Origin of the sequence: Streptomyces sp. UW30, assembly GCF_008042075.1 — a bacterium.
Taxonomy (GTDB): Bacteria; Actinomycetota; Actinomycetes; order Streptomycetales; family Streptomycetaceae; genus Streptomyces.
Genome location: NZ_RDBN01000021.1, coordinates 409,522 through 466,663, shown reverse-complemented (window position 1 = coordinate 466,663; position 57,142 = coordinate 409,522). Strand labels below are relative to the sequence as shown.

50 protein-coding genes, 5 pseudogenes and 1 riboswitch (1 of these 56 cut by a window edge) are annotated in these 57,142 nt (G+C 69.7%); of the genes and pseudogenes, 19 read left to right on the top strand and 36 right to left on the bottom strand.

Annotated elements, in window-relative coordinates:
• Positions 1-746: the 3' portion of a 2-oxoacid:ferredoxin oxidoreductase subunit beta gene (locus EAO75_RS12515; RefSeq protein WP_147995106.1), read on the top strand. Its footprint begins 334 nt before the window's first position; only the last 746 of its 1,080 coding nucleotides appear in the window; the start codon falls outside the window, past its left edge; it ends in the stop codon at positions 744-746.
• 63 nt (positions 747-809) lie between these two features.
• On the opposite strand, the gene EAO75_RS12510 is transcribed toward EAO75_RS12515, so the two are convergent.
• From EAO75_RS12510 to EAO75_RS12500, 3 genes are all read right to left on the bottom strand, one after another.
• Entirely contained in the window at positions 810-1,067 is a 258-nt protein-coding gene (locus EAO75_RS12510; RefSeq protein WP_147995105.1) for a hypothetical protein, read from the bottom strand.
• A gap of 131 nt (positions 1,068-1,198) precedes the next feature.
• Positions 1,199-1,708 (bottom strand): DUF6082 family protein, encoded by a 510-nt coding sequence (locus tag EAO75_RS12505; RefSeq protein WP_410092256.1) that lies wholly within the window; start codon positions 1,706-1,708, stop codon positions 1,199-1,201.
• 281 nt (positions 1,709-1,989) lie between these two features.
• Entirely contained in the window at positions 1,990-2,397 is a 408-nt protein-coding gene (locus EAO75_RS12500) for a winged helix-turn-helix transcriptional regulator (protein WP_147995103.1), read from the bottom strand.
• An 89-nt stretch (positions 2,398-2,486) separates the two neighbouring features.
• On the opposite strand from EAO75_RS12500, the gene EAO75_RS12495 reads away from it, so the two are divergent.
• The 3 genes from EAO75_RS12495 (at position 2,487) to EAO75_RS45765 (ending at position 4,866) form a co-directional block, all read left to right on the top strand.
• On the top strand, positions 2,487-3,341 hold the full coding sequence (locus EAO75_RS12495) for an SDR family oxidoreductase (RefSeq protein ID WP_147995102.1): 855 nt from the start codon (positions 2,487-2,489) through the stop codon (positions 3,339-3,341).
• A gap of 147 nt (positions 3,342-3,488) precedes the next feature.
• A complete protein-coding gene (rarD, locus tag EAO75_RS12490) occupies positions 3,489-4,466 on the top strand; it encodes an EamA family transporter RarD (protein WP_147995101.1) in 978 nt (325 codons plus the stop codon).
• An 85-nt stretch (positions 4,467-4,551) separates the two neighbouring features.
• Positions 4,552-4,866, top strand: a complete 315-nt coding sequence (locus EAO75_RS45765) for a hypothetical protein (RefSeq protein WP_187284410.1) — start codon at positions 4,552-4,554, stop codon at positions 4,864-4,866.
• Here EAO75_RS45765 and EAO75_RS47235 read toward each other — a convergent pair.
• Positions 4,808-5,050 (bottom strand): annotated as a pseudogene (locus tag EAO75_RS47235) (EamA family transporter RarD); the annotation flags it as partial. The gene EAO75_RS45765 and the pseudogene EAO75_RS47235 overlap by 59 nt on opposite strands.
• 986 nt (positions 5,051-6,036) lie before the next feature.
• Between EAO75_RS47235 and EAO75_RS12475 the strand changes: the two are divergent.
• The 3 genes and pseudogenes from EAO75_RS12475 (at position 6,037) to EAO75_RS12465 (ending at position 8,655) form a co-directional block, all read left to right on the top strand.
• Positions 6,037-6,558 (top strand): annotated as a pseudogene (locus EAO75_RS12475) (DUF6668 family protein).
• 32 nt (positions 6,559-6,590) lie between these two features.
• Positions 6,591-7,889 (top strand): amidase, encoded by a 1,299-nt coding sequence (locus tag EAO75_RS12470; RefSeq protein ID WP_147995100.1) that lies wholly within the window; start codon positions 6,591-6,593, stop codon positions 7,887-7,889.
• A 181-nt stretch (positions 7,890-8,070) separates the two neighbouring features.
• A complete protein-coding gene (locus EAO75_RS12465) occupies positions 8,071-8,655 on the top strand; it encodes a flavodoxin family protein (RefSeq protein ID WP_147995099.1) in 585 nt (194 codons plus the stop codon).
• 14 nt (positions 8,656-8,669) lie between these two features.
• Here EAO75_RS12465 and EAO75_RS12460 read toward each other — a convergent pair whose 3' ends face one another.
• The 6 genes from EAO75_RS12460 to EAO75_RS48220 form a co-directional block, all read right to left on the bottom strand.
• Positions 8,670-9,581, bottom strand: coding sequence for an ABC transporter permease (locus tag EAO75_RS12460; protein ID WP_147995098.1), 912 nt, complete (start codon positions 9,579-9,581; stop codon positions 8,670-8,672).
• Positions 9,568-10,491, bottom strand: coding sequence for an ABC transporter ATP-binding protein (locus EAO75_RS12455; protein WP_147995269.1), 924 nt, complete (start codon positions 10,489-10,491; stop codon positions 9,568-9,570). Before EAO75_RS12455 ends, EAO75_RS12460 begins: the two co-directional genes overlap by 14 nt.
• Before the next feature lie 367 nt (positions 10,492-10,858).
• Entirely contained in the window at positions 10,859-12,127 is a 1,269-nt protein-coding gene (locus EAO75_RS12450; RefSeq protein ID WP_147995097.1) for a LolA family protein, read from the bottom strand.
• A 274-nt stretch (positions 12,128-12,401) separates the two neighbouring features.
• Entirely contained in the window at positions 12,402-13,412 is a 1,011-nt protein-coding gene (locus EAO75_RS12445; RefSeq protein WP_261989251.1) for a CHRD domain-containing protein, read from the bottom strand.
• A gap of 252 nt (positions 13,413-13,664) precedes the next feature.
• Entirely contained in the window at positions 13,665-14,675 is a 1,011-nt protein-coding gene (locus EAO75_RS12440; RefSeq protein ID WP_147995095.1) for a polyprenyl synthetase family protein, read from the bottom strand.
• 96 nt (positions 14,676-14,771) lie between these two features.
• Complete coding sequence (locus EAO75_RS48220) at positions 14,772-15,062, bottom strand: hypothetical protein (protein ID WP_315987034.1); 291 nt, start codon at positions 15,060-15,062, stop codon at positions 14,772-14,774.
• On the opposite strand from EAO75_RS48220, the pseudogene EAO75_RS12435 reads away from it, so the two are divergent.
• The 3 genes and pseudogenes from EAO75_RS12435 to EAO75_RS12425 all read left to right on the top strand — a co-directional run.
• Positions 15,018-16,090, top strand: a pseudogene (locus EAO75_RS12435) (peptide MFS transporter); the annotation flags it as partial. The gene EAO75_RS48220 and the pseudogene EAO75_RS12435 sit on opposite strands and share 45 nt — an antisense overlap.
• Before the next feature lie 107 nt (positions 16,091-16,197).
• Positions 16,198-17,068 (top strand): annotated as a pseudogene (locus tag EAO75_RS12430) (CocE/NonD family hydrolase); the annotation flags it as partial.
• Positions 17,069-17,486: 418 nt separating this feature from the next.
• Positions 17,487-17,668: riboswitch (cyclic di-AMP (ydaO/yuaA leader) on the top strand.
• 5 nt (positions 17,669-17,673) lie between these two features.
• A complete protein-coding gene (locus EAO75_RS12425; RefSeq protein ID WP_147995094.1) occupies positions 17,674-18,402 on the top strand; it encodes a transglycosylase SLT domain-containing protein in 729 nt (242 codons plus the stop codon).
• 32 nt (positions 18,403-18,434) lie between these two features.
• Here the strand turns inward: EAO75_RS12425 and EAO75_RS12420 are convergent, their stop codons facing one another.
• Entirely contained in the window at positions 18,435-19,265 is an 831-nt protein-coding gene (locus EAO75_RS12420) for an HAD family hydrolase (RefSeq protein WP_147995093.1), read from the bottom strand.
• Positions 19,266-19,572: 307 nt separating this feature from the next.
• Between EAO75_RS12420 and fahA the strand changes: the two genes are divergently transcribed.
• Positions 19,573-20,793 carry a fumarylacetoacetase gene (gene fahA / locus EAO75_RS12415; RefSeq protein WP_147995092.1) on the top strand — a complete coding sequence of 407 codons (1,221 nt, stop codon included), beginning with the start codon at positions 19,573-19,575 and terminating at the stop codon, positions 20,791-20,793.
• A gap of 237 nt (positions 20,794-21,030) precedes the next feature.
• A complete protein-coding gene (locus tag EAO75_RS12410; RefSeq protein ID WP_147995091.1) occupies positions 21,031-21,969 on the top strand; it encodes a M56 family metallopeptidase in 939 nt (312 codons plus the stop codon).
• Positions 21,970-22,053: 84 nt separating this feature from the next.
• Here the strand turns inward: EAO75_RS12410 and recQ are convergent, their stop codons facing one another.
• The gene (gene recQ / locus EAO75_RS12405) at positions 22,054-24,102 is read right to left on the bottom strand and encodes a DNA helicase RecQ (RefSeq protein ID WP_147995268.1); all 2,049 of its coding nucleotides are present in this window, start codon (positions 24,100-24,102) and stop codon (positions 22,054-22,056) included.
• 202 nt (positions 24,103-24,304) lie between these two features.
• Here recQ and EAO75_RS12400 point away from each other — a divergent pair, with 202 nt between their 5' ends.
• Positions 24,305-24,907 (top strand): Uma2 family endonuclease, encoded by a 603-nt coding sequence (locus EAO75_RS12400; protein ID WP_147995267.1) that lies wholly within the window; start codon positions 24,305-24,307, stop codon positions 24,905-24,907.
• A gap of 75 nt (positions 24,908-24,982) precedes the next feature.
• On the opposite strand, the gene nuoN is transcribed toward EAO75_RS12400, so the two are convergent.
• The 14 genes from nuoN to EAO75_RS12330 are packed head-to-tail and all read right to left on the bottom strand — an operon-like array spanning position 24,983 to position 40,952.
• Entirely contained in the window at positions 24,983-26,632 is a 1,650-nt protein-coding gene (gene nuoN, locus EAO75_RS12395) for an NADH-quinone oxidoreductase subunit NuoN (RefSeq protein WP_147995090.1), read from the bottom strand.
• Positions 26,629-28,200 (bottom strand): NADH-quinone oxidoreductase subunit M, encoded by a 1,572-nt coding sequence (locus EAO75_RS12390; protein ID WP_147995089.1) that lies wholly within the window; start codon positions 28,198-28,200, stop codon positions 26,629-26,631. The genes nuoN and EAO75_RS12390 overlap by 4 nt, the downstream gene beginning before the upstream one ends.
• A gap of 5 nt (positions 28,201-28,205) precedes the next feature.
• Positions 28,206-30,119 (bottom strand): NADH-quinone oxidoreductase subunit L, encoded by a 1,914-nt coding sequence (nuoL, locus tag EAO75_RS12385; RefSeq protein ID WP_147995088.1) that lies wholly within the window; start codon positions 30,117-30,119, stop codon positions 28,206-28,208.
• Between the two features lie 16 nt (positions 30,120-30,135).
• Entirely contained in the window at positions 30,136-30,435 is a 300-nt protein-coding gene (nuoK, locus tag EAO75_RS12380; protein ID WP_107904232.1) for an NADH-quinone oxidoreductase subunit NuoK, read from the bottom strand.
• Entirely contained in the window at positions 30,432-31,274 is an 843-nt protein-coding gene (locus EAO75_RS12375; protein ID WP_147995087.1) for an NADH-quinone oxidoreductase subunit J, read from the bottom strand. Before EAO75_RS12375 ends, nuoK begins: the two co-directional genes overlap by 4 nt.
• Complete coding sequence (nuoI, locus tag EAO75_RS12370) at positions 31,271-31,873, bottom strand: NADH-quinone oxidoreductase subunit NuoI (protein ID WP_147995086.1); 603 nt, start codon at positions 31,871-31,873, stop codon at positions 31,271-31,273. The genes EAO75_RS12375 and nuoI overlap by 4 nt, the downstream gene beginning before the upstream one ends.
• A complete protein-coding gene (gene nuoH, locus EAO75_RS12365) occupies positions 31,866-33,230 on the bottom strand; it encodes an NADH-quinone oxidoreductase subunit NuoH (protein ID WP_147995085.1) in 1,365 nt (454 codons plus the stop codon). The genes nuoI and nuoH overlap by 8 nt, the downstream gene beginning before the upstream one ends.
• Positions 33,227-35,731, bottom strand: a complete 2,505-nt coding sequence (locus EAO75_RS12360; protein WP_147995084.1) for an NADH-quinone oxidoreductase subunit G — start codon at positions 35,729-35,731, stop codon at positions 33,227-33,229. Before EAO75_RS12360 ends, nuoH begins: the two co-directional genes overlap by 4 nt.
• The gene (nuoF, locus tag EAO75_RS12355; protein WP_147995083.1) at positions 35,728-37,077 is read right to left on the bottom strand and encodes an NADH-quinone oxidoreductase subunit NuoF; all 1,350 of its coding nucleotides are present in this window, start codon (positions 37,075-37,077) and stop codon (positions 35,728-35,730) included. Before nuoF ends, EAO75_RS12360 begins: the two co-directional genes overlap by 4 nt.
• Complete coding sequence (nuoE, locus tag EAO75_RS12350; protein ID WP_147995082.1) at positions 37,077-37,949, bottom strand: NADH-quinone oxidoreductase subunit NuoE; 873 nt, start codon at positions 37,947-37,949, stop codon at positions 37,077-37,079. Before nuoE ends, nuoF begins: the two co-directional genes overlap by 1 nt.
• Positions 37,946-39,268, bottom strand: a complete 1,323-nt coding sequence (locus EAO75_RS12345) for an NADH-quinone oxidoreductase subunit D (protein WP_147995081.1) — start codon at positions 39,266-39,268, stop codon at positions 37,946-37,948. The genes nuoE and EAO75_RS12345 overlap by 4 nt, the downstream gene beginning before the upstream one ends.
• A complete protein-coding gene (locus tag EAO75_RS12340; RefSeq protein WP_147995080.1) occupies positions 39,265-40,026 on the bottom strand; it encodes an NADH-quinone oxidoreductase subunit C in 762 nt (253 codons plus the stop codon). Before EAO75_RS12340 ends, EAO75_RS12345 begins: the two co-directional genes overlap by 4 nt.
• A complete protein-coding gene (locus tag EAO75_RS12335; RefSeq protein ID WP_147995079.1) occupies positions 40,023-40,577 on the bottom strand; it encodes a NuoB/complex I 20 kDa subunit family protein in 555 nt (184 codons plus the stop codon). The genes EAO75_RS12340 and EAO75_RS12335 overlap by 4 nt, the downstream gene beginning before the upstream one ends.
• A gap of 15 nt (positions 40,578-40,592) precedes the next feature.
• The gene (locus EAO75_RS12330; protein WP_030950624.1) at positions 40,593-40,952 is read right to left on the bottom strand and encodes an NADH-quinone oxidoreductase subunit A; all 360 of its coding nucleotides are present in this window, start codon (positions 40,950-40,952) and stop codon (positions 40,593-40,595) included.
• Positions 40,953-41,666: 714 nt separating this feature from the next.
• Here EAO75_RS12330 and EAO75_RS12325 point away from each other — a divergent pair.
• The gene (locus EAO75_RS12325; RefSeq protein WP_147995078.1) at positions 41,667-42,500 is read left to right on the top strand and encodes a C40 family peptidase; all 834 of its coding nucleotides are present in this window, start codon (positions 41,667-41,669) and stop codon (positions 42,498-42,500) included.
• Between the two features lie 55 nt (positions 42,501-42,555).
• Here the strand turns inward: EAO75_RS12325 and EAO75_RS12320 are convergent, their stop codons facing one another.
• Positions 42,556-44,382: an FAD-dependent oxidoreductase gene (locus tag EAO75_RS12320; protein WP_147995077.1), complete on the bottom strand. Its 1,827-nt coding sequence runs from the start codon at positions 44,380-44,382 to the stop codon at positions 42,556-42,558.
• 108 nt (positions 44,383-44,490) lie between these two features.
• Between EAO75_RS12320 and def the strand changes: the two genes are divergently transcribed.
• Positions 44,491-45,117: a peptide deformylase gene (gene def, locus EAO75_RS12315; protein WP_147995076.1), complete on the top strand. Its 627-nt coding sequence runs from the start codon at positions 44,491-44,493 to the stop codon at positions 45,115-45,117.
• A gap of 1 nt (position 45,118) precedes the next feature.
• Here def and EAO75_RS12310 read toward each other — a convergent pair whose 3' ends face one another.
• Positions 45,119-46,426, bottom strand: coding sequence for a geranylgeranyl reductase family protein (locus EAO75_RS12310; RefSeq protein WP_147995075.1), 1,308 nt, complete (start codon positions 46,424-46,426; stop codon positions 45,119-45,121).
• A 97-nt stretch (positions 46,427-46,523) separates the two neighbouring features.
• Between EAO75_RS12310 and EAO75_RS12305 the strand changes: the two genes are divergently transcribed.
• Complete coding sequence (locus tag EAO75_RS12305) at positions 46,524-47,030, top strand: GNAT family N-acetyltransferase (RefSeq protein WP_147995074.1); 507 nt, start codon at positions 46,524-46,526, stop codon at positions 47,028-47,030.
• A 214-nt stretch (positions 47,031-47,244) separates the two neighbouring features.
• Entirely contained in the window at positions 47,245-47,556 is a 312-nt protein-coding gene (locus EAO75_RS12300; protein WP_147995073.1) for a PASTA domain-containing protein, read from the top strand.
• Here EAO75_RS12300 and EAO75_RS12295 read toward each other — a convergent pair.
• The 4 genes from EAO75_RS12295 to EAO75_RS12280 all read right to left on the bottom strand — a co-directional run bounded on the left by EAO75_RS12295 (position 47,543) and on the right by EAO75_RS12280 (position 52,376).
• Positions 47,543-48,238, bottom strand: a complete 696-nt coding sequence (locus EAO75_RS12295; RefSeq protein WP_147995072.1) for a demethylmenaquinone methyltransferase — start codon at positions 48,236-48,238, stop codon at positions 47,543-47,545. The genes EAO75_RS12300 and EAO75_RS12295 overlap by 14 nt on opposite strands.
• 73 nt (positions 48,239-48,311) lie before the next feature.
• The gene (locus EAO75_RS12290; RefSeq protein WP_147995071.1) at positions 48,312-49,625 is read right to left on the bottom strand and encodes an acyltransferase family protein; all 1,314 of its coding nucleotides are present in this window, start codon (positions 49,623-49,625) and stop codon (positions 48,312-48,314) included.
• Complete coding sequence (locus EAO75_RS12285) at positions 49,622-51,961, bottom strand: bifunctional polysaccharide deacetylase/glycosyltransferase family 2 protein (protein WP_147995070.1); 2,340 nt, start codon at positions 51,959-51,961, stop codon at positions 49,622-49,624. The genes EAO75_RS12290 and EAO75_RS12285 overlap by 4 nt, the downstream gene beginning before the upstream one ends.
• Positions 51,962-51,980: 19 nt before the next feature.
• Positions 51,981-52,376: a hypothetical protein gene (locus EAO75_RS12280; protein WP_147995069.1), complete on the bottom strand. Its 396-nt coding sequence runs from the start codon at positions 52,374-52,376 to the stop codon at positions 51,981-51,983.
• A gap of 235 nt (positions 52,377-52,611) precedes the next feature.
• Here EAO75_RS12280 and EAO75_RS12275 point away from each other — a divergent pair, with 235 nt between their 5' ends.
• Positions 52,612-53,637 (top strand): hydrolase, encoded by a 1,026-nt coding sequence (locus EAO75_RS12275; protein WP_147995068.1) that lies wholly within the window; start codon positions 52,612-52,614, stop codon positions 53,635-53,637.
• A gap of 29 nt (positions 53,638-53,666) precedes the next feature.
• Here EAO75_RS12275 and EAO75_RS12270 read toward each other — a convergent pair whose 3' ends face one another.
• From EAO75_RS12270 to EAO75_RS12255, 4 genes are all read right to left on the bottom strand, one after another.
• The gene (locus tag EAO75_RS12270; RefSeq protein WP_147995067.1) at positions 53,667-54,272 is read right to left on the bottom strand and encodes a hypothetical protein; all 606 of its coding nucleotides are present in this window, start codon (positions 54,270-54,272) and stop codon (positions 53,667-53,669) included.
• Between the two features lie 7 nt (positions 54,273-54,279).
• Positions 54,280-55,479 carry a cyclic dehypoxanthinyl futalosine synthase gene (gene mqnC, locus EAO75_RS12265; protein ID WP_147995066.1) on the bottom strand — a complete coding sequence of 400 codons (1,200 nt, stop codon included), beginning with the start codon at positions 55,477-55,479 and terminating at the stop codon, positions 54,280-54,282.
• A gap of 70 nt (positions 55,480-55,549) precedes the next feature.
• Positions 55,550-56,284, bottom strand: coding sequence for a prepilin peptidase (locus EAO75_RS12260; protein ID WP_147995065.1), 735 nt, complete (start codon positions 56,282-56,284; stop codon positions 55,550-55,552).
• Between the two features lie 2 nt (positions 56,285-56,286).
• Positions 56,287-56,805 carry a hypothetical protein gene (locus EAO75_RS12255; RefSeq protein ID WP_187284406.1) on the bottom strand — a complete coding sequence of 173 codons (519 nt, stop codon included), beginning with the start codon at positions 56,803-56,805 and terminating at the stop codon, positions 56,287-56,289.
• A gap of 150 nt (positions 56,806-56,955) precedes the next feature.
• Here EAO75_RS12255 and EAO75_RS45760 point away from each other — a divergent pair.
• Positions 56,956-57,142: pseudogene (locus EAO75_RS45760) on the top strand (serine/threonine protein kinase); the annotation flags it as partial.

Genomic DNA, 57,142 nt, shown 5'->3' with positions numbered 1-57,142 from the left:
TCACGGGTGACGGCGACGCGCTGTCGATCGGCGGCAACCACCTGATCCACGCCCTGCGGCGCAACGTCAACCTCAAGATCCTGCTGTTCAACAACCGGATCTACGGCCTGACGAAGGGCCAGTACTCCCCGACCTCCGAGGTCGGCAAGATCACCAAGTCGACGCCGATGGGGTCGCTGGACGCGCCCTTCAACCCGGTGTCCCTCGCGATCGGCGCGGAGGCGTCCTTCGTGGCCCGCACGGTCGACTCCGACCGCAAGCACCTCACCCAGGTGCTGCGCGAGGCGGCGGCCCATCGGGGTACGGCGTTGATCGAGATCTACCAGAACTGCAACATCTTCAACGACGGCGCCTTCGAGGTCCTGAAGGACAGGCAGCAGGCGGAGGAGGCGGTGATCCGCCTGGAGCACGGGCAGCCGATCCGCTTCGGCACCGACGGCGGACGCGGCGTGGTCCGCGACGCGCAGACCGGTGACCTGAAGGTCGTCACGGTGACGCCGGAGAACGAGTCGCAGATCGTGGTCCACGACGCCCACTCCGCGTCCCCGACCACGGCCTTCGCCCTGTCCCGCCTGGCCGACCCGGACACCCTGCACCACACCCCGATCGGCGTGTTCCGCGCGGTGGACCGCCCGGTGTACGACACACAGATGGCCGACCAGCTGGACTCGGCGATCGAGCAGAACGGCAAGGGGGACCTGGCAGCGCTGCTGGCGGGTGGGGACACCTGGACGGTGGTCGGCTGACCAGCGGCTGATCGACGGCATGACGAAAGGCCTGGGCGCACTACGGCGTCCAGGCCCTCTGCGTCAGGCGTCGGGGATGTCCCTCTTGGCGCGGATGAGGGTGTCACGCGTGATGACAACAATGCGCTCGTAGTCCGCCCGGGCCGCGTCCGAGGGAAGGTGAGGGTCGAGGTCGGCCGTGGCCTCGGTGCCGATGACTGCGAAATCGCCGTTGCTGAGTTCGAACAGGTCCGGACATGTCTCGCCGGTTCCACTCCCCCGCAAGGCAGGAGCGTCCCCAATCCGACGGATGATTCGGAACGGCGAGACTTCGTCGCGCACCTGAGCGCTCCCCTCTCGGGGCCGCGCAGCCCCACGTCTCAAGGGGCGCCACTCGATGAGTGACGCCCCTCGGGTTCACAGTGCTCTGGATCTTACATGGGACGCGCCCCTGAATGTGACCCCCCTCACACTCATTCCTGCGACTCCGGAACGGGGCCTACGACCCACCATTCATCCGGATCGTCCCGTAAGTCCTCCAACATCCCGTCCACGACCGACCCGACGCGGCTTTCGAGGGACTCGTCGGGGACGCTGCGCCGATGCTCGACCGTGGAGGCCCAGTACTCCGCGAACACTTCGTTGCGGCACAGGACACGCAGGTGCCCGACGAGCTCGTCCCAGTCGTAGACACCCACGCGGTGAGCCATCAGAAGCACCCCGTACTGACGGTTGGAGAAGAGCATCTGCCGGCGTCTGCGCTCGGAGAGCCCCGTCAGCGTGCTCATGGCCGCAGCCAGCGCCGGATCGTCGATCGCTCGATCCATCTGCTCCACGGAGAGGCGGTACTGCTGGATCAGATTCGCCCGGCGCACCTCCTCGGTCATCTGCGTCAGCTGGCGCAACAGTTCCAGCATGAGTTCCTCCTGACGCCGGCGACGGCCACGGCTGAACGGCGCACGCACGAAACCGAGTGCCAGCATTACCGCAGAACCGATCCTGCTGGGCCGGGCGGCCGGAGTCTGTGTGGCCATGTCAAGGCAACCCCCTGGGTCCAGTGAGCGTGCGCCATGCGGTGGCAGCGCGAGTCGGCACACGGGTGGGCGTAGCACTCCGCATCCACATTGCCCGCCCGTCAAAGGCGGCGTGGGAGGCGGAAAGGGGGCGCATGGAAGGACGTGTCTCGCATGTCGACCAACGCCCTGACATATGTGTGCCCCCAGGCGCCGTGGGCATTCCTGCCGACGAAGCCCGAGCGCCCGCGTCATCCCTGCTCAGAGCCGCCTTTTCGCGCGTCGTACACCTCGCGCGCCTTCTGCACCTCACCCATCCGCTGCTCGGTCCACAGCGCCAGCGCGCGCACCTGTTCCGCCGCCTCGCGGCCCAGATCGGTGAGGGAGTAGTCGACCCTCGGGGGGATCACCGGCTTGGCGTCGCGATGGACGAGGCCGTCGCGTTCCAGGATCTGGAGGGTCTGGGTCAGCATTTTCTCGCTCACCCGGCCGATCGCACGGCGCAGCTCGCTGAAGCGGAAGGGCCGCTCCTGGAGCTGGATCAGGACGAGGACGCCCCAGCGGCTGGTGACGTGCTCCAGGACCAGCCGGTGCGGACACATCTGCTCGCCGACGTAGTACTTGCTTGCCGTCGCGCTCTCCACGCCACTTACCGTCATGCCAGTACCTTACTTCAAAGTGGGTACTTTCGCTGAGTTAGTGCCGCTCCTAGGGTTAGTGACACCGCACCCCACAAGGAGTTCTGATCATGAGCATCGTCGTCACCGGAGCCACCGGACACCTGGGCCGCCACGTCGTGGAGCAGCTGCTGGAGAAGGTTCCGGCCGGCCAGGTGACCGCCATCGTCCGCACCCCCGAGAAGGCCGCCGACCTCGCCGAACGGGGCGTGAAGCTCGCCGTCGCGGACTACAACACCCCCGAGACCTTCGACGGACTGTTCGCGGCCGGCGACAAGGTGCTGCTCATATCCGGCAGCGAGGTCGGCAACGACCGGGTCGGCCAGCACAAGGTCGTCATCGACGCCGCCAAGTCCGCCGGCGTCGCCCTGCTCGCCTACACCAGCGCCCCCGGCAGCCTCACCGCCGCCCTCGCCGACGACCACCGCGGCACGGAGAAGGCGCTGCTGGAGTCGGGGCTGCCGTACGCGCTGCTGCGCAACGGCTGGTACCACGAGAACTACACCGAGAACCTCGCCCCGGTCCTGGAGCACAGCGCCGTCACCCACGCCGCCGGCACCGGCCGCGTCTCCTCCGCCTCGCGCGCCGACTACGCGGCCGCCGCCGTCGCCGTACTGACCGGCGAGGGGCACGAGAACAAGACGTACGAGCTGGGCGGCGACGTCGCCTGGAGCTTCGCCGAGTACGCCGCCGAGCTGAGCCGGCAGACCGGCCGGGAGATCGCCGAGAACCCCGTCTCCGGCGAGGTCCTCACCGGCATCCTGGCCGGCGCCGGACTGCCGGAGTCCCTGGCCGCGATCCTCGCCGGGGTGGACGCCTCCGTCGAGAAGGGCGAGCTGGTCGTCGACAGCGGGGACCTGTCCCGTCTGGCGGGGCGTCCGACCACGCCACTCGCCGAGGCGGTCTCGGCCGCACTGAAGGGCTGACCCGCGTTCCCCGGTGCGACCCGGGCGCCCCAGCCCCTGCCTGTCATGACCGTATGGCGATACGGGCATGACACGCGGGGGCTTTCGGCGTTACCTTCGTGCGGGCCGACGTAGGGACGCGGCACGTGAGGGCACGAAGGAGGGGCCGTGACCGGGAAGTCCAAGGGCGAGCGGCACATAGGTCTGCTGAACGGCTTCGCGGCGTACGGGATCTGGGGACTGTTCCCGCTGTTCTGGCCGCTGCTGGAACCCGCCGGGTCGGTCGAGATCCTCGCCCATCGGATGGCCTGGTCCCTCGTCTTCGTGACGGCCGCACTCCTCGTCGTACGGCGCTGGGCCTGGGCGGGTGAGCTGATACGGCAGCCGCGGCGCCTCGCGCTGGTCGCCGTGGCCTCGGCCGTGATCACCGTCAACTGGGGCGTCTACATCTGGTCCGTGAACTCGGGCCATGTCGTCGAGGCCTCGCTCGGGTACTTCATCAATCCGCTCGTCACCATCGCCATGGGCGTGCTGCTCCTGAAGGAACGGCTGCGGCCGGTGCAGTGGGCGGCGGTCGGCGTCGGCTTCAGCGCGGTGGTCGTGCTGACCGTCGGGTACGGCCGGCCGCCGTGGATCTCCCTCGTCCTCGCCTTCTCCTTCGCCACCTACGGGCTCGTGAAGAAGAAGGTCAATCTCGGCGGCGTGGAGTCGCTGGCCGCGGAGACCGCGATCCAGTTCCTGCCCGCGGTCGGGTATCTGGCCTGGCTGACGGCACAGGGGAAGTCGACCTTCACCACGGAGGGGCTCGGGCACGCGACGCTGCTCGCGGCCGCCGGCGCCGTCACCGCGCTGCCGCTGGTCCTGTTCGGCGCGGCGGCGATCCGGGTGCCGCTCTCGACACTGGGGCTGCTTCAGTACCTGGCGCCGGTCTTCCAGTTCCTGATCGGTGTCCTGTACTTCCACGAGGCCATGCCGACCGAGCGGTGGGCCGGGTTCGCGCTGGTCTGGCTGGCGTTGACGCTGCTCACGGCGGACGCGTGGCGCGCGGCGCGGCGGGCCAGGGTGGCCGCGATCAGCGTCCCGCAGGGGCTTTCGCAGCCGGGCGGCGACCGGGAGAAGCCGGCGTCCGCCGCCGTGGACGCCTGACACGCGAGCGCCGGTGGGCGACCCCGGTCCGCCGACCGGCGATTCCCATTGCGCCCCGGCTCCCGTACGGCCTATGAGTGGTCGCATGACTCAGGAATCCGGCGCCACCCCTACGCCCCTGCACTTCAAGCTCGTCATCGACTCCGCCAACCCCCAGTCCCAGGCCGACTTCTGGGCCGCCGCGCTGCACTACGAGGTCGAGGACAACAACGCCCTCATCGAGCGGCTGCTGGAGCTCGGCGCGCTGCCGCGGGACGCCGCCGTCGAGTTCCACGCCCGGCTCGCCTTCCGGGACCTGGTGGCCGTACGGCATCCGGACGACCCGTACGACAAGGACAGCGGCACCGGACTGGGACGGCGGCTGCGAGCAGCGTCGCGTGCCCGAGCCCCTCCGTGGTGAAGGTCGACTTCCCCTGTGCCGTCAGCCAGGCCAGATACCCGACCGCGGGCAGGAACTGGATCGCGGTCTCCGCGGCCAGCGACTCCACGCCGCCGAGATTGACCTTCTTCTTCACGAGCCCGTAGGTGGCGAAGGAGAAGGCGAGGACGAGGGAGATCCACGGCGGCCGGCCGTACCCGACGGTCGCCCCGCGGCTTCGACGCGGTCGCCGAAGCCGTCGTCCTCGGTGATGCGCCGCCCGGTGCCACCGCTGATACCTCCCCGTTCGCCGAGCCGATGGCGCGGATCAACGAAGCCGTGACGGCGGGGCGGACCGCGGAGGCGTCCATGCGTGGCGGTGGGCCGAACTCGCCCAGCGGTGGCGCGACCGTGCCGGGGGCGGCGTCCTGCACCGGCTCGGGCAGGGGACGCAGCCGGAAGGTGGGCGAGGAGTCCTGCGCCGGGCCCGGCAGCGGTCGTAGGACTTGGGTGAACCGGTCCCCGGGGGGCTCGGTGTCCGGCGCGGGGTCGCTCGCCGCAGGGGCGGGCGCCGCGGGGAGCGCGGGCCGTACGGCATGCCCGAGCGCCGGGGGCGGCGGCGGAGCCGTCCGGACGGGCTCGGCGGTGAAGCGGCTGGATCCGTCGGCCTCGACCAGCAGCGGGACGACGTAACCGATGCGCTCGTCGTGGACGGTGGCGTGCACGGCGTGGCCGGCGGCGAGGGCGATGCGCTGGAGGTGGGTCAGGACGACGTACTGGATCTCCTCGCCCGGGGCCGCGGCGACGGGGACGCCGCCGATCGACGCACCGCCCGCGCCCGGACCGGCGACGGGGACATGCACGTCGATCGGCGCGGTCACGGAGGCCGCGGTGTCGGCGCGTTTCTGTTCCCGCTTCTTCGCGCGGCTCAGTCGAGGCATCGCTTCCCTCACTCGCATGTGTCGGGGGAGTTCCAGGACGACGCGTTCGGGTTCCATGGTGCTCCCTCTCGCCGTCGGGTTCCGCTTCCCCGGCGTCCAGGTCCGGTTGTACAGGTCGGACACGTCGTACACGTAATCTCGAGTCTCTCCGGCCGCGCACGGTACCGGCGTCACCGTGGCGTCACAGACTCGTTCCAGGAGCTTGTGCCACGTCACAGCGTGTCCATGCCAGGCGCGAAGATCGATGGCGTGACGAGGGAGGAGTGCGGGCATGGGGACTGACATGCGCGTACAGCAGGAGCGGCCGCAGCCGGGGCCTGAGATCTGGATCCGCGGCCCGGTGGCCCTGCCGCAGGAGCCGGCGCCCTCCCCCACCGCCTTCACACGCGGGCGGTTCTCCTGGGTCGGCGTGCACGGCGGGGCCGGTGTCTCCACGCTCGCCTCGGTCTACGGCGGCCACGACTGCGGACGCGACTGGCCCGGACCCGCCGGTCCGCCGTAGGTGCTGCTGGTGGCCCGCACCCATGCGGCAGGGCTGGCGGCCGTCCTGAACGCCCTGGAGGTCTTCCGGCGCGGGGAGGCTCCGTACGGGCTCGATCTCGACGCCGTCGTGCTGGTCGCGGACGCGCCGGGACGCCTTCCGCGACCGCTCGCCGAGCACGTCAAGGTGATCGAGTCGGTGATCGACGTGTACCGGGTGCCGTGGGTGCCCGCTTGGCGGCTCGGCGATCTGAGCGGGCAGCCGCCCAGGGAGGCCGAGGCGCTGGCGCGGCTGACCGCGCGGGCTCGCTGACGCCCGTGCCACCCGCCTCCGCCCCCGCTGCCATGCCAGACGCCCTCTCGGCCGTGGAGATCGCGTCCGCCGTACGGTCACGGACCCTGCGGGCTGTCGACGTCGTCGCGCAGGCCCTCCACCGGATCGAGCAGGCCGACCCCGCCCTGTCCGCCTTCATCGAGGTGTGGCCCGAGGAGGCCCTTCGGCAGGCCGCCGAAGTGGACGCGCGAGTCGGTGGAGGCTCCTGCTCGAGCGGAGTCGAGAGCTTGGGGGAGGGTGAGCGGCTGCCGCTGGCCGGCGTACCGATCGCGGTCAAGGGGCGGCGGGGCCTGCGGACGGCGGGTCCCCTGCTCGCGGCGGGGTGTGTGGCGGTGGGGGCGACGTCCGTGCCGGGACCGGGAACCGTCTGGCAGACCTGGGGACTCGGGCGGTACGGCCGTACGGTCAACCCGTGGCGCCACGACCGTACGCCGGGCGGCTCCTCGGCCGGTTCCGCGGTGGCCGTGGCGGCGGGCCTGGTGCCGCTCGCGACCGGGAACGACGGGGCCGGGTCGGTACGGATCCCGGCGGCGTGGTGCGGGATCGTCGGCCTGAAGGTCGGCAACGGCCGGCTGCCGTCGAGCGACCCCACGGGGCTCATGGTGCCGGGGGTGCTGACGCGGTGCGTGGGGGATGCGGCGGCGTACTGGAGAGTGATGTCCGGCGCGGTGACAGGGGACGGCACGCAGACGGCCGACATGGCACGCGGCTCCGGCTCCGACTCCGGCTCCGGCTCCGGCTCCGGCTCCGACATGGCACGCGGCTCCAGCTCCGGCTCCGCCAAAGAACACAGCCTGGCCGTTCCCTACGACGCCCCGACCGCCGTATGGTCCCCCGACCTCGGCTTCGACTCCCCCGACCCGGATGTCGTCGCCGTCGCCCATGCCGTCGCCGTACGCCTCACCGAGGCCGGGGTGCTTCGGCCGGCGCGCCCGCGCACCGCGCTGCGCCTGCACGACCCGGCTCCGGCGTGGCTCGCCCTGCGGACCCCGGGCGCGGGGCCGACCCCCGAGGTCCACCGCATCCGGGCCGCGAACGACCGCCGCCTGGCCGACCTCTTCGCCGACGCCCAGCTGCTGATGACGCCGACCGCCCCCATCCCGCCGCACGGTCACGAAGGTCCCGGCGAGCGCTACTCCACCGCGCTCACCTGGGCGTTCAATCTGAGCGGGCATCCGGCGATCAGCATCCCGGCGGGGTTCGGGCCCGACGGCTGCCCGGTCGGGCTCCAGTTGGTGGCGGCGCACGGCGGGGAGTCGCTGCTGCTGAGCGTCGCGGGCGCGGCCGAGGGGCACATCGGGGCCTGGTGATCCCGGGGCCCTGGTGATCCCGGTGGCCCCGCCCGCCCCGCCCGCCCCGCCGGCTCCACGGGTTCCGCGGCAACCGGGGTACCCCCTGGACAGCTACATGCGTACGCATATAATGCACATGCGATTAGTTGTCGTACGCCGACCACCGGGCCGCTGCGCCGGCCCACTGTCTGGGGGAACCATGACCCGCCGTTTCCTGTTCGTCCTCGGCAGCAGCCGTTCCGACGGCAACACCGAGTTGCTGACCCGCAGGGCCGCCGAGCAGCTGCCCGAGGATGTCGAGCAGCAGTGGATCGATCTGTCCGCCCATCCGCTGCCCGACTTCGAGGACCTGCGGCACGACACCGACCATGTGCGCCCGACGCAGGGGAACGTGGCGCTGCTCCTCGACGCCACCCTCGCGGCGACGGACGTCGTGATCGCCTCGCCGCTGTACTGGTACTCGGTGTCCGCCCCCGTCAAGCGCTACCTCGACTACTGGTCGGGCTGGCTGCGCACACCCGGCATCGACTTCAAGGCGACCATGGCCGGGCGCACCCTGTGGGGCGTCACCGCGCTCGCGCACGAGGAGCAGGAGGTCGCCGACCCCCTGGTCGGGACGCTCAGCAACTCCGCCGCTTACCTGCGGATGCGCTTCGGCGGGGTGCTGCTCGGCAACGGCAGCAAGCCCGGTGACGTGCTCGCCGACGCCGAGGCGCTGACCCGGGCGAAGACGTTCTTCGCGCAGGAGGCGCCGCTCGCGCGCTTCCCGTACGAGAACGACTGAAGCCCTCTGGGGACTTACGCCGTGATGTCCTTCGCCATGAACCTCGCCCACGCCGCCGAGCCGAACACCGCCGCGTAGAGGGCCTGGATGCCGAGGTTCCTGACCAGGTCGTCCCAGTACACGGGTTCGCGCATGAGGTCGGCGAAGGACAGCCAGTAGTGGGAGAAGAAGTACGGCTGAATCGCGTGGAGTTGGGGGATCTGGTCGAGGATCTGGACCGTGATCAGCAGGCCGACCGTCGTCGCCATGGCCGCGATACCGCTGTTGGTCAGCGTCGAGACGAACAGGCCGAGCGCCGCCACGCCGATCAGTGACGCGGCGACGACCAGGGCGATCAGCAGGGCTCTGCCCAGCCCCTCCGCGAAACTGATCCGGGTGCCGGAGATGGTCGTCAGCTCGCCGAGCGGGAAGAGCAGCGCCCCGACCGTGAGCGCCGAGACCGCGACCACGAGGGTGGCCACCAGGCAGAACGTCATCGTGGTGGCGTACTTGGTGAGCAGCAGGCGGGTGCGTCCGGCGGGGGCCACGAGGAGGTAGCGGAGGGTGCCGGAATTCGCCTCGCCCGCGATCGCGTCTCCCGCGATGACGCCGATCGCCATCGGCAGGAAGAAGGGCAGCGTCGCGGCGAGTGCGGTGAAGACCAGGAACAGGCCGTTGTTGGTGATCTGCGAGATGAACGCCGGACCACCACCGCCCTGCGGGCCACCGCCGCCCGACGAGCCGTCGCCGGTCTCGATCTTCACGGCGATCCCGACCAGGATCGGCACGGCGGCCAGGACGGCGAGCAGCGCGAGGGTGCGCCAGCGTCGGAAGGTGGTGAGCAGTTCGCTGCGCAGGAGCCCGAAGGTCCACAACGGGTTCGGCCTGCGGACGGCGCCCGCCTGCGGGATCGCCTGAGCCTGCGGGACCGCTTCAGCCCGCGACATCGAACCCCTCCCCCGTGAGTGCCACGAACGCGTCCTCCAGGGAGGCCCGCTCGACGCCGAAGCCGCGGACGCGGACTCCGGCCTTCACCAACGCCGCGTTGACGTCGGCGAGTTCGCGCTCCGGGGGCTCGGCGGTCACCCGGTCGTCGGTGATGACGACGTCACCGGCACCCTGCTCCTTGAGCACCCGGGCCGCGTCCCCGGTGTCGGGCGTGGTCACCACGAGCCGGCCGCGCGCCCCGGCCGCCAGCTCCGCCACCGCGCCCTGGGTGATCAGCCGGCCCTGGGCCATCACGGCCGCGTGCGTACAGACCTGCTCGATCTCGTCGAGGAGGTGGGAGGAGAGGAACACGGTCGTGCCGTCGGAGGCCAGCTCGCGGATCAGCGACCGGATTTCGCGCATGCCCTGCGGGTCGAGACCGTTGGTCGGCTCGTCGAGGACGAGGAGCCTGCGCGGCTGGAGCAACGCGGCCGCGAGCCCCAGCCGCTGCTTCATGCCGAGCGAGTACGCCTTGGCCTTCTTGCCCCCGGCGGCCGTCAGGCCCACCCGGTCCAGCGCGGCCGTGACGCGGGCGCGACGGGTGCGCGGATCGGCGGTCGGGTCGGCGGCGTCGTACCTCAGGAGGTTGTCGCGGCCGGAGAGGAAGCCGTACAGCGCGGGCCCCTCGATGAGCGCGCCGACGTGCGGCAGTACGGCGCGCGCGGCCCGGGGCATGGGGTGCCCGAGCACGCGCGCGGTACCGGAGGTGGGCTCGATCAGGCCCATCAGCATGCGGATGGTGGTGGTCTTGCCCGAGCCGTTCGGACCGAGGAAGCCGAAGACGCTGCCCGCCGGGACGGTCAGGTCGAGACCGTCCACGGCGAGCTGCCCACCGCGGTAGCGCTTGGTGAGCCCGTGGGTGGCGATCACGGTGCCGGCCGCCTCGCCGGACGACGCGGTCCGAACGGAGTGCGCAGCCTCGCCGGACGACGCGGTCCGAACGGAGTGCGCAGCCTCGCCGGACGACGTGGTCCGAACGGAGTGCGGCGTCTCGCCGGACGACGTGGTCCGAACGGAGTGCGGCGCCGCTTCAGGTCGGCGGGCCTCGACGGCCCGCACACTCCGGTCGTCCGGGCCGGCCTCCTCCGCCCGCACGGCACCCTCCGCCCGCACGGCACCCTCCGCCCGGCCGGCCTCGTCGGTCCGGCCGGCCTCGTCGGTCTCCCCGGCGGGCGGTTCCTCCATCGGCGCCTCGGGCTCCTCGGTTCGTGGTGCGGGCAGGGCGGTCGGTGACGGGCTACTTGCCCGAGTCGGCCGCCTTCACGAGCGCGTCCTTGGTGACCGCGCCGACGTAGACCTTGCCGTCGTCCGTCACCAGGGCGTTGATCAGGCGGGTGCTGAAGACCGTGCCCGAGCCGAACTTACCGGTGGCCTTGTCGCCCAGGGAGTCCAGGAAGCCACCCATGTCGCCGCCGACCTCGGCGCCGGACGGGACGCCCTCGCCGCCGGTGTCGAAGACGGCCACGGAGTTCCAGCCCTCGCCGATGACCTCGGGACCGCCCTCGGCGCCCTGGCCCAGCGCGCCTGCGGACAGCGGACCGCCGAACTCCTTCTCCAGCTCCTTGCCCAGCTCGTCCTCGGACTTCGCGCCGCCGTGCTCCCGGGCCGCCTTGTCCGGGCCGCCCTCCTCGGTGACCGTCGCGCCCTTGGGCGGGGTGAAGTCGAAGGTGGAGGCGGCCGGCTTGGCGAAGCTGACCTGGGTGAAGCCCGCGTCGATCACGGCCGAGCCACCGCTCGACGGGGTCAGCGTGAACTTCAGCGGCATGCCGGTCTTGGCGTCCACCGCGACGGTGATCGCGCCGACCGTGCTGCCGGACTGCTTCGGCTTGATGAGCAGCCGGTAGGCGTCCCGGCCCGCGACCTGCGCGGTGCCGTCGACAGTGACGGACGTGGTGTCGTCGACCGCCTTGAGGGCCTCCTCGGTGAGCTCCTTGGGCGTGCCGGGGGCCTCTTCGGGCTTCCCCTTGTCCGCCTGCGCCTCCTCGCCGGTGCCGTGGTAGACCTCGTTCGACTTGCTGTCGTAGCCCCAGATGTCCTTGCCGTTGTGGATGAGGCTGTACTCGGAGGCGTTCTCCAGCAGGGAGAGCTTCTGCTTGTCATCGCCGTCGACGGCCAGGCGCAGCGTGTGCGTGCCGGACGCCAGCTCGGTCAGCTTGGCCGAGGGGTCGGCGGACGAGCCGTCACCCGAACCCGACGCCATCGCGCCGGAGGCGAAGCCGGCCCCCAGCCCGCCGAGGTCGGGCAGACCCAGGTCGGTGGTGATCTTGAAGGTGCCGGACAGCTGCTGCACGTCCGACTTCGCGATCTTCTCGATGAGTTGCTGCGCGGTGATCTCCGGCAGGTCGGGGTCGCCGGAGTCGGCGATCGCCGGGACGAGCCCGATGGTCGCCGCCGCGATTCCCACGACCGCGACCGGAACGACGTACCGCGCGGCCTTGCGCCGGCCCGCGCGCAGCTCGTCGGCCTCCTCGGCGTTCGAGCTGTCGTCCGATACGTACGGTGCCATGTGTGCCCTACCTCCGTCGTCGGCGGCGGCTGTTCTCGTTCCTCGCCCGCGAGTCTTACGACCCCGCACTCGCGCACCCCTGAGCCGCCATTCTCACCCGAATCGGTGAGGAGTGGTGTTTTCCGTGGTGTCCATCTGACCAAATCGGCCAGCGAGATTCGTCAGCCTTCGGAGCCAACTCCGCGTACACCTGCGGTATGACACAAGGAGGCGACGCCTCCCCCGACCCGTAGGGGTCGATGCGGGGAAGACGCCGCCGTGTGCCTCGAATCGGTCAGCCGTTGAGAAACACGTAGTCGGCCTGGTACGGCACGCCGACGATCGCGCCGGGCGTGCAGGAGCCGGTCGGGGCCACGCCGCCGACGGTGTTCAGCCGCAGGATCTCCGCGGTGTCGGCGAGCAGGCCGTGGTGCTTGCCGGACTGAGTGGCCTTCAGGTCGAGCTCCGGGATGTTCTTGTCGCCGTTCGGGGTCTTGGAGATGACGGCCCCGGTCACCGCGCTGCCGTCCCGCGCTATCCACTGCGGCGTACCGGAGTTGGGCGCCACGAAGGAGTGCGCGATACGGCCGCCGAGTACGGCGCTGACGTCCCGCTGGGCGAACGCGTACCCGCCGCCCTCGGCCGGCTTGCACTCGTAGATCTGCTTGCCCTTGATGACGGACGCCTGGAAGTTGTCGAGCGCGTCACGGAAGTCGAACTTGGCGACGGTGACCTTGTGGAGCTGCCCCCGCACGGCGCCGCCCGGGAACTGGGCGGTGTGGAGGTTGGCGTAGAAGGAACTCGGGTCGGTCTTCAGGGCGTTGAGCAGCGCGGGGTCCTTCACGGTGACGGTTCCCGTGACGCTGTGCCCCTTGCTCTTGCCGAGGAGGCCGCCGAAGTCGACCTTGATGCCGCCGTTGGTGCCCTTGGCGCCCTGGTGGATGTGGAGGGCGGTCGGCTTGCCGGTGGCGCGCCAGGTGACGGCGACGGACACCTTGTCGCCCTTGACCTTCACGAACTGCACGGCGGCACCGTCCTTGTCCCCGACGGCGGGCCCACCCGCCACGGGCACCTCGTTCGCCCCGCGCAGGCTGGCGGCGAGGACGGTGCCCCCGCTGCCGCCGGCGAGGGCCCCGCTCTGGCTCACGATCCCCTGTGCGTCGCCTCCGGCGTGCCCCGCGTGGTCGGCGCGGTCACCTCCGGCGGCGAAGGCGGGAATCACCGCGGCGGCGACACCACCCGCGGCAGCCACCGCGACAGCGGTGACGATCAGGCTCTTACGGCGCTTCGAAAACGTCGTCTTCATGCCCATGATGTTGTTTTCTCCCCGTAGTGCTGCTGACGCCCCCTGCGTCAGCTTCTGGGCATTCATACGGAGGGGATCTTAGTTTGGACTCAGTCCAACGATGTGACGTGCGTCACGGAACCTAGCCTGTCCGGCGTTTGAGGACGAGGCCCCTTCAGGGCCGTTGGGGGTCCAGGGGGCGGAGCCCCCTGGTGGGGTCCAAGGGGCGAAGCCCCTGAGGATGGGACGGGTAAGGGCGGCGGGGGCGAAAACCTAACCGGCCCGATGCACCACCGCGTCGCACAACTCCATCAACGCAGCCTTGGCATCATTATCCGGCAACGGCGCCAACGCGGCCCGCGCATCCTCCGCATACCGCACCGTGTCCCGCCGAGCCTGCTCCAACGCCGGATGCACCCGAAGCCGAGCCACCGCCTCCGCAAGCCGCGCGTCGTCATTCAGATCGGACTCCAGCAGCTCGCACAGCGCGACATCCTCCGCCAGCCCCAGCCGCTCGGCCCGCTCCCGCAACCGAAGCACGGGCAAGGTCGAGATCCCCTCCCGAAGATCCGTCCCCGGCGTCTTCCCGGACTCGCGCGAGTCGCTCGCGATGTCCAGCACGTCGTCCGCCAGCTGGAAGGCGATGCCCAGCCGCTCCCCGTACTGCGTGAGCACATCGACCACCGTCTCGTCGGCGCCCGACATCATCGCCCCGAACCGGCACGACACCGCCACCAGCGACCCGGTCTTGCCGCTGAGCACATCCAGATAGTGCTCCACGGGATCGCGACCGTCCTGCGGCCCCGCCGTCTCCAGGATCTGCCCGGTGACCAGCCGCTCGAACGCCTCGGCCTGCACCCGGACCGCCTCGGGCCCGAGGTCGGCGAGGATGTGCGAGGCCCGCGCGAAGAGGAAGTCGCCGGTCAGTACGGCAACCGAGTTCCCCCAGCGGGTGTTCGCACTGTCGACGCCCCGCCGTACGGCGGCCACGTCCATCACGTCGTCGTGGTACAGCGTCGCCAGATGGGTGAGCTCCACGACCACCGCCGACGGCACGACCCCCGGCGCATACGTGTCCCCGAACTGGGCAGCGAGCATCACGAGCAGCGGCCGGAACCGCTTTCCACCCGCCCGCACCAGATGCTGGGCAGCCTCGGTGATGAAGGGGACCTCACTCTTGGTGGCTTCGAGCAATCCCTCCTCGACAGCCGTCAATCCGGCCTGGACATCGGCTTCCAGAGCCTGGTCCCGCACGCTCAGCCCGAACGGCCCGACGACGGTCACGAGGGGTCTCCTGTCTGCTGGTGTCCACTGGCGGTTACACGGTTTGTCGATAGGTCGCTGCCATCACTCAAGTCAGCGTATCCGGTCAGGTTTCGATCACCGATGCCGCCCACCCGTCCACCACGGGCGGTATTGGATCACGACCGGTATGTTTTTGATCACGTGATAAGGCCGGATATCCATCGACTTATAGGGAAGTAGCGGGCCCTGTCCCGAATCGAAGTCGGCGTCGAGCCCGAGAGCGGTCCCCCACCCGGCGACGACCACGCCTTCTTCGGCAGACCCAAGGGCCTGCTCACCCTCTCCGGCCTGGAGGTCTGGGAACGCTTCTCGTTCCTCGGCATGCAGGCCATCCTCGTCCTGCACTGCGCCGACACGGTCGCCCACGGGGGTATGGGCATGTCGGCCGGAACCGCGGCCTCCGCGTCTCCGCCGCCTACGGCACCCTCGCCTACCTGGCCTCCGTCGCCGGCGGCCGGCTCGCCGACCGCATCCTCGGCTCGTACCGCGCGGTGCTGTGGGGCGGCATCCTGATCGCCTGCGGCCACTACGCCATGGCGGTGCCGACGACCGGCATGACCTGGGTCGGCCTCGGCCTGATCAGCGCCGGCACAGGGCTGCTGAAGCCCAACGTCGCCACCATGGCCGGCAAGCTCTACCGCACCGCCGACGAGCGCCGGGACGCCAGCTTCGCCCTGTCCTACATGGCGATCAACATCGGCGCCTTCGCGGGCCCGCTGATCACCGGCTGGCTCGGCGACCACAGGGGCTGGCACCGGGGCTGGCACCGGGGCTGGCACCGGGGCTTCTCGGCTGCCGCCATCGGCATGACGTTCGGCCTGCTCCAGTACGTCCTCGGCCGCCGCCACCTGGCCGGGCGGAAGCACGCCGCCGAGTTCGCGCCGGACCCCGACGCCATGCGCCGGGCGATCCGTCCGATCGTCACGGGCCTCGTCAGCACGGCCGCCAGCGCCGTCCTCCTCGCGACCACCGGCCGGCTCACCATGGACCGCTTCGTCGACCTGCTCACCCTCGTCCAGGTGATCGCGCCGGTCGTCTACTTCGCAGTGATGTTCGCCGGCCCGCGCGTGACCCCCGAGAAACGCGGGCGCCTGCGCCCGTACATCGTCCTCTTCCTCGCCTGGACGGTCTTCAACTTCATCCTCTTCCAGGCGTACTCGACGATGATCCTGCCGGCCTCGACGAACGCGGAGACGACCATCCGCGGCTTCTACTTCCCGGCCGGCTGCTACGCCTGAGCCCTCGGCGGCCTGCCCTTCCTGCTGATGGTGCCGCCGACCTCCGGCCACTCCTCCGACGCCTGCTTCGGCGTCAACGGCACGATCGCGGTGGCCGCGGGACTGGCCGTGATGGCCGCGTCGCGCCGACTGCGCCGCACGATGCACCCGGTGCACCGACCGGACGGGCGCCCTACTCATGCGCATCCGTACGTCCTTCCCCTACGAGACCCACCACGACCTCCGCACCCCTGCTCTACGCGCGCGTGGCGCCCTGGGTCACGGACGAGCACTCGGCGACGGAACTGCCCGACGGCGTCGAGGTCGTCAACTGGCTCGCGGCGCAACCCTGGTGCGACGGCAAGGTCGGCATGTTCGGCATGCTCGGCATCTCATGGGCGACTTCAACTCCCTCCAGATCGCGGCCCTCGCGCCCGAGCCGCTCAAGGCGAACGTCACGGTCTGCTCCACGGACGACCGCTATGACAACGACGTGCACCACACGGGAGGTTCCGTCCTCGCGGTCGACATGCACGCCTGGACGGCGACGATGCTCGCTTTCGTCTCCCGCCCGCCCGATCCGCAGTACGTCGGCGAGGCTGAAGGGCGCGGACACGGGCGTCATGGCCGAGCCCCTGCTGCGCTCGTACGTCAGCGACTCGCACCGCCCGGCCACGGTGTACGCCGCCCTGCCCGGCCGCTGGGTCGGCGAGCCGGCCTGGCCCTCTTCCCCACGTGCGCGGCGTGACGTACGCCCTCCAGGCCGCACCCGTCCTCGTACGCTCTCCCATGCACACCGGCCTGTAGGCCGGCCGCTTCTTCCCCTTCGGCAACGACGCCGACCTGCCACCCGACCAGCGTGAGGAGGACGCGCGCCCGGCGTGCTTCGACTTCGAAGTGGGCGAGGAAACCGGGGTGTTGGGACGCCCGAAGGTGCGGCTGCGGCTGCGACTGCGGCTGAAGTCGGAGGTGCCGCGCCGGCAGGTCGTCGCCCGGCTGTGCGATGTGGCGCCCGACGGCTCCTCGACGCTGGTCACACGCGGGGTGCTGAACCTGTCGGCGCGCCACGGCCGGGACCGGGTGGTGCCTGGGGAGCCGGGCGCCACCGAGGACGTGACCTTCGAGCTGAACGGCTTCGACAGGGAGCTCACGCCGAGCGGCGGCGCCTGCTCCGACTCCCCGAAGGTGATCTAGCCGCGAAAAGGGATATTTCGCCACCTCCAACGAGGCCATCCACCCGGAGGGCGAAGAGGTTCTTTTCCGCCAGACAAGGGAAAAACGGACTCCACGGACAGCCGGTTAAAGGCGAGTTGGAGGCATTGCCCGATTTGCCACTCTTGCGCTCACCAGTGAGTTGGGTCACTCGGGCCGGGTCGGGCACCCGACCCTGCGCGCCCCCTTCCCTCCCTGCGCCGAACGCAAGTTGAGGGTTGGCAACAGCAAAGGATCAAGCACCCCATTCGCACCAGACCATGGTCAAACGGCATGACAGCCACCCATGGCACTTGTTCCGGGCATGTGCTCTCGCATACGTTCCCGCTCGTCGGGCGGACGCCGAATCCTGCCGCCGCCCGAGTCATCCCCGACGAACACACACGCGCGGCAGGAGCGGGGGACCCAGGTAAGTCGCCGGACCGGACGCCTTGATGGCGCACCGGCACGGCTAGGGGTGAAGGCGCGCCGTCACAGGGCGGCGCGACCGGGCATCTCCCGCCCGAACCCGACAGCTCACCTCGCAGGCGCCGGAGAGGAACAGCGCCATGCCCCGAGGCAAACACCGCCGCCCCCGCACCAACCCGCTCACCCGCCGCGTCATCGTCGCCGGTACCGGCACCGCCGCCCTCGCCCTCCCCCTGATGAGCGCGACCACCGCCGGCGCCGCGGAGTCCTCCGCAGCCACGGTCGGGTCCGTCACGTACACCACCAAGAAGGGCGACTCGCTCTACGGCATCGCGGACCGGTACGACGCCCAGGGCGGCTGGAAGCAGCTCTACAAGGACAACCGCAAGGCCATCGGCGACAACCCCCGGCTCATCCACACGGGCGTCGAGCTGAAGGTCCGGGCGACCAAGAAGGTCAGCTCGCCGGCCAAGACGGCCGACCAGGCGTCCGCGCCCGCCAAGAAGTCCTCCGTCGCCCAGGCCACCCAGGCCTCCGTGAAGACGTTCCCGGACAACCTCGACGGCTGGATCCGCAACGCTCTGGACATCATGGGGCAGAACGGAATTCCCGGATCGTACGAGGGCATTCACCGCAACATCATGCGTGAGTCGTCCGGCAACCCGCTGGCCATCAACAACTGGGACTCCAACGCTATGGCGGGCACCCCCTCCAAGGGCCTCCTCCAGGTCATCGACCCCACCTTCGCGAGCTACCACGTGCCGGGGACCGTGTACGACCCCTTCAACCCGGTCGCGAACATCGTGGCCGCGTGCAACTACGCGGCCGCGCGTTACGGCTCGATCGACAACGTGAACGGGCCCTACTGAGCCGGACACAGACCAATTGGCCTATTTCACCTCTATTGGGCGAAATCGACCAGGCTGCCCGCGAACAGTCTCTCGAGGACGACGGCGATGCCGTCGTCCTCGTTCGAGAGGGTGATCTCGTCGGCGACCGCCTTGAGTTCGGGATGCGCGTTGGCCATCGCGACCCCGCGGGCGGCCCAGTCGAACATGGGGATGTCGTTGGGCATGTCCCCGAAGGCGATGGTCTCGCGCGGACCGAGCCCGAGATGCTCGGCGGCGAGCGCGAGACCGGTCGCCTTGGTGATGCCGCATGGCTGGAGTTCGACGGTGCCGGGCCCGGACATGGTGACCGTCGCGAGCGAACCGACCACCGAGCGCGCCGTCGCCGCCAACTCGTCGTCCGACAGGGTCGGATGGCGCAGCAGCACCTTGCTGATCGGCTCGCACCACAGGTCGTCGCGGCGCTTGACGCGTACGGCGGGCAGCGTGGGGTGCGGCATCAGATACCCGGGCTCGATGAGCGTGAGCCCGTCGACGCCGTCCTGGTCGACGGCCGCGTACACCTGTCCCGCCTCGGCCTCGATCTTGCCGAGCGCGGTCTCCGCCAGCTCCCGGTCCAGGGTGACGGACCACAGCAGACGGTCCGCTCCGGCGTCGTACAACTGCGCGCCCTGTCCGCACACCGCGAGCCCCCTGCTGCCCAGGTCGTCGAGCAGCGGCCGCACTCTGGGCGCCGGCCGTCCCGTGACGACGAGGTGCTGGGCACCGGCAGCCGCCACCCGCGCGAGCGCGTCGACGGTCCGGTCGGAGAGCGTGTCGTCACCTCGGAGCAGCGTCCCGTCCAGGTCAGTGGCGATGAGTGAATATGCGATGGGTGGGGCCATGATCAGAGAATACGGACAGGACGCCCCATCGACTCGACCTGAACCGGACGGCTGCTGTGTTCACATGTGTTGACACCTGTTCCGGTTCCCCTTCTGCCTCCGCATCCACAACTTCCTTCCGCCCATGGCGATTTCACTCCCACGTGGCCCCGAAGCACCCCCGAGCCCGCGCCGAGGGTGACGACCTGCTGTTTCGCCGGCCTCGGCGACGCGGGATCTCCGTACTGCCAAGGCAGGCGGCTCACCCGTAACGTGTGGCCCGACGACCACATGGCATACGGAGCGTATGAAAGTGAGGCAGCACCCCATGCCCCCCTTCGATCTCCCCGAGGGCGACCCCTTCGGCACGCACAACCTTCCGTACGGTGTCTTTTCCCTTCCCGGCTCGGACTCCGCACGACGGGTCGGCGTCCGGCTCGGCGACCACGTCCTCGACGCGGGCAAGGCGGCCCACACGCTCGGCTCGCCCTACGCCCCGCTGCTCGCGCAGGACTCCCTGAACCCGCTGCTCGCCGCCGGCCGCACCACCTGGTCCGACGTACGGCGCGCACTGACGGCATGGGTGACGGTCCCGGCGCACCAGGAGGCCATCCGCGACCTCTTCCACCCCCTGTCCTCGGTGACCCTGCACCTCCCCTTCGAGGTCGCCGACTACGTCGACTTCTACGCCTCCGAGAACCACGCCCGGAACGTCGGCCAGATCTTCCGCCCCGACGCCGCGGACTCCCTCACCCCCAACTGGAAGCATCTGCCGATCGGTTACCACGGCCGCTCCGGCACCGTGGTGGTGTCCGGCACCGACGTCGTACGCCCGTCGGGCCAGCGCAAGGCCCCCACCGACCCGGCGCCGGTCTTCGGCCCGTCGGTTCGCCTCGACATCGAGGCCGAGGTCGGCTTCGTGGTCGGGACGCCGTCGCGGATGGGCGAGCCCGTGGCACTGGGCGACTACCGGGAGCATGTCTTCGGCCTGTGCCTGCTCAACGACTGGTCGGCACGCGACATCCAGGCCTGGGAGTACGTCCCCCTCGGCCCCTTCCTCGGCAAGTCCTTCACCACGTCGGTGTCGGCGTGGATCACCCCGCTGGACGCCCTGGAGGAGGCGCGGGTGACACCGCCGGAGCGCACGCACCCCCTGCTGCCGTACCTGGACGACTCCGGCTCCGAGACGGAACCCGGCGGCTACGACCTGCGTATCTCGGTGGCCGTCAACGGCCACGTGATCTCCGAGCCACCCTTCTCCTCCATGTACTGGACCGCCGCCCAGCAGCTCGCCCATATGACCGTGAACGGCGCCTCGCTGCGCACCGGCGATCTGTACGGCTCCGGCACGGTCAGCGGCCCGACGGAACGCGAGCGCGGCTCACTGCTGGAGCTGACGTGGAACGGCCGGGACCCGCTCGAACTCCCCGACGGCAAGCGGACGTTCCTGGAGGACGGCGATGTGGTGACGCTGTCCGCCTGGGCGCCGGGSCCCGGCGGGATCCGGGTGGGGCTGGGGGAGGTCACGGGCCGCATCGCGGCGGGGTGACGCCGGGGTCCGGGCCAACTCGCCGGTCCCACAGGACGATTCGCGGCCCCGGCGTCGGCTCCGGACGGTCGGGCGACCGGCGCCGGCCGGGCATTCGGCGCGTCTTTCCTCCTGACTCCGCCGACGGTCACCGTCATACTGGCTGGCGGTGGGATGCGAGCCGCAAGCGGCGTTCGCGACCCGCCGCCCCGCACGGCCGCCCCCGCACTTTCCTGTTCAGGATCCGGAGACCTCGGCATGACCGTCTGCATGCTCCTGTTGAGCATTGTCGCCCTGACGGCCGCCGTGCCCGTCCCCCGAGCGCTGACCCGGGCCACCTGGCCCGAACGCGAACCCGTGGTCGCGCTCTGGGTGTGGCAGTGCCTGGTCGCCACGGTCCTGCTGTGCTGCCTGACGGCGCTGTCCCTGGGCACCGCCGCCGTCTTCGGCACGGTACGCACCCAGCTCTTCGCTCCGGCGCCGCCGTCGGTGACGGAGGCGTACGACCTCTCGGCCGCGCCGGCCTGGGCGGCTGCCCTCTCCCTGCTGCTGGCCTGCGGTGCGGCCTGGACGACCGCGATGCTGGCCCGCGAGGTCGTCGAGGCGCGCCGGCGACGCGGCCAGGCCAGGGCCCATCTGCGTGAGCGCGCTCCCGACCTGCCCGCGGGCCTGGGCTCGGCGCGCGGTCCGCTGCTGGTGCTGGAGGACGAGTATCCGGACGCCTGGTGGATGCCCGGCAGCCCGGCCCAGCTGATCGTCACCACGGGCGCCCTGCACCGCCTCACCGACCACCAGCTCGACGCCGTCCTCACCCACGAGCGCGGCCACGCCCGCGCCCGCCACGACTGGCTGCTGCACCTGTCCACCGCGCTTGCCACCGGATTCCCCCGCATCCCGTTGTTCGCCCACTTCTGCGACCAGACCCAGCGCCTGGTCGAACTGGCCGCCGACGACACGGCGTCCCGCCGCTGCGGTCACCTGACGACGGCCCTGGCCCTGATCGAGCTCAACCAGCACCGGGGCGTCCTGTCCTGCGCCTCCACTCACCGCCTCCTGGGCGAGCGCGTCGACCGTCTCCTGGAGCCGCCCCCACGCCTGGGGCGCCGCGACCGGGCGCTCACGACGACGCTGGCGGCGCTGGTACCGCTGCTCCCGCTGCTGATCACGTTCGCACCCGGGCTCAGCGCACTGACCTGAGCGTCACTCGGCCGGCGCTCGGCAGCTGCCCCTTCCCCGGCGCCAGGCCCCAGGCCCCATGCTCTAGGCCCCAGGTCCCATGTCCTAGGCCCAGTCCTCCGGCTCCGGCTCTGCCTCCATCTCGGGCCAGTCGTCCACCCCGTGATCGGCCCCGTCATCGGCCCCGTCATCGGCTCCGAGAGCCGCGTCGGGTGCCGCGTCGGCCGCCGCCCCGGCACCGGACTCCCCACGCGCCGCGGCCAGCACCTCCAGCACCCCTTCGCCATAGGTCGCCAGCTTCTTCTCACCGACCCCGCTGACGCCGCCGAGCTCCCGCACGGACGCGGGCCAGACGGTCACGATCTCCCGCAACGTCGCGTCGTGGAAGATGACATACGCCGGAACCCCATGCTCCCGAGCCTGCTCGGCACGCCAGGCCCGCAGCGCCTCGAAGGCCGGCGCCAGCTCCTCCGGCAGCTCGGCCACCGCGGCCTTCGCCTTGCGCTCCCCGCGCCCGGAACCCGAGCCCGACCGCGAGGTCGCCGGCTTCTTCGGTTCCTTGCGCAGCGGCACCTCCCGCTCGCGCCGCAGCACCGATCCGCTGGCCTCGGTCAGCACGAGCGTCCCGTACTCGCCCTCGACCGCGAGCAGCCCCTGGGCCAGCAACTGCCGGATGACGCCCCGCCATTCGCCCTCGATCAGGTCCTCGCCGATACCGAAGACGGACAGCTGGTCGTGATCGAACTGGATCACCTTGGCTGTGCGCCGCCCCATCAGGATGTCGACGATCTGCACCGCCCCGAACTTCTGCCCCCGCTCGCGCTGCAACCGCACCACCGTCGACAGCACCTTCTGCGCCGCGATCGTGCCGTCCCAGGTCTCCGGCGGCGTCAGGCAGGTGTCGCAGTTGCCGCAGCCCACCGGGTCGGGGTCCTGGCCGAAGTAGGCGAGCAGCTGACCGCGCCGGCACTGGGCCGTCTCGCACAGCGCCAGCATCGCGTCCAGGTGCGAGGCGGCCCGGCGCCGGAATGCCTCGTCGCCCTCGCCCGACTGGATCAGCTTGCGCTGCTGTATGACGTCGTTGAGGCCGTAGGCCATCCACGCCGTGGAGGAGAGGCCGTCACGGCCGGCGCGGCCCGTCTCCTGGTAGTAGCCCTCGACCGACTTGGGCAGGTCGAGGTGGGCGACGAAGCGCACATCCGGCTTGTCGATGCCCATCCCGAAGGCGATGGTCGCCACCACGACCAGGCCGTCCTCCCGCAGGAACCGGGACTGGTGCGCCGCGCGCGTGCCCGCGTCCAGCCCCGCGTGGTACGGCACCGCCTCGATGCCGTTGCGGGACAGGAACTCGGCCGTGGCCTCCACGGACTTGCGGGACAGGCAGTACACGATGCCCGCGTCGCCCGCGTGCTCCTCCCGGAGGAAGCTCAGCAGCTGCTTCTTGGGGTCCGCCTTCGGCACGATGCGGTACTGGATGTTCGGCCGGTCGAAGCTCGCCACGAAGTGCCGGGCCGTCGGCATGTTCAGCCGCTGGGTGATCTCCTGGTGCGTCGCATGCGTGGCCGTCGCCGTGAGCGCGATCCGCGGGACGTCCGGCCAGCGCTCGCCGAGCAGCGAGAGGGCCAGATAGTCGGGCCGGAAGTCGTGGCCCCACTGAGAGACACAGTGCGCCTCGTCGATCGCGAAGACGGCGATCTTTCCGCGCGAGAGCAGCTGCAACGTCGAGTCCAGCCGCAGTCGCTCCGGTGCGAGGTAGAGCAGGTCGAGCTCGCCCGCCAGGAACTCCGCCTCCACCACCCGTCGCTCGTCGAAGTCCTGCGTGGAGTTCATGAACCCGGCCCGCACGCCCAGCGCCCGCAGGGCGTCCACCTGGTCCTGCATCAGCGCGATGAGCGGCGAGACGACCACGCCCGTACCTGGTCTGACCAGGGACGGAATCTGGTAGCAGAGGGACTTTCCGCCGCCGGTCGGCATGAGCACGACGGCGTCGCCGCCGGCCACCACATGCTCGATGACCTCTTCCTGCTCACCTCGGAAGGCGTCGTAGCCGAAGACCCGGTGCAGCGCGGCCAGCGCCTCACTTCCACCCGCCTCTGCTGCCCCTGTCGCCTCGGTCACCCTTGGCATCTCCCTGATCCCACCCGTCACACCCATCGCCATGTCCCCCGTACGTCGTCCCTCGACCACTGCCTCCACGATAGGGGCCGCCACCGACAGCATCGGAGTTATCCACAGGCACCGCGGGCCGGGTTTCTCGCCGAGGACACGACAGTCGTTCACACGTGCGGAGGAGACCTGCCCGTTTCCGGCAGTTAGCCTGAATGCACCGGCGAGACTCCGTCCCATGGGAGCACTGATGCGCGTCGCACCGAAGGCGTCAGCGTCCGCTTGGCCGACCCCGCCGGAAGGCGGCTGGACCGCCGACGACCTGGACCGCCTCCCGAATCTTCCTCCGCACACGGAATTGATCGACGGGAGCCTGGTCTTCGTAAGTCCGCAGACCCTCTTTCACTCGCGCGCTGTGAGCTTCTTCGAGTGGCAGCTCCAGTCCTTGGCCCCAGCAGAGTTCGAGGTCATCAGCGAGTTCACCATCGACATCGACCGGCAGAACCGGCCCGAGCCGGACGTGGTCGTCGTGCGTGGGGATGTAGTGGAGGACTCGGAGCAGACGCGCTTCCCGGTCGAGGGGGTCCTTCTGGCAATCGAGGTCGTCTCAGCGGACTCCGTGTCCCGGGACCGTGAGACGAAGCCGCTGAAATACGCCCGCGCGAAAATTCCCCACTACTGGAGGGTGGAGAACGAGAAGGGCCTCGCAGCGGTGCACGCTTTCGAGTTGGAGCCGACCACCCGCGCCTACGCCAGTGTGGGCATCTTTCGTGAGCGGATGAAGTTGGCCGCCCCGTTTCCTGTGGACCTGGACCTCACCCAGATCAAGGCACGCCGGGACAAGGACCAGTAACCCGCCTCACCTGCGCGGCGGCCCGGCTCCCCCTGCGTGGGAAGCCGGGCCGCTGTCGTGGACGCGGGCGCTGTGTCAGCGCACGAACACCCCCGCCTGACCGGCCAGATCCAGGAAGTACTGCGGGGCCACACCCAGCACCAGCGTGACCGCCACACCTACCCCGATCGCCGTCATCGTCAGCGGTGACGGAACAGCGACCGTCGGGCCCTCGGGCCGTGGCTCGCTGAAGAACATCAGGACGATGACGCGGATGTAGAAGAACGCCGCGATCGCGGACGAGATCACACCGACCACGACCAGCGGGCCCGCCCCGCCCTCCGCCGCCGCCTTGAACACGGCGAACTTCCCGGCGAAGCCGGAGGTCAGCGGAATGCCCGCGAAGGCCAGCAGGAACACCGCGAACACGGCCGCGACCAGCGGCGAACGGCGGCCCAGACCGGCCCAGCTGGACAGGTGCGTCGCCTCACCGCCGGCGTCGCGCACCAGCGTCACCACCGCGAACGCCCCGATCGTCACGAACGAGTACGCGGCCAGGTAGAAGAGGACGGACGACACCCCGTCCGGCGTGGTCGCGATGACACCCGCGAGGATGAATCCGGCGTGCGCGATCGACGAGTACGCCAGCAGCCGCTTGATGTCGGTCTGCGTGATCGCGACGATCGCACCGCCCAGCATCGTGACGATCGCCACGCCCCACATGACCGGCCGCCAGTCCCAGCGCAGGCCCGGCAGCACGACGTACAGGATCCGCAGCAGCGCACCGAACGCCGCCACCTTGGTCGCCGCCGCCATGAACCCGGTCACCGGCGTCGGCGCGCCCTGGTAGACGTCCGGAGTCCACATGTGGAACGGGACCGCGCCCACCTTGAACAGCAGGCCCATGACGATCATCGCGGAGCCGACGAGCAGCAGCACGTCGTTGCCCATCGTGCCCGCGAGCGCCGGGGTGACATCCGGGACCGTGCCGTCGACGACCTGCGCGATCGTCGCGTACGACACGGAGCCCGCGTACCCGTACAGCATGGCGATGCCGAACAGCGTGAACGCGGAGGCGAAGGCACCCAGCAGGAAGTACTTGACCGCGGCCTCCTGCGACATCAGCCGCTTGCGCCGGGCCAGCGCGCACATCAGGTACAGCGGGAGCGAGAGGACTTCCAATGCGATGAACAGCGTCAGCAGGTCGTTGGCCGCCGGGAAGATCAGCATGCCCGCGACGGCGAACATCAGCAGCGGGAACACCTCGGTGGTGGTGAACCCGGCCTTCACCGCCGCCTTCTCGCTGTCGCTGCCCGGCACGGACGCGGCCTGTGCGGCGAAGGAGTCGACCCGGTTGCCGTGCGCCGCCGGATCGAGCCGCCGCTCGGCGAAGGTGAACAGGCCGACCAGGCCTGCCAGCAGGATGGTGCCCTGGAGGAACAGGGCGGGTCCGTCGACGGCGATCGCGCCCATGGCGGCGATGCCCGACTTGGTCGTGGCGTATCCGCCGGCCGCCAGCGCCACGACCGCGGCGAAGGCCGCGACGAGCGCCACGGCGGAGACGAACACCTGGGCGTAGTAACGCGCCTTGCGCGGAACGACCGCCTCGATCAGCACTCCGATGATCGCCGCGCCGATAATGATCAAGGTGGGCGACAACTGCCCGTACTCGATCTTCGGCGAGTCGATCTTCGAGATCGGGTCGGCCGCGGTTGTCCACAGGCTGTGGACAGCAGATGTGCTCACTTGGCCGCCTCCACCTCGGGCTGAGGATCCTTCTTGTGTACGTCGGACATGGTCTGCTGGACCGCCGGGTTGACGATGTCCGTCAGGGGCTTCGGGTAGACGCCCAGGAAGATCAGCAGTGCGACCAGCGGGGCGACGACGACGAGTTCGCGCACCCTGAGGTCGGGCATCGCCGAGACCTCCGGCTTCACCGGGCCCGTCATCGTCCGCTGGTAGAGGACGAGGACGTACAGCGCGGCGAGCACGATGCCGAAGGTGGCGATGATGCCGATCACCGGGTAGCGCGTGAACGTGCCGACCAGGACCAGGAATTCACTGACGAACGGTGCGAGTCCCGGCAGCGACAGTGTCGCCAGACCGCCGATCAGGAAGGTGCCGGCAAGCACCGGGGCGACCTTCTGTACACCGCCGTAGTCGGCGATGAGGCGCGAGCCGCGCCGCGAGATCAGGAAGCCTGCCACCAGCATCAACGCGGCTGTGGAGATGCCGTGGTTGACCATGTAGAGCGTCGCGCCGGACTGGCCCTGGCTGGTCATCGCGAAGATGCCCATGATGATGAAGCCGAAGTGCGAGATCGACGCGTAGGCGATCAGGCGCTTGATGTCCCGCTGGCCGACCGCGAGCAACGCCCCGTAGACGATGCTGATCAGCGCCAGGACCATGATGGCCGGCGTCGCCCACTTGCTGGCCTCCGGGAACAGCTGGAGGCAGAAGCGGAGCATCGCGAAGGTGCCCACCTTGTCGACGACCGCCGTGATGAGGACGGCGACCGGTGCGGTGGCCTCCCCCATCGCGTTGGGCAGCCAGGTGTGCAGCGGCCACAGCGGCGCCTTCACCGCGAAGGCGAAGAAGAAGCCGAGGAACAGCCAGCGTTCGGTGTTCGTCGCCATGTCGAGCGTGCCGTTGGCGCGGGCCTCGGCGATCGCCTGGAGGCTGAAGTTCCCGGCGACCACATAGAGGCCGATCACCGCGGCCAGCATGATCAGACCGCCGACCAGGTTGTAGAGCAGGAACTTCACGGCCGCGTACGACCGTTGCGTCGACGCCGCCTTCTCACCGTGCTCGTGGGCACGGTCCCCGAAGCCGCCGATGAGGAAGTACATCGGGATGAGCATGGCTTCGAAGAAGATGTAGAAGAGGAAGACGTCGGTGGCCTCGAAGGAGATGATCACCATCGCCTCGACGGCCAGGATCAGGGCGAAGAAGCCCTGCGTCGGCCGCCACCTCTTGCTGCCGGTCTCCAGCGGGTCGGCGTCGTGCCAGCCCGCGAGGACGATGAAGGGGATCAGCAGCGCCGTCAGCGCGATGAGGGCGACCGCGATGCCGTCCACACCGAGTTCGTAGCGGACCCCGAACTCCGCGATCCAGGAGTGGGATTCGGTGAGCTGGTAGCGGTCGCCGTCCGGGTCGAAGCGGACCAGGATGGTGATCGCGAGGGCGAGTGTGCCGAGCGAGACGAGCAGCGCCAGCCATTTGGCGGCGGTGCGCTGCGCGGCCGGTACGGCGGCCGTGGCGATCGCCCCGATCGCCGGGAGCACCGCCGTGGCTGTCAGCAGTGGAAAGGACATCGGTATCAGACCGCCCTCATCAGCAGGGTCGCGGCAATGAGGATCGCCACACCGCCGAACATCGAGACCGCGTACGACCGCGCGAAGCCGTTCTGCAGCTTGCGCATCCGTCCGGACAGGCCGCCGACCGAGGCCGCCGTGCCGTTGACGACACCGTCGACCAGGGTGTGGTCGACGTACACCAGGGAGCGCGTGAGGTGCTCGCCGCCGCGGACGAGGACGACGTGGTTGAAGTCGTCCTGGTACAGGTCGCGCCGGGCGGCCCGGGTGAGCAGCGACCCGCGCGGGGCGACGGCCGGGACCGGGCGGCGGCCGTACTGGCCGTAGGCGATGGCGACGCCGATGACCATGCACGCGACGGTCGCGCCGGTGATGGCTCCCGCGCTGATCGGCGCGTGGCCGTGGTCGTGCCCGGTGATGGGCTCCAGCCAGTGGATGAAGCGGTCACCGATGCTGAAGAACGCACCGGCGGCCACCGATCCGACGGCCAGGACGATCATGGGGATCGTCATGACCTTGGGCGACTCGTGCGGGTGCGGTTCGTTGCCCTTCTCGTCCGGCTGCCAGCGCTTCTCGCCGAAGAACGTCATCAGCATCACGCGCGTCATGTAGAACGCGGTGATCGCGGCGCCCAGCAGCGCGCAGCCGCCGAGGATCCAGCCCTCGGTGCCGCCCTTGGCGAACGCCGCCTCGATGATCTTGTCCTTGGAGAAGAAGCCGGACAGGCCGGGGAAGCCGATGATCGCGAGGTAGCCGAGGCCGAAGGTGACGAAGGTGACCGGCATGTACTTGCGCAGGCCGCCGTACTTGCGCATGTCGACCTCGTCGTTCATGCCGTGCATGACCGAACCGGCGCCGAGGAACAGTCCGGCCTTGAAGAAGCCGTGCGTCACCAGGTGCATGATCGCGAAGACGTAGCCGATGGGGCCGAGGCCCGCGGCGAGGACCATGTAGCCGATCTGCGACATGGTCGAGCCGGCCAGCGCCTTCTTGATGTCGTCCTTCGCGCAACCGACGATCGCACCGAACAGGAGCGTGACGGCGCCGACGATCGTGACGACCAACTGGGCGTCGGGCGCGGCGTTGAAGATGGCGCCGGAGCGGACGATCAGGTAGACGCCCGCGGTCACCATCGTCGCGGCGTGGATGAGGGCAGAGACCGGGGTCGGGCCCTCCATCGCGTCCCCGAGCCAGGACTGCAGCGGCACCTGGGCGGACTTGCCGCAGGCCGCGAGCAGCAGCATCAGGCCGATGGCGGTGAGCTTGCCCTCGCTCGCTTCCCCGACCAGGCCGGGCTCCCCCTCGCCGCCGAGCAGCGGCCCGAAGGCGAAGGTGCCGAACCAGAAGAACATCAGCATGATCGCGATCGACAGGCCCATGTCGCCGACGCGGTTGACCAGGAAGGCCTTCTTCGCGGCGGTGGCGGCGCTGGGCTTGTGCTGCCAGAAGCCGATGAGCAGGTACGACGCGAGACCGACGCCCTCCCAGCCGACGTACAGCAGCAGGTAGTTGTCGGCGAGGACCAGCAGCAGCATCGCTGCGAGGAACAGGTTCAGATAGCCGAAGAAGCGGCGGCGCCGCTCGTCGTGCTCCATGTACCCGATCGAGTACAGGTGGATCAGCGAGCCGACGCCGGTGATCAGCAGCACGAACGTCATCGACAGCTGGTCGAGGCGGAAGGCGACGTCCGCCTGGAAGCCCTCGACCTGGATCCAGCTGAACAGGTGCTGGGTCAGGGTCCGTTCTTCGGCGCCCTTGCCGAGCAGGTCGGCGAAGAGGACCACGCCGAAGGCGAAGGAGACGAAGGACAGGAGCGTGCCGATCCACTGGCCGACGGCGTCCAGGCGCCGGCCGCCGCACAGCAGTACGGCCGCTCCGAGCAGGGGCGCTGCGATCAGCAGCGCAATCAGATTCTCCACGTTTTCTTCCGACCCCTCAGAGCTTCATCAGGCTGGCGTCGTCGACCGAGGCCGAGTGGCGGGAACGGAACAGCGACACGATGATCGCCAGCCCGACGACGACCTCCGCGGCGGCGACGACCATCGTGAAGAAGGCGATGATCTGGCCGTCGAGATTGCCGTGCATCCGGGAGAAGGCGACGAGCGTGAGGTTGCAGGCGTTGAGCATCAGCTCGATGCACATGAACACGACGATCGCGTTGCGCCTGATCAGCACGCCGGTGGCACCGATCGTGAACAACAGGGCCGCGAGGTAGATGTAGTTGACCGGGTTCACTTCGACGCCTCCTCCGGCCGCTTGTAGGTCGACGGCTCGATGGCGGTCCGCTCCAGCCGCTCCTCCGCCCGCTGCTCCAGCGCCCGCAGGTCGTTGAGCGCCTCGGTGGACACGTCGCGGATCTGGCCGCGCTCACGCAGCGTCTTGCTGACCGTGAGGTCGGACGGGGTGCCGTCGGGCAGCAGGCCCGCGATGTCCACGGCGTTGTGCCGGGCGTACACGCCGGGGGCCGGCAGCGGCGGGACGTGCTTGCCCTCGCGGACGCGCTCTTCGGACAGCTCGCGCTGGGTCTTGGCGCGCTCGGTGCGCTCGCGGTGCGTGAGCACCATGGCGCCGATGGCTGCCGTGATCAGCAGGGCGCCGGTGATCTCGAAGGCGAAGACGTACTTGGTGAAGATGAGGGTGGCGAGTCCCTCCACGTTGCCGTTCGCGTTCGCCTGGGCGAGGCCGTTGAACTCCGTGATCGAGGCGTTGCCGATGCCTCCGATCAGCAGGGCGCCGAAGCCCAGGCCGCAGAGAAGGGCCAGCCAGCGCTGGCCCTTGATGGTCTCCTTCAGGGAGTCCGCGGCCGTGACGCCGACGAGCATCACCACGAACAGGAACAGCATCATGATCGCGCCGGTGTAGACGACGATCTGGACAATGCCCAGGAAGTAGGCGCCGTTGGCGAGGTAGAACACCGCCAGGATGATCATGGTTCCGGCCAGGCAGAGCGCGCTGTGCACGGCCTTCTTCATGAATACGGTGCACAGGGCGCCGATGACGGCGACGGTGCCGAGGATCCAGAACTGGACGGCCTCTCCGGTGGAGGTGGAGTAGGCGGCGAGCTGCGCGCTCATGCCTCCGCCTCCTGTTCTTCGGGCTTCTCGCCCTTGGAGACGGCGACCTGGGGCTCCGTACCGGGAGCGGCCTCGGTCACCAGGCCCCGGTAGTAGTCCTGCTCGTCGGTCCCCGGGTAGATGGCGTGGGGGCTGTCGACCATGCCGTCCTCAAGACCGGCGAGCAGCTGCTCCTTGGTGTAGATGAGGTTGGCGCGGCTGGAGTCGGCGAGCTCGAACTCGTTCGTCATCGTGAGCGCGCGCGTGGGGCACGCCTCGATGCACAGGCCGCACAGGATGCAGCGGGCGTAGTTGATCTGGTACACGCGCCCGTACCGCTCGCCCGGCGAGTAGCGCTCCTCGTCGGTGTTGTCGGCGCCCTCCACATAGATGGCGTCGGCGGGGCAGGCCCAGGCGCACAGCTCGCAGCCGACGCACTTCTCCAGGCCGTCCGGATGGCGGTTGAGCTGGTGCCGTCCGTGGAAGCGCGGAGCGGTGGTCTTCTGCTGCTCCGGGTACTGCTCGGTCAGCCGCTTCTTGAACATGGCCTTGAAGGTCACGCCGAAGCCGGCCACGGGGTTCTGGAAACCGGGCTTGGTCTCCTTGGGCTCCTCAGCCATCGGACGCCTCCTTTCCATCCAGAGATCCGTCACTCTGAGTATCGGGCCCACCACTGACAATCAGCTCCCGCTCGCGGTGCGAGCGGCGACGCGGCACCGGCGGCAACTCCTGTCCCGGCAACGGTGGTACGGGGAATCCGCCCGCCATCGCGTCGAACCCGGCCGGTTCCTCGGCGGCCCCCTCGCCGCCCTTCGCCTTCTCGCGGAACATGTCGGCGAGGAAGGAGAGCAGGAGCAGGGCGAGGACGCCGCCGCCGACGTAGAGGGCGATGTCGGCGAAGTCGTAGTTCTCGTTGCGCAGGGTCCGCACGGTCGCGACGAGCATCAGCCAGACGACGGAGACCGGGATGAGGACCTTCCAGCCGAGCTTCATCAGCTGGTCGTAGCGGACGCGAGGCAGCGTGCCGCGCAGCCAGATGAAGAAGAACAGCAGCACCTGGACCTTGATCACGAACCAGAGCATCGGCCACCAGCCGTGGTTCGCGCCCTCCCAGAAGGTGCTGATCGGATACGGGGCCCGCCAGCCGCCCAGGAAGAGCGTCACCGACACCGCCGACACCGTCACCATGTTCACGTACTCGGCGAGCATGAACAGCGCGAACTTGATCGACGAGTACTCGGTGTTGAAGCCGCCGACCAGGTCGCCCTCGGACTCCGGCATGTCGAACGGGGCGCGGTTGGTCTCCCCGACCATCGTGATGATGTAGATGATGAAGGAGACCGGCAGCAGGACGACGTACCAGCGGTCCTGCTGCGCCTCGACGATCGCCGAGGTCGACATCGAACCGGAGTAGAGGAACACCGAGGCGAAGGCGGCGCCCATCGCGATCTCGTAGGAGATCATCTGCGCGCAGGACCGCAGGCCGCCGAGCAGCGGATAGGTGGATCCGGAACTCCAACCCGCAAGGACGATGCCGTAGATGCCGACCGAGGCGACCGCGAGGATGTAGAGCATCGCGATCGGCAGGTCGGTGAGCTGCATCGTGGTGCGCTGGCCGAAGATCGAGATCTCGTTGCCGGCCGGGCCGAAGGGGATCACCGCGATCGCCATGAAGGCCGGGATGGCCGCGACGATCGGCGCGAGGACGTAGACCACCTTGTCCGCGCGTTTGACGATGACGTCTTCCTTCAGCATCAGCTTGATGCCGTCGGCGAGCGACTGGAGCATGCCCCAGGGGCCGTGCCGGTTGGGGCCGATGCGCAGCTGCATCCAGGCGACGACCTTGCGCTCCCAGACGATGGAGAACAGCACGGTCACCATCAGGAAGGCGAAGCAGAACACCGCCTTGATGACGACCAGCCACCAGGGGTCGCGGCCGAACATCGAGAGGTCTTCAGCGGCGAGGAAAGGGCTCATGCCTCCACCTCCTCGGGGGCCTCGGACGTCAGGGTCGCCGGGCCGATGCGGACGAGTGAGCCGGGCAGCACCCCGGCGTCGGAGGCGACGCCGGCGCCCACGGAGTTCAGCGGGAGCCAGACCACCCGGTCGGGCATCTGCGTGACCTGAAGCGGCAGTTCGACGACTCCGGCGGGGCCGGTCACGGCCAGGACGTCGCCGTCCTTCACGCCGGCCTCGGCGGCGGTGGCGGCCGACAAGCGCGCGTGGGCGGCGTGCCGAGTGCCGGCGAGCGCCTCGTCGCCCTCCTGGAGCAGGCCCTGGTCGAGCAGCAGCCGGTGCCCGGCCAGGACGGCCTCGCCGGCGGCCGGCCGCGGCAGCGTGGCGGCGACCTCAAGGGGTGCGGTGGCCCGCGGCCCGTCCCAGGCGCCGAGCCGGTCGATCTCCGCGCGTGTGGTGCGCAGATCCGGCAGGCCCAGGTGTACGTCCATGGCGTCGGCCAGCATCTGCAGCACGCGCGCGTCGGTCGGCGCCAGGCGGCGGGTCATCTGGTCGGGCTTGAGCGCGGCCTCGAAGAAGCGCACCCGGCCCTCCCAGTTGAGGAAGGTGCCGGCCTTCTCGGCGACCGCGGCGACCGGCAGCACGACGTCGGCGAGCTCGGTCACCTCACCGGGCCGCAGTTCCAGCGACACCACGAAGCCGACCTCACCGAGCGCCTCACGCGCGCGTGCCGGGTCGGGCAGGTCGGCGACCTCGACGCCCGCGACCAGCAGGGCCTGGAGTTCGCCGGTAGCGGCGGCCTCGACGATCTGGCCGGCGTCGCGGCCGTACCGGAGCGGGAGATCGGCCAGGCCCCAGACGGCGGCGACCTCCTCACGCGCGCGTGGGTCGGTCGCGGGACGTCCGCCCGGCAGCAGCGACGGCAGCGCACCCGCCTCGACGGCGCCGCGCTCCCCCGCCCTGCGGGGGATCCACACCAGGTCGGCGCCGGTCGCGGTCGCCGCGCGTACGGCGGCGGTGAGCCCGCCCTCCACGGCGGCCAGCCGCTCGCCGACGACGATCACCGCGCCCTCGGTGCGCAGCGCCTCGGACGCCTGCGCACCGCCTCCGTCCAGGCCGACGCCGCTCGCGAGCGCGTCCAGCCACTCGGTCTCGGTGCCGGGAGCGGCGGGCAGCAGCGTGCCGCCCGCCTTCTCCAGGCCGCGTGTCGCGTGCGTGGCGAGCGAGAAGACCTTCTGGCCGTGCCCGCGCCAGGCCTTGCGCAGCCGCAGGAAGACGCCGGGCGCCTCCTCCTCGGCCTCGAACCCGGCCAGCAGGACGGCCGGCGCCTTCTCCAAGGAGGTGTAGGTGACGCCCCTACCGTCCAGGTCGCGGCCGTGACCGGCGACCCGCGCGGCGAGGAAGTCGGCCTCCTCGCCGCTGTGTACGCGCGCGCGGAAGTCGATGTCGTTGGTGTCGAGCGCCACGCGCGCGAACTTGCTGTACGCGTAGGCGTCCTCGACGGTGAGCCGGCCGCCGGTCAGCACGCCGGTGCGGCCACGCGAGGCGAGCAGTCCCTGGGCGGCGATCTGGAGTGCCTCCGGCCAGGAGGCCGGCTCCAGCTCACCCTCCGCGTTGCGCACCAGCGGCGTCTGGAGCCGGTCGCGCTGCTGGGCGTACCGGAACCCGAACCGGCCCTTGTCGCACATCCACTCCTCGTTGACCTCGGGGTCGTTGGCCGCGAGGCGCCGCATGACCTTGCCGCGCCGGTGATCGGTGCGGGTGGCGCAGCCGCCGGAGCAGTGCTCGCACACCGACGGCGAGGAGACGAGGTCGAAGGGGCGGGAGCGGAACCGGTACGCCGCCGAGGTGAGCGCGCCGACCGGGCAGATCTGGATGGTGTTGCCGGAGAAGTACGACTCGAACGGGTCGCCCTCACCGGTGCCGACCTGCTGGAGCGCGCCCCGCTCCAGCAGCTCGATCATCGGGTCGCCCGCGACCTGGTTGGAGAACCGGGTGCAGCGGGCGCACAGCACGCACCGCTCGCGGTCGAGGAGCACCTGTGTGGAGATCGCCACGGGCTTCTCGTAGGTCCGCTTCTTTCCTTCGAAGCGGGAGTCGGACTGGCCGTGCGACATGGCCTGGTTCTGCAGCGGGCACTCGCCGCCCTTGTCGCAGACCGGGCAGTCCAGCGGGTGGTTGATGAGCAGGAGCTCCATCACACCCTTCTGGGCCTTCTCGGCGACCGGCGAGGTGAGGTGCGTCTTGACGACCATGCCGTCCGTGCACGTGATCGTGCAGGACGCCATCGGCTTGCGCTGACCCTCGACCTCGACGATGCACTGGCGGCAGGCGCCGGCCGGGTCGAGGAGGGGATGGTCGCAGAAGCGGGGGATCTCGATGCCGAGCTGCTCGGCGGCCCTGATGACCAGGGTGCCCTTCGGCACGCTGATCTCCACGCCGTCGATCGTCAGCGCCACGAGATCCTCCGGCGGGAGGGCCGCCTCTCCCCCTCCGGAGGGAGCGCTGGTGGTCACAGTCATGCGTTCACCTCCGTGCGGTGGTCGGCCCAGGCCGTCGACTTCGCCGGGTCGAAGGGGCAGCCGCGGCCCGTGATGTGCTGCTCGTACTCCTCGCGGAAGTACTTCAGCGAGGAGAAGATCGGCGAGGCGGCGCCGTCGCCGAGGGCGCAGAAGGACTTGCCGTTGATGTTGTCGGCGATGTCATTCAGCTTGTCGAGGTCGCTCATGACGCCCTTGCCGGCCTCGATGTCGCGCAGCAACTGCACGAGCCAGTACGTGCCTTCGCGGCAGGGTGTGCACTTGCCGCAGGACTCGTGGGCGTAGAACTCGGTCCAGCGGGTGACGGCGCGCACGACGCAGGTCGTCTCGTCGAAGCACTGCAGGGCCTTGGTGCCGAGCATGGAACCGGCGGCGCCGACTCCCTCGTAGTCGAGGGGGACGTCGAGGTGCTCGTCGGTGAACATCGGCGTCGAGGATCCGCCCGGCGTCCAGAACTTCAGGCGGTGCCCGGGCCGCATGCCGCCGCTCATTTCAAGGAGCTGGCGGAGCGTGATGCCGAGCGGGGCCTCGTACTGGCCGGGGCTGGCGACATGGCCGCTGAGCGAGTAGAGCGTGAAGCCCGGGGACTTCTCGCTGCCCATCGAGCGGAACCATTCTTTGCCCCGATGCAGAATCGCGGGAACCGACGCGATCGACTCGACGTTGTTCACAACAGTCGGGCAGGCGTAGAGACCTGCCACCGCAGGGAAGGGGGGACGGAGCCGCGGTTGACCACGGCGGCCTTCGAGCGAGTCGAGCAGTGCGGTCTCTTCACCGCAGATGTACGCGCCCGCGCCCGCGTGCACGGTGAGTTCGAGGTCGAGGCCACTGCCGAGGATGTTCTCGCCGAGGTAGCCGGCCGCACGGGCCTCACTCACGGCCTCGTGCAACCGCCGCAGAACCGGGACGACTTCACCACGCAGATAGATGAAGGCATGCGAAGACCTGATGGCATAACACGCGATGACAATGCCCTCGATGAGGCTGTGCGGGTTCGCGAAGAGGAGCGGAATGTCCTTGCAGGTTCCGGGCTCCGATTCGTCGGCGTTGACAACTAGATAGTGCGGCTTTCCATCTCCCTGCGGAATGAACTGCCATTTCATTCCGGTCGGGAATCCCGCACCGCCGCGCCCGCGCAGACCGGAGTCCTTGACGTACGCGATCAGGTCGTCCGGCGACATGGCGAGCGCCTTGCGGAGTCCCTCGTATCCTTCGTGCCTTCGGTAGACGTCGAGCGTCCAGGACCTGTCCTCGTCCCAGAAGGCCGACAGCACGGGTGCGAGCAGCTTCTCGGGGCTGTTTTCCTTCAGCTCTGGTGCCAACGTCATCACTCCCCCTCCTCGGCGACAGGCCCTGCCGGGTGGGCCGGGTCGGACGCGGACGATTCCTGCGGCGCGTCGTGCGAGCTGAGGTGTTCAGCCGACGACGGTTGGTGCGCTGCCTTGCCCTGCGGCTCGTCGTGCGGGCCGCCGTCCCGCGGATGGACCACGCGCGCGGGTGCGACCTCTCCCTTGGCCAGGCGGAGGCCCACCAGCGACGCCGGTCCCGCACTGCCGCCCTCCTCGACGGCCCCGGGCCGCTCGTCGGGGAAGCCGGCCAGGATCCGCGCGGTCTCCTTGAAGGTGCACAGCCGGGCCCCGCGCGTCGGCTCCACGGGCCGGTCCGCGCGCAGATCGTCGACGAGGCGCTTGGCGCTGGCCGGGGTCTGGTTGTCGAAGAACTCCCAGTTGACCATCACGACCGGCGCGAAGTCGCAGGCCGCGTTGCACTCGATGTGCTCCAGGGTGACCTTGCCGTCGCCCGTGGTCTCGCCGTTGCCGACGCCCAGGTGCTCCTGGAGTTCCTCGAAGATCGCGTCGCCGCCCATCACCGCGCACAGCGTGTTGGTGCAGACGCCCACCTGGTAGTCACCGCTCGGCTTGCGCCGGTACATGGAGTAGAAGGTGGCGACGGCGGTGACCTCGGCCGTGGTCAGCTCCAGTACGTCCGCGCAGAACCGCATCCCGGTGCGCGTGACATGGCCCTCCTCCGACTGCACCAGGTGCAGCAACGGCAGGAGGGCGGACCGGGAGTCCGGGTAGCGGGCGATGATCTCGCGCGCGTCGGCCTCCAGTCTGGCTCGAACGTCGTCCGGGTAGCCGGGCGCGGGCAGTTCGGGCATGCCCAGGCTGACGCCCCGCTCGGAAGAAGAGGTGGTCACCGGTCGACGCCTCCCATCACGGGGTCGATGGACGCGACGGCGACGATGACGTCGGCGACCTGGCCGCCCTCGCACATCGCCGCCATGGCCTGCAGGTTGGTGAAGGACGGGTCGCGGAAGTGGACCCGGAAGGGGCGTGTGCCGCCGTCGGACACGGCATGCACCCCGAGCTCGCCCTTGGGCGACTCGACGGCCGCGTACGCCTGTCCCGGCGGGACGCGGAAGCCCTCGGTGACCAGCTTGAAGTGGTGGATCAGGGCCTCCATGGAGGTGCCCATGATCTTCTTGATGTGGTCGAGGGAGTTGCCGAGCCCATCGGGTCCCAGGGCGAGCTGGGCGGGCCAGGCGATCTTCTTGTCGGCGACCATGACCGGGCCGGGCTGGAGCCGGTCCAGGCACTGCTCGACGATCCCGAGCGACTGGCGCATCTCCTCCAGGCGGATCAGGAAGCGCCCGTAGGAGTCGCAGGTGTCGGCGGTCGGGATCTCGAAGTCGTACGTCTCGTAGTCGCAGTACGGCTGCGTCTTGCGCAGGTCGTGCGGCAGGCCCGTGGAGCGCAGGATCGGGCCGGTGGCGCCGAGGGCCATGCAGCCGGCCAGGTCGAGATAGCCGACGTCCTGCATGCGGGCCTTGAAGATGGGGTTCCCGGTGGCGAGCTTGTCGTACTCCGGGAGGTTCTTCTTCATCTTCTTCACGAACTCGCGGATCTGGTCCACCGCGCCGGGCGGCAGGTCCTGGGCGAGTCCGCCGGGGCGGATGTACGCGTGGTTCATCCGGAGGCCCGTGATGAGCTCGTAGATGTCGAGAATCATTTCACGATCACGGAATCCGTAGATCATGATCGTGGTGGCGCCGAGCTCCATGCCGCCGGTGGCGATGCACACCAAGTGGGAGGAGAGTCGGTTCAGCTCCATCAGGAGCACCCGGATGATCTTGGCGCGCTCGGTGATCTGGTCCTCGATGCCGAGGAGCTTCTCGACGGCGAGACYGTAGGCGGTCTCGTTGAAGAAGGACGTCAGGTAGTCCATGCGCGTCACGAACGTGGTGCCTTGCGTCCAGGTCCGGTACTCGAGGTTCTTCTCGATACCGGTGTGGAGATAGCCGATGCCGCAGCGGGCTTCGGTGACCGTCTCGCCGTCGATCTCCAGGATCAGGCGGAGCACACCGTGGGTGGAGGGGTGCTGCGGACCCATGTTGAGGACGATGCGCTCGTCGTCGGCGCGGGCCGCGGCCTGGACGACCTCGTCCCAGTCGCCACCGGTGACCGTATATACGGTGCCCTCGGTGGTCTCACGGGCAGATGCTGACTGCGTGCTCACGAGTACGACCTCCGCTGGTCCGGAGCCGGGATCTGGGCGCCCTTGTACTCGACGGGGATGCCGCCGAGGGGGTAGTCCTTGCGCTGCGGGTGGCCCTGCCAGTCGTCCGGCATCATGATCCGCGTCAGGGCCGGGTGACCGTCGAAGACGATGCCGAAGAAGTCGTAGGTCTCGCGCTCGTGCCAGTCGTTCGTCGGATACACGGAGACGAGCGACGGGATGTGCGGGTCGCTGTCCGGGGCGCTGACTTCGAGGCGGATCAGCCGGTTGTGGGTGATCGAGCGCAGGTGGTAGACGGCGTGCAGTTCGCGGCCCTTGTCGCCGAGGTAGTGGACGCCGCTGACCCCGGTGCACAGCTCGAAGCGCAGGGCCGGGTCGTCGCGCAGGGTGCGGGCGACGCGGACCAGGTGCTCGCGCTCGATGTGGAAGGTGAGCTCGCCGCGGTCGACGACCGTCGCCTCGATGGCGTTGCCGGGCAGGAGTCCCTGCTCCTCCAGGGCGCCCTCGAGCTCGTCGGCGACCTCGTCGAACCAGCCGCCGTAGGGGCGGTTCGCCGGTCCCGGGAGCCGGACGGAACGGACGAGGCCGCCGTAGCCGGAGGTGTCGCCGCCGTTGGTGGCGCCGAACATGCCGCGCTGGACACGGATCTCCTCGCCGCCCTGGCCGCGCTGGCCGGGGAGGTTGGAGGCGGAGAGGTCCTTCTCGGGGTTGACCCCGTTGGACCCGTTCGCCCCGTTGGTTCCGTTTGCGTCGCTCACTGCAGCAGCCCCTTCATCTCGATCGTGGGCAGGGCCTTGAGCGCCGCTTCCTCCGCCTCGCGGGCCGCCTCCTCGGCGTTCACGCCGAGCTTGGAGGTCTGGATCTTCTGGTGCAGCTTGAGGATGGCGTCCAGCAGCATCTCGGGCCGTGGCGGGCAGCCCGGCAGATAGATGTCGACCGGGACGATGTGGTCGACGCCCTGCACGATCGCGTAGTTGTTGAACATGCCGCCCGAGGAGGCGCAGACCCCCATGGAGATCACCCACTTGGGGTTCGGCATCTGGTCATAGACCTGCCTGAGCACCGGCGCCATCTTCTGGCTGACCCGGCCGGCGACGATCATCAGGTCGGCCTGGCGCGGCGAGCCGCGGAAGACCTCCATGCCGAAGCGCGCCAGGTCGTATCGGCCGGCGCCGGTGGTCATCATCTCGATGGCACAGCAGGCGAGGCCGAAGGTCGCCGGGAAGACGGACGCCTTGCGCACCCAGCCCGCGGCCTGCTCGACGGTGGTCAGCAGGAATCCGCTCGGCAGCTTTTCTTCGAGTCCCATGTCGTTAAAGGCCCCTCAGTCCCATTCCAGGCCGCCGCGCCGCCATACGTACGCGTACGCGACGAAGACGGTGAGCACGAAGAGCAGCATCTCCACGAGCCCGAAAATCCCCAGGGAGTCGAAGGTGACGGCCCAGGGGTAGAGGAAGACGATCTCGATATCGAAGATGATGAAGAGCATCGCCGTCAGGTAGTACTTGATCGGGAAGCGCCCGCCGCCGGCCGGCGTGGGGGTCGGCTCGATTCCGCACTCGTAGGCCTCGAGCTTGGCCCGGTTGTACCGCTTCGGACCGATCAGCGTGGCCATGACCACGGAGAAGATCGCAAAGCCTGCCCCGAGGGCTCCCAGTACGAGGATGGGCGCATACGCGTTCACCGCTCCTCGCTCCTCTCAGTCGGCACTGACTGCTGGCGGTTGCACTGGGCTCACAGCCGCCCCACCGGTTCCACGAGCCCCGCTCGTCCCGGCGAAGATCGAGAACATGTGAAGCAGGTCACAAGCCCAACTGCCTCGCATCCTATGCCCGCCGCTCTGTGATCTGCGACACGGGGTATTACACAAGCTTTGTGATCTCCACCACCTGACGAAGGATCATGAACATGGATGAGCGGTGATCTTCACACGAGAAGCGTCCAGGTGATCACCAGAGGTGACATTTTCGCTCGTCGGCGCAGCTCGGAGGGGTCGTCTCAATATCAAGAGAGTTCTCTTGCATGCAAATTGGTGCTGGACGGGACGCCTTGATAGAGGACCCCGTTCACACATCAGAGGGAGAGTCGGGAGCGGATGTGGACGCGTGCACGCATTCACGAGCGACGCCGGGTGCGATCCGGGCACGGGACGCGCACACTGCCGTAACCGTTGCGTGACCTCTGCCACATCGATGAGAGACCTCTGAGAACCGGGCTTGGCCACCGGTCCCAACAAGTGGTAGGCGCTGGGCAATTCGGACTTAATGATGAAAGGCCGTGATCACGGGCAGGTTAGCGGGCGTCCGCAATGTCCGTTAGGGCGTCAATAAAGGGCGGTCGGACAGGAATTTGGAGCGCCGATTGAACAACTGTGGCGCAGCACACGTTCCTTGAAGGTATGGAGGAGCCCCTGATACCCGTTGTTCTCATGTCCCACACCGCTCACATACGTAGCCACCGGAAGCCCCGCCGCACCGCGTCGACGACCATCGCGATGCGCGCCGGAGTTGCCGGTGGCGTCCTCAGCATGGCAGCGGCAGGCGCTGCGGCCACGGCGCACGCCGCCGAGCCGGCTACGCAGACCATCGAACTGCCCACCCTCACGGGTGATCTGGCGGACCAGCTCGCCCAGTCCGCCGACGCCACCCAGTTGGCTGCGGCGAACTACGAGCTCGACGCCGAGCGTGACGCGGCCGCCGCCGCGGCGGCCAAGGAAGCCAAGAAGGACCTCGCAGAGGCCAAGAAGAAGGCCGAGGCGAAGAAGAAGGCGGAGGAGGCCCGCAGGGCCGCCGCCGAGGAGGCCGCCTCGCGCAGCGCGGAGCGGGCCACCCTGTCCGCTTCCGCGGACACGAACGTCGACGTGTCCGCTCCCGCCAGCGGCAGCGTCGGCACGGTCATCTCCTTCCTCCAGGCGCAGGTCGGCGACGCCTACGTCATGGGCGCCACCGGGCCCAACGCGTGGGACTGCTCCAGCCTGGTCCAGGCCGCCTTCAAGCAGGTCGGCGTCGACCTGCCGCGCGTCTCGCAGGACCAGTCGATGTCCGGCACCGACATCCCGCTGTCGCAGATCCAGGTCGGCGACATCCTCTACTGGGGCGGCAAGGGTTCCGCCTACCATGTGGGGGTCTACATCGGTAACGGCCAGTACCTGGACGCGGCCAACCCCTCCAAGGGCGTCGTCATCCAGGACCTGTCCGGCTACCCGGCGTCGGGCGCGGTGCGCGTCCTCTGACGCACAGGGATCACCGTAAGGGCCGCAGCCGCTCGGGGGCAGCGGCCCTTACGTCTCATCCGAGGTCGAAGGTGTTGGGCAGGCCGAGCTTGTAGCGCACCGCGTCGATCCGCTTGAGGGGCTCCATCTCCGGGGGCCGGTACAGCTCCCAGATCTCACAGCGCTCGGCGTCCGAATTGTCCGCCTCCAGGAGTGCGTTGACCGCGAGGCGGGCCGACTCATTGGCGCCCTCCATCGTCGCGAGGTCCACGTCCGTGCGGACGTAGTCGCCCGCGAGGAAGAAGTTCGGGACCCTCGTGCGGGCCGTGGGGCGGTTGTAGAGCGTGCCCGTGGGGTGGATGAGGAGCTGTTCGCGGTTCTGCGGGTCAGGGCCGCCCAGACCCGTCACCGCCGGGTCCATGAACCAGCCGAGACGGTCCTCGTCCCGCAGCACGGTCTTGCCGACGTCGTTGAGGCCGTCCTTCAGCTGGGCCCAGAGCTCGGCGACGACCTCCTCCTTGGTGCACTCCTTGGCCGTCTTGCCGTACAGGATGCCCGGCTTGTCCCACTCCGAGATGATGGCGGACAGGCAGTCGCGGGCGCGCCCGTCGCCGTAGTCGCGGGAGAAGTCCCGTCCGTCCCAGAACTGGGCCTGGCCGACGCCGGTCACCGACCAGGGCGAGTCGAGGCAGTTGATGTGGCCGTGCACGACCGGGGTGGGCGTGCGCAGATAGAACATCACGCCGGTCATCCAGTCGGCTTGGAGGGCGTCGCAGCGTGCGAGCTGCGGATCCGCGGCGCGCAGGGCCGGGCCCCACGTCCCGCGCGCGTGCTCGACGGGCAGCGCGCTGATGTAGTGGTCGGCGGTGATGGTGCGTTCGTCGCTGCCGTCCCGGGCCGAGACGCGGACGCCGCTCACGCGGCCGCCGTCGTAACGGACCTCGCGGACCTGGGCGCCGAGGGCGAAATCGACGCCGAGAGAGCGCAGGTGGGCCTCCCAGGGGTCGATCCAGGCCTCGCTGGTGGGGGCGTTAAGGACGCGGTCGATGTCGGCGTCGCCGTCCATGCCGCGGCCGAGCAGGCCCCACAGCAGCAGGGCCTCGATGATGACGCGGCCGACGGTCCGGGTGGAGGCCACCTCCGCGCGCGTGGCGACGAGGTTGCGGGTCTGGCCGATCCCGAGGAGCGTCCGGTACTCCGCGCTCATGTCCTCGGCGCGGATGAAGTCCCACCACGAGACCTTCTCCCACTGCTCCTCGCGGCGGGCGTCGCAGCTGGTGAGGTGGACCAGGAGCCGGTCGGCGAAGTAGGCCACCTCGTGGGCGGGCAGGCGGGTGCCGAGGTCCAGGACCGACAGGAGCTGGTCGCGGATCCAGCCGAGTGTGAGGTCGCCGGGGCGGGGCGGGGTGGTGGCGCGGCGCAGCGGGAAGTGCAGGTCGGGACGGCCGCCGGCGCGGGCGAACAGGGCCTCGGTGCCGCTGACGAGGTTGTCGTGGACGCCGTGCGCGTTGCCGGGGACGGGGATGCGGCGCATGGTGTCCGGCAGGTTCCGGTAGAAGCCGGGGAAGAAGCGGAAGCCGTGCTCGGCGGGGAGGTCGGCGCGGCCGCCGGCCGCCGTCCCCGGTACGGGCATCGAGCGGGCCTTGCCACCGAGGGCGTCGTAGTACTCGTAGACGGTGACGGCGTAACCGCGTTCGGCGAGTTCGTGGGCGGCGCTCAGGCCGGAGACTCCGCCGCCGAGGACGGCGACGCGTCTGCCGGAGGCCGCCTTCGCGGTTCCCGCGGGCCATAAGGCGACGGCGCCGGCCGCCGACCCGGCACCGGCCAGAAAGCGTCTGCGCGTGTGGCCGGATGGCGTGTGACCTGTCTTCTCCTGGGGCTCCTGCGTGTGTTCTGTTGTCATGAATCCCGGAGGGTAGGGAGGGTCCGCCGAGGTCGGAAGCCTGATTCCCGGCCGACCACAGCATCCTCACAACCCGCGACAGCACAAGGACAGAAGGGGAGAAATGCGATGCCCAGCGTTTTCGTGCAAGGCAGGCCCGTGGAGTCGTATCCGCCGCTCGCGCCCGAGGCCCGGCGTGGATCGGTGCGCAGGATCACCGAGGTGGGCGAGGAGGTGCTGCACAAGCCGTGCCGGGACGTGACCGAGTTCGGGCCCGATCTCGCCGCGCTCATCGACGACATGTTCCTGACGATGTACATCGCCGACGGGGCGGGGCTGGCGGCGAACCAAGTCGGGGTCGATTTGCGGCTGTTCGTGTACGACTGTCCGGACGACGACGGGGTCCGTCATGTCGGGTATGTCGTCAATCCGGTGCTGGAGCCGCTCGGCGCCTCGGGCAGGCGGCTCCTCGACGACTCGGAGGGCTGCCTGTCCGTGCCGGGCGCCGTGATGGACGTACCGCGTCCGGACCGGGCCGTGGTGCGCGGCGTCGACAAGGACGGCGAGCCGATCGTGATCGAGGGCACCGGGTACTTCGCCCGCTGCCTCGCGCACGAGGCCGATCACTGCGACGGACAGGTCTATCTGGACCGGCTCTCCAAGCGGGAGCGGAAGGAGGCGCTGCGGCAGGTGGCGGACCGGCGGGAGGAGGTGTTCGCGCGCCGGGCCGCCAACATCGAGGCGTTGAAGGGCTAGTTCACGCCTTCGGGGCCACCTTGCTGAGGCCGTTGATGATGCGGTCCATCGCGTCACCGCCGGTCGGGTCCGTGAGGTTCGCGAGCAGCTTCAGGGTGAACTTCATCAGCATGGGGTGCGTCAGGCCGCGCTGGGCCGCGATCTTCATGACCTTCGGGTTGCCGATGAGCTTCACGAAGGCGCGGCCCAGCGTGTAGTAGCCGCCGTAGGTGTCCTTCAGGACGCGCGGGTAGCGCTGGAGGGCCAGTTCGCGCCCCGCGGGGGTCGAGCGGGCGTGGGCCTGGACGATGACGTCGGCGGCGATCTGGCCGGACTCCATGGCGTAGGCGATGCCCTCGCCGTTGAAGGGGTTCACCAGGCCGCCGGCGTCGCCGACCAGCAGCAGGCCCTTGGTGTAGTGCGGCTGGCGGTTGAAGGCCATCGGGAGCGCGGCGCCGCGGATGGGCCCGGTCATGTTGTCCGGGGTGTAGCCCCAGTCCTCCGGCATGGAGGCGCACCAGGCCTTCAGGACCTCGCGCCAGTCCAGTTCCTTGAAGGAGTCGGAGGTGTTGAGCACGCCCAGGCCGACGTTGGACGTGCCGTCGCCCATGCCGAAGATCCAGCCGTAGCCGGGCAGGAGGCGGTCCTCGCCGGGGCCGCGGCGGTCCCACAGCTCCAGCCAGGACTCCAGGTAGTCGTCGTCGTGGCGGGGGCTCTCGAAGTACGTCCGCACGGCCACGCCCATCGGGCGGTCCTCGCGGCGGTGCAGGCCCATCGCCAGGGACAGCCGGGTGGAGTTGCCGTCGGCGGCGACCACCAGGGGCGCGTGGAAGGTGACCTCGCGCTTCTCCTCGCCGAGCTTGGCGTGGACGCCGGTGATGCGGCCGGTGCGGTCGTCGATGATCGGGGCGCCGACGTTGCAGCGCTCGTAGAGGCGGGCGCCGGCCTTCTGGGCCTGGCGGGCGAGCTGCTCGTCGAAGTCGTCGCGCTTGCGGACGAGGCCGTAGTCGGGGAAGGAGGCGAGATCCGGCCAGTCCAGCTGGAGGCGCACGCCGCCGCCGATGATCCTCAGGCCCTTGTTGCGCAGCCAGCCCGCTTCCTCGGAGATGTCGATGCCCATGGCCACGAGCTGTTTGGTCGCGCGCGGGGTCAGGCCGTCGCCGCAGACCTTCTCCCTGGGGAACTCGGTCTTCTCCAGCAGCAGGACGTCGAGGCCGGACTTGGCCAGGTGGTACGCCGTCGCGGAGCCGGCCGGCCCCGCGCCCACGACGATCACGTCGGCGGTGTTCTCGGAGAGGGGCGAGGAGTGGGGCTCGGTCACGACGGTCACGGCTGGATCTCCCCGGGTTCGAAATCTGCGTGCCGACCGGCACTGGACATGGGCAGTCTATTCAGCAGAATTGATCACCCGGCTGAAGGGCTGCCCTGTGAACCGAGCTCTCCCCGAAGTACGGCTGCGTGTGCCCACCGACGAGGACGCGGTCGCCTGGCACCGGGTCTTCGCCCACCCGGAAGTCATGGAGTTCCACGGCGGCACGGCCGCGGAGCTGTCCGTCTACGAGGAACTCACCGCGCGCCAGCGGCGGCACGACGCCGAGCGCGGGTACTGCCTGTGGACCATGCTCGACGAGAACGAGCAGGTCATCGGCTTCACCGGCGCCCAGCCCTGGGAACGTCAGTGGGGTCCCACCGGGGAGATCGAGATCGGCTGGCGGCTCGGACGTGAGCACTGGGGCAAGGGGTACGTCAGCGCGGCCGCCCGGATGACGCTGGAGCGGTTGCGGGCGGCCGGGGTTCCGGGTGTGGTGGCGATGGTCGACGCGCGCAACGAGCGGTCGATCGCGGTGACGCGGCGGCTGGGGATGCAGCTCGTCGAGGTGTTCACCACGCCCGAAGCGCGGCAGAAGGGGCACTGCTACAGGCTCGATCTGTGACACCGGCATCCGACATCCGAATGCCCCGGCCAACCGAATGACCTGGCTAACCGAATGACCCGGTCAACCGGATGCCCCGACTCCGGATTCGTGACCATACGTAATCGACTGTTACAGAAAGGTACTTGAAGCTTCCGGGCGACACCCCCGGGCGGTTACCCTGCCAGTACCGCTGGGGGTGACATCTGTGCGCATAACACCCAAAACGCCCGAGGTGCGAGTACCGAAACTCGTCGGACTGATGGCCATGGACGCGCGCAAGGAAGCGAAGTCGCACGGCCTGATCCTCAACGCACCGGACCGGCCGGACTTCCACCTCACCGTCGTCGACTACGTCGTACGCCAGTATCCCCAGCCCGGTGCCGAGGTGCCGCGGGACTCGATGGTCTACATCTGGTTCGACTTCGGCGAGGGCGAGGGCGGCGGAGGCGTGCGCGAGCCGCGCATACCGCGGCCGCCCTCGGGCGGAATGCAACGCGAACTCGACGAGCCCGGCGACCCGTACCCCGTGGTCAGCTCTGCTTGAACCCGCGGTGCAGGGCCACGACCCCGCCCGTCAGGTTCCGCCAGGCCACCTTCGACCAGCCCGCCTCGCGCAGGCGCTCCGCCAGGGCCGGCTGGTCGGGCCAGGCGCGGATGGACTCGGCGAGGTAGACGTACGCGTCCGGGTTCGAGGACACCTTGCGCGCAACCGGGGGCAGGGCGCGCATCAGGTATTCGGTGTAGACCGTGCGGAAGGGCGCCCAGGTCGGATGCGAGAACTCGCAGATCACGACCCTGCCGCCGGGCCGCGTCACCCGGTACATCTCGCGCAGCGCGGCGTCGAAGTCCTGGACGTTGCGCAGTCCGAAGGAGATCGTCACGGCGTCGAAGGTGTCGTCCTTGAACGGCAGCTTCGTCGCGTCGCCCGCCGTGAACGGCAGCCAGGTGTGCTTGCGCTTGCCGACCCGGAGCATCCCGAGGGAGAAGTCGCAGGGCACGACGTACGCGCCGGTCTGCGCGAACGGCAGCGAGGAGGTGGCCGTACCGGCGGCCAGGTCGAGGACCTTCTGCGCGGGGCGGGCATCGACGGCCTTCGCGACCTCCCCCCGCCATCTGCGGTCCTGGCCGAGCGACAGCACGTCGTTGGTCAGGTCGTACCGTTCCGCCACGTTGTCGAACATCGAAGCGACTTCGTGCGGCTGCTTGTCCAGGGATGCGCGGGTCACGGGCCCATTGTGGCAGTACMGCCGCAGGCACCATGTGGCAGTACGGCCACACGCCCCAGGTGGCAGTACTGCCTCAAGGGAGGAGCTTCGGCTTCTTCTTCCCGGCCACGTCCTCCACCCATCCGCACAGCAGCACGAAGACGGCGATCAGGATCCAGCCGACGCCGAACATGAACCACTGGCTCTCCAGCGGCAGGTACTTCTCGAACGCGGGCACCTTCCAGAACTGGTCGATCAGCGGGACGGCGAGGATCAGGGCGATCTCGTGCCAGAGGTAGATCGTCACGGCACGCGAGTTGAACACCGTGACGAGGCGGTCGGTGCGGCGAAAGCGGGTGAGCCAGGCGAAGTCGATGCGGAAGAACGCCTTCGCGTACATCAGCAGCGTCACGAAGCCCGCCGACCAGAAGGCCTGCGCGAGCGGGATGTCGTCCAGGTCGTAGGAGCCGGTCTCGGCCTGGTGGGTGAAGGCGTACCAGCCGCCGTAGCCGATCGCGGCGAGCGAGAGGACGACGACGGCGAACGGCCTCAGCCGCCGGAGCACGCCGTCGCGGTGTGCGAAGCCGAGGATCCAGCAGAAGAGGAAGGTCGCCAGGTCGGTGAGCGCGCTGCCGAAGCGGTCGTCCGGGGGCTCCCAGGCGAAGTGGAGAACCAGGATCGGCGACAAGGACAGGAGCAGCACCGGCACCGGGGCCAGGCGGAAGACCTTCAGCAGCAGCGGGGAGAGCAGGACGAACCACAGGTACGTCCGCAGGTACCAGAGGATCTCCCACGCCTGCTCGGCCCACGCGTTGCCCGGCGGGTCGCCGAGCGGCACGATCCAGTAGACGATCTGCCGGCCCGGCATCCAGTCGTGGATCAGCATCGCCACGACCACGAAGGAGCCCCAGAACCAGAACGGCGGCAGCAGCCGGCGCATCCGGCTGCGCACCACCTTCAGCGCGGGCCGCTCCAGGGACTTCGCCATGAGGGTGCCGGCCAGGGCGAACATGATCCCCATCGAGGGGAAGACCATGCCCGCCCAGGCCCAGCCGAAGGTGTGGTAGGTGACGACGCGGATGAGGGCGACGGCGCGCAAGGTGTCGAAGTAGCGGTCGCGGCCCGGGGGCCGAGGCGGAGGCTTCTCCTCCTCCGCCTCGGCGTCTGTGGGAGGTGCCGCAACCGCGAGCTCCGGCTCCGGTTCCGGCTCCCTCACCGGCGACGGGGCAGTCGCCTGTGCCGCTCCCTGTGCGTACTCCACATACTCCGGTGGATACGGCTCCGGCGCATACCCCGAGTACCCGTAACCCTGACCGTATCCCTCCTGGTGGCCCGGCTGCTGATACGGCTGGGAATAGCCCGTCTGCTGATACGGCTGCGGCTGGTACCCCTGCTGCTCCCAGCTCATCGGCTCACCCCTGCCGGCGTCCCGACCTCGCCGGTGCGCTTCAGCTTCTGCCAGCGCAGGCGGCCGCCCGTCATCGCGGTGATGCAGGAGTGGATGAGGACCAGGTACATCATCTGCCGGTAGGCGAGTTGCTGCAGGGGCATCATCAGCAGGTAGCGGTACTTCTCACGGTCGAGGCGGAAGGCGTACGCGGCGCAGAACAGCTGCACGGCGAGCACCGCCAGCCACGCGAACAGGGCCGCCTTGAAGTCGACGAAGATCATCGAGTAGACGGTGAACACGTCGATGAGGGGCGCGAAGACCGGCGTGACGATCTGGAAGATGACCACCAGAGGCATGCCGACCCGGCCGAAGCGGCCCGAGGGACCCTTGTCCGTCAGCGACTTGCGGTGCTTCCACAGCGCCTGCATGGTGCCGTACGACCATCGGTAGCGCTGCGACCACAGCTGCTTCAGCGAACCGGGCGCCTCCGTCCACGCGCGCGCGTGCTCCTGGTAGACGACCCGCCAGCCCGCCCGGTGCATCGCGATCGTGATGTCGGTGTCCTCGGCGAGGGTGTCCTCGCTCATGCCGCCGACCTCCAGGACCGCCTGGCGACGGAACGCGCCGATGGCGCCCGGGATGGTCGGCATGCAGCGCAGCAGGTCGTACATGCGCCGGTCGAGGTTGAAGCCCATCACGTACTCGATGTGCTGCCAGGCGCCGATGATCGTGTTGCGGTTGCCGACCTTGGCGTTGCCGGCGACCGCGCCGACCTCGGGGTCGGCAAAGGGCTGCACGAGCTGCCGTACGGTGTCCGGCTCGAAGACCGTGTCGCCGTCCATCATCACGACGATGTCGTAACTGGCGCTGCGCACACCGTTGTTCAGCGCGGCCGGCTTGCCCGCGTTCTCCTGGCGGATGACGCGGACGTTGGTCATGCCGAGTTCGTGGGCGGCGTTCCGGGCGATCTCGGAGGTGCCGTCGGTCGAGCCGTCGTCGACCACGATGACCTCGATCGGATGGGTGCTCTTGGACAGCGACTCAAGGGTGTTGGCGATGCACTCCTTCTCGTTGTACGCCGGGACGATCACACTCACCGGCTGGTGCACCGTCGGCCCCCAGCTGAACCGGCGTTTGTTGCGCTGCCGGTAGTGGCGCCGGGCGAGGAGCAGCATCATGCCGAAGCGGCCCATGACGGCGACACCGACGACGAGAAGGCCGACCGACAGCACCGGCACCGTCCACTCGGCGACGGCCACGGCACCGATCAGGGCCTTGCCCTCGTAGAGGGTCGCGCCGGTTGCCTCGCGGTGGGCGGCCTGGAGGTTCGAGGTCCCCGACGACCCCATGCCTGAGGCACCGGCCTGCCCGTTCGGACCACCCTGTTGGGCCTGAGCGCCGCCGGGCTGCTGACCCCCCACCTGAACGCCACCAGCCTGCGCGGCACCCGTCTGCTGACCGCCGCCCGCCGACTCCTCCTCCTGGATCGCGCCGCTGATCGTGGTGAAGGTGTACCCCTTCGCCTTCATCTTCTCGATGTACGTCGGCAGCGCCTTGATCGTCTGCGACCGCTCGCCGCCCGCGTCGTGGAAGAGAACGGACGCACCCTCGCCGTCCTCCGGAGTGGCCCACTTGATGATCTTCGAGACGCCCGGCCGCTTCCAGTCGTCGCTGTCGGTGTCGACGAAGACGCTGGTGTAGCCGTCCTCGCCGAGCTTCTTGTAGACGGGCCAGCTGTAGTTGTCGATGGCGTCCGTCTCCGAGGAGTACGGCGCCCGGAACAGGGTCGTCGTGATGCCGGCCGCGCCCGCGAGCGCGAGCTGGGTCTGCGTCATCTCACGCCTGATGCGGGCGTCGCTCTGGTACGACAGGTCGACGTGGGTGAAGGTGTGGATGCCCACCTCGTTGCCCTGCTCGACCATGTCGCCGACGATCGAGGGGTAGCGCGAGACCATCGAGCCGACCACGAAGAACGTGGCCGGGATGTCGTACTTCTTCAGGATCGCCAGGACCTGCGGCGTCCAGGTCGGGTTCGGGCCGTCGTCGAAGGTGAGCGCGATCGTCTTCTCCGGTACGGAGACGGTGGTGGCCTGACCGCCCCGGAAGGTGAGGATCGGACCGCCGTCGAGGACCTTGTCGGGGACGTCGCCGGCGCTGGCCCCGGTGCGCACGCGCTGGTCGCCGCCGACCTCGGCGCGCAGATAGCCGTCGAGCAGCATGACGCTGGTCAGCGCGAGCAGCAGCAGTCCGGCGAGGATGACCCGGGGTTTTTGCAGGGCCGCGGCCTTCCCCGCCACCCGCTCGATCCGGGTGGGGGCGCGGCGGCGGCGACGTGAGGGCGTCGTCGTGGTCATGAGTGGGGCTGCGCTCCGGTCAGTTGGCGGACGCGTCGGCGGACGCGGTCGGTGCGGGGGCGCCCGAGGGCGGCGCCGACGGGGTGCCGCTGGGCGGGGCGACCGGGTTGCCGCGGCCGCCCTGGGGCTCGCTGCCCGGGCCCGCGCCGCCGGGGCCGCCCTGGCCGTTTGCGAAGGGCAGCAGCTGGGACGGGCTCAGCGAGGTGCCGACGCCCATGAAGGCCATGCCCAGCACGACCGCGTAGCCGAGGCAGGCGACGCCGAGGAACAGGCCGAGGCGCCGCAGCAGCTTGGAGCGGCGTCCGGAGTTGTCAACGAACACGGGCCCGTCGGCGGACCCGTTGCCGCGTTTGCGGCGGCGACCGCGCACACGAGGTTCGGCGGCGCGGTTTTCGATGGCAGGCTCGGAATGCATTCCCCGGATGCTAGGGAGCCTTTATGTGCCCACGGCTCTCTTTTTATATGAGACGCCCATGAGAAACGCCTTAACCTGTACGTTCCCTGAGAATTCCTGCGAACGACAGCGCACTTCACAGCGATGTGAGAGGAGTTGGAGATCCGGCCCCAGCGGACTGTGAGACATTTGCGCCCCGGGCACGTTTGCCATTTCTCAGCCTGAGACAGAAATCACGAAAGCGGGTACCGACCCCATGCGGAGTTTCCTGACGGCGACGGCCGGACTCACCTGCATGTTTGCACTGGCCATCACGGGGTGCTCCGCGGGCTCCGACGACACGGCGGACGCGGCGGCCCCGACACCCCCGCGGACCGAGGCCTCGCCCTCCGAGTCCGCCGCGCCGAGCACCTCGTACGCCCCCTACGTCAGCGCCACCACCGCGTCCGGCAACGACTCCGCCGGCTCCCCTGCGACGTACAACCTGGCCTTCGTCATCTCGGACGGCAGCGACTGCACGCCCAAGTGGAACGGCACCACCGCCCTCTCGGACTCGGCCGTGAAGTCCCGTGTCTCCAAGCTCACTCAGGACGGCGCCACCGTCCGCGTCTCCTTCGGCGGGGCCTCCGGCAAGGAGCTGGCGGCGAGTTGCGACAGCGCGTCGGCGCTGGCGCAGGCGTACGGGAAGGCGCTGGACGCGGCGGGTTCCTCGCAGGCCGACTTCGACATCGAGGGCGACGAGTTGACCGACTCCGACTCGGTGGACCTGCGTTCGGAGGCGATCGCGCTGCTGCAGAAGGAGCGGAGCGACCTGGAGGTCTCCTTCACGCTGCCGGTGATGCCGTCCGGTCTGGACGACGACGGCGTGGCGCTGCTGGAGTCCGCCAACGAGCATGACGTTCAGGTCTCCACGGTGAACATCATGACGATGAACTACGGCGAGTCGTACACCGGTGACATGGGTGACTACGCGCTCACCTCGGCGAAGGCCACGCACACGCAGCTGAAGGAGGTCTTCGGTACGTCGGACGCGACCGCGTGGAAGGCGATGGCGTTGACGTCGATGCTCGGCACGAACGACGTCGACAACGAGACGTTCTCGCTCGATGACGCGGCTCAGGTGCGGGAGTTCGCCGACGAGAAGGGGATCGGGTGGGTGTCGATGTGGGCGACGTTCCGGGACCAGCAGTGTGGTGACGACGCAGAGGACGACGACGCCCTGAGCAATTGCAGTGGGGTGGACCAGGAGGACGGGGCGTTTGCCGAGGCGTTCTCGGGATGAGCTCGGGGGTTTTTGAAGGGGCGCCCCACTCACCGGCTCCGATACACCAACCGTCCCTCCACCACCGTCGCCACGCACGTCCCCGCGCCCCGCTCCGCCAGTTCCGTCTCGTCCCTCACGTCGAACACCGCGAAACGGGCCGCCGAGTTCCGCTCCCTCGGCTCCGCGAACTCCACCGGCCACCCGGCGGCGTAGGGATCGAGCGCAGGGGTTCCGCCGGGGCGGCCCAGCCTGCCCATGACCGCGAGGCCCGAGCGGTGCACGGCGTCGCGTACCGCGCGGTTGCGCAGTTCCTCGCAGGCCGCGCGGACCGTGCCGTGCGCCAGCATCCGCTGGACCCCGCGCCGGGCGCTCGCGCCCCAGCGGGCGTCGTCCATCGCGAGGGCCGCAAGCGCGTCGCCGGTCAGCGGCTCGGTGCCCAGTTCGTCGGCCTCGCGCGGATCGGGGTGGTAGGCCTCCTCCAGCAGCTCGTTGCCGTGGAGGTTGATCAGCCCGGGCGTGAGGATGCCCGGCCACTGCCGCACCCGCGCCCCCGGATGCGCGGCGACCAGATCCGGCAACTGCCCGGCGTCGGCGATCCACGCGCCCTTGACGGCGAGCGCCCGCCCCCTGGAGTCCGCGTGAATCGTCAGCACAGGCAGGTCAGTTGGAGGCGAGGATCTTCAGCTCGGGGTGCGCGGTCCCGCCCTCGATCGCCGTCGAGGAGATGTGGGAGGCGACCCGCTCGTCGACGGGGTCGTTCGCCGGGTCGTCGTGCACCACGATGTGCTCGTACGTCGTCGTCCGCTGCGCCGGCACCCGCCCCGACTTGCGGATCAGGTCGATGATCTCCATCCGGTTGGAGCGGTGCTTGGCACCGGCCGAGGAGACGACGTTCTCCTCCAGCATGATCGAGCCGAGGTCGTCCGCGCCGTAGTGCAGCGACAGCTGGCCGATCTCCTTGCCGGTGGTCAGCCAGGAGCCCTGGATGTGGGCGATGTTGTCCATGAAGAGACGCGCGATGGCGATCATCCGCAGGTACTCGAAGATCGTGGCCTGCGTACGGCCCTTCAGGTGGTTGTTCTCGGGCTGGTAGGTGTACGGGATGAAGGCCCGGAAGCCGCCCGTGCGGTCCTGGACCTCACGGATCATCCGCAGGTGCTCGATGCGCTCGGCGTTGGTCTCGCCCGTGCCCATCAGCATCGTCGACGTCGACTCCACGCCCAGCCCGTGCGCGATCTCCATGATCTCCAGCCAGCGCTCACCGCTCTCCTTCAGCGGGGCGATGGCCTTGCGCGGCCGCGCGGGCAGCAGTTCGGCGCCGGCGCCCGCGAAGGAGTCGAGGCCGGCCTGGTGGATCCGGGTGATGGCCTCCTCGACCGACACACCGGAGATCCGGGCCATGTGCTCGACCTCGCTCGCCCCCAGGCTGTGGATGACGAGCTGCGGGAACTCCTTCTTGATGGCCGCGAAGTGCTTCTCGTAGTACTCGACGCCGAAGTCCGGGTGGTGTCCGCCCTGGAACATGATCTGGGTGCCGCCGAGTTCGACGGTCTCCGCGCAGCGCCGCAGGATGTCGTCCAGGTCGCGGGTCCAGCCCTTGGCCGTGTCCTTGGGGGCGGCGTAGAAGGCGCAGAACTTGCACGCCGTGACGCACACGTTCGTGTAGTTGATGTTGCGCTCGATGATGTACGTCGCGATGTGCTCGGTACCCGCGTACCTGCGGCGGCGTACGGCGTCTGCGGCGGCGCCCAGCGCGTGCAGCGGGGCGTCGCGGTAGAGGTCGAGCGCTTCCTCGGGGCTGATCCGCCCGCCCGCAGCGGCACGGTCGAGCACAGACTGGAGGTCGGCCTTCTCGGTCACCGGGCGGCCCTTTCGAAGGGGGATGAGACGGACCAGACCAGCCTACGCCAGCGTTTTCGCGGACCCGAGGTCAGGCCGCGTACGCGCCGATCAGCAGTCCGGCGTACGCCCCCGCGATCATGAACGGCCCGAACGCGATCGCCGTCTTGCGTCCCGCCTTCCGCAAGGTGACGAGGACACCGCCGTAGAGCGCGCCGAACAGGAACCCGGCGAAGGTGCCGAGCATGACCGTCGCCCAGCCGTACCAGCCCAGCACCGCGCCCACCCCGAGCGCGAGCTTCACATCGCCGAATCCCATGCCGCCCGGGTTGATGAGGTGCAGGACGAGGTATCCGGCGCCCAGCGCGAGCGAGCCCCACACCGCCGTCGGCCAGTCACCCGCGTGCTCCGGCACCAGCGCGACCACCCCGAGCAGCACGAGCGCGGCAACCGCGAGCGGCAGGGTCAGCACGTCGGGGAGCCGCCGCACCCGGAGGTCGACGAGCGCGAGCAGCACGCCCACCGGAGTGAGCAGCAGCCAGACGGCCAGTTCGGGGCGGGTGTCGGTCGCGGCGGCGAGCGCGGCGCAGAGCAGCGCGGTGGTCAGGGCGACGGGCACGGTGCGGGGGCCGTACCTCGTGGCGCACTGCGGGCAACGTGCCCGCCCGAGCCATCCCGGGACGCGATGTCCGCCCGGACACAGCTCCCGCCACTCCTCCTCCGCCTCGACGGAGAACCGGTAGGCGGCCCGCGGCAGCAGGGCCCCCGCGGCCGCGCCCCACAGCAGGGCGACACCGATCACGACGAGCCCGACGAGCGTGTCCATCCCTACTCGGCCTTCGACAACCGCGCCTCGGGATTCCCCTCGTCGTCGCTCTCCGAGCGGTACACGAGCTCGTCGCCGGCCGGTGTGATCCGGACGGTGTGCGGTGTCGGGTTGCACCCGCCGTGATTGGTCTTGCGGCCCACGGACGTCACGACGAGCTCCTTGGCCGTCACCTGCTTCAGCGTCAGTACGTCGTTGCAGACGCCGCCGAGCAGGTCGGTCTGGCGCAGGGTGCCCACCTCGTCGCCCACGTCGGCCTTGTGCACGGTGAGCCGGAAGGTACCGGCCGACAGGGCGCCGTCCAGGACGGTGGCCTTGCCTTCCCAGGTGCCGAGGTAGCGGTCGGGGACGGAGCCCTCGGCCGGGCTGGAGGACGGCCGGGGTTCCTGGGACGAAGCGGCTCCGGAATCCCCGCTCGCGGAGTCCCGGTCACCGCCGGGCAACAGCTCGAACACGAACACCGACCCCACGGTCACCGCCGCCAACGCACCCGCGACGGCCAGCGCCACCGTGCAGCTCATCCGGCGCCCACGGCCGCCCTCCCCCGGCGTCGAGGACGCCGCGACGGAGACGGCGAGCTTGCCGGGCGGACGGCCGGAGCCCGGGACGGCGTCCTGCGGAGGCGTGGCATCACGCGGTTCGGGTKCGGCGACGGGCGGGGTGGGCGCCGGATGAGCTGCACGGTGGCGCTGGCCGTCGCGGGTGCGTTGGCGGCGGTGACCGTGGGGTCGGTGTTCGTGTTCGAGCTGTTGCCCGGCGGTGACCGGGACTCCGCGAGCGGGGATTCCGGAGCCGCTTCGTCCCAGGAACCCCGGCCGTCCTCCAGCCCGGCCGAGGGCTCCGTCCCCGACCGCTACC

Bases quoted from the DNA above. Each gene is read 5' to 3' on its own strand.
- EAO75_RS12495 (WP_147995102.1), top strand. From the start codon at position 2,487: ATGAGCATCGTCGTCACCGGAGCCACCGGACACCTGGGCCGCCACGTC.
- EAO75_RS12500 (WP_147995103.1), bottom strand. From the start codon at position 2,397: ATGACGGTAAGTGGCGTGGAGAGCGCGACGGCAAGCAAGTACTACGTC.
- EAO75_RS12400 (WP_147995267.1), top strand. From the start codon at position 24,305: ATGCGCGTCGCACCGAAGGCGTCAGCGTCCGCTTGGCCGACCCCGCCG.
- nuoH (WP_147995085.1), bottom strand. From the start codon at position 33,230: ATGAGCCCTTTCCTCGCCGCTGAAGACCTCTCGATGTTCGGCCGCGAC.
- EAO75_RS12290 (WP_147995071.1), bottom strand. From the start codon at position 49,625: ATGAGCTGGGAGCAGCAGGGGTACCAGCCGCAGCCGTATCAGCAGACG.
- nuoF (WP_147995083.1), bottom strand. From the start codon at position 37,077: ATGACGTTGGCACCAGAGCTGAAGGAAAACAGCCCCGAGAAGCTGCTC.
- recQ (WP_147995268.1), bottom strand. From the start codon at position 24,102: ATGGGTGTGACGGGTGGGATCAGGGAGATGCCAAGGGTGACCGAGGCG.
- EAO75_RS12280 (WP_147995069.1), bottom strand. From the start codon at position 52,376: ATGCATTCCGAGCCTGCCATCGAAAACCGCGCCGCCGAACCTCGTGTG.
- EAO75_RS12285 (WP_147995070.1), bottom strand. From the start codon at position 51,961: ATGACCACGACGACGCCCTCACGTCGCCGCCGCCGCGCCCCCACCCGG.
- EAO75_RS12255 (WP_187284406.1), bottom strand. From the start codon at position 56,805: ATGAGCTGCACGGTGGCGCTGGCCGTCGCGGGTGCGTTGGCGGCGGTG.
- EAO75_RS12390 (WP_147995089.1), bottom strand. From the start codon at position 28,200: ATGTCCTTTCCACTGCTGACAGCCACGGCGGTGCTCCCGGCGATCGGG.
- EAO75_RS12505 (WP_410092256.1), bottom strand. From the start codon at position 1,708: ATGCTGGCACTCGGTTTCGTGCGTGCGCCGTTCAGCCGTGGCCGTCGC.
- EAO75_RS12360 (WP_147995084.1), bottom strand. From the start codon at position 35,731: ATGACTGTGACCACCAGCGCTCCCTCCGGAGGGGGAGAGGCGGCCCTC.
- EAO75_RS12450 (WP_147995097.1), bottom strand. From the start codon at position 12,127: ATGGCACCGTACGTATCGGACGACAGCTCGAACGCCGAGGAGGCCGAC.
- EAO75_RS12375 (WP_147995087.1), bottom strand. From the start codon at position 31,274: ATGAGCGCGCAGCTCGCCGCCTACTCCACCTCCACCGGAGAGGCCGTC.
- EAO75_RS12465 (WP_147995099.1), top strand. From the start codon at position 8,071: ATGACCCGCCGTTTCCTGTTCGTCCTCGGCAGCAGCCGTTCCGACGGC.
- def (WP_147995076.1), top strand. From the start codon at position 44,491: ATGCCCAGCGTTTTCGTGCAAGGCAGGCCCGTGGAGTCGTATCCGCCG.
- EAO75_RS12260 (WP_147995065.1), bottom strand. From the start codon at position 56,284: ATGGACACGCTCGTCGGGCTCGTCGTGATCGGTGTCGCCCTGCTGTGG.
- EAO75_RS12425 (WP_147995094.1), top strand. From the start codon at position 17,674: ATGCCCCGAGGCAAACACCGCCGCCCCCGCACCAACCCGCTCACCCGC.
- nuoI (WP_147995086.1), bottom strand. From the start codon at position 31,873: ATGGCTGAGGAGCCCAAGGAGACCAAGCCCGGTTTCCAGAACCCCGTG.
- EAO75_RS12460 (WP_147995098.1), bottom strand. From the start codon at position 9,581: ATGTCGCGGGCTGAAGCGGTCCCGCAGGCTCAGGCGATCCCGCAGGCG.
- EAO75_RS12320 (WP_147995077.1), bottom strand. From the start codon at position 44,382: ATGACAACAGAACACACGCAGGAGCCCCAGGAGAAGACAGGTCACACG.
- EAO75_RS12335 (WP_147995079.1), bottom strand. From the start codon at position 40,577: ATGGGACTCGAAGAAAAGCTGCCGAGCGGATTCCTGCTGACCACCGTC.
- EAO75_RS12275 (WP_147995068.1), top strand. From the start codon at position 52,612: ATGCGGAGTTTCCTGACGGCGACGGCCGGACTCACCTGCATGTTTGCA.
- EAO75_RS12470 (WP_147995100.1), top strand. From the start codon at position 6,591: ATGCCAGACGCCCTCTCGGCCGTGGAGATCGCGTCCGCCGTACGGTCA.
- EAO75_RS12325 (WP_147995078.1), top strand. From the start codon at position 41,667: ATGGAGGAGCCCCTGATACCCGTTGTTCTCATGTCCCACACCGCTCAC.
- EAO75_RS45765 (WP_187284410.1), top strand. From the start codon at position 4,552: ATGACTCAGGAATCCGGCGCCACCCCTACGCCCCTGCACTTCAAGCTC.
- EAO75_RS12445 (WP_261989251.1), bottom strand. From the start codon at position 13,412: ATGAAGACGACGTTTTCGAAGCGCCGTAAGAGCCTGATCGTCACCGCT.
- EAO75_RS12410 (WP_147995091.1), top strand. From the start codon at position 21,031: ATGACCGTCTGCATGCTCCTGTTGAGCATTGTCGCCCTGACGGCCGCC.
- EAO75_RS12420 (WP_147995093.1), bottom strand. From the start codon at position 19,265: ATGGCCCCACCCATCGCATATTCACTCATCGCCACTGACCTGGACGGG.